The organism is Sebaldella sp. S0638 (assembly GCF_024158605.1).
Lineage (GTDB): Bacteria > Fusobacteriota > Fusobacteriia > Fusobacteriales > Leptotrichiaceae > Sebaldella.
In genome coordinates, this window is record NZ_JAMZGM010000011.1 from 1 (window position 1) to 57,671 (window position 57,671).

The window sequence follows — 57,671 nt, forward strand, 5'->3', positions numbered from 1 at the left end:
ATCAAGGATCACAGTTTACTTCTTGTAATTTTTCTTTATTTTGTAAAAAAAATGGTATTGTTCAAAGTATGAGTAGAAAGGGAAATCCATGGGATAATGCTCCTATGGAGAGATATTTTAATACTTTAAAACAAGAACTTATTTATCTTAAAAATTACAAATCTAAAATGGATTTATATACTGATATAGAAGATTTCTCTTATGTCTGGTACAACAGAAAGAGACCTCATACTTTCAATGGGTTTATTACTCCTTACCAGGCTAGATTCAATTTCTTTGGATCCTAATGTTCCCATTTTGCTTGACCATTACATTGCATGTACAAATCTTTCAACTCTTTATTTCTTTGATTTAATACTTTTTCAATTAACTTATAGTTGCTATCATTTGAAAGACCTTTATTCATATTTTTAGTCATATTATTATAAAGTCTCTCATATTTTCCTGTTTTTAATTCTGTTTCAGTCCCGGCATAAATATTTGCCATTGAGCTCATCGCTAGAAGCATCATTAATTTTTTATTTTTCATTTTAATCTGACCTTTCAAATTTAAGTTTTCTTTATTCTTAGTTTTTATATTGAATCATAATTTCCAAATACAAATATGAATTTCTAATTCTTTCTATGTAAATATATATTAAGCCTTAAAACATTCAATTCATTTAGAAAATACTTTTTATTTCATTTTAAACTACTAATGGTTAACTAAGAATTTATTTTAAAATTTGTACCACCCCTGGAAAACTGTTAAAATGAAGTCAGTTTTATGTGTAGAACGATACTTTTTATTTTGAAATATATTATACTTTTATTCAATAAAATTGTCAACATTAAATTTATATATCAGTAAATTATGTTTCATTTCTTTTAAAAACAATTATCGAAGATTAATAAAGTTTATCGGCAATATAATAAATTATATATTTTTTTACTTTACAAAAGTTATTTTAATTTATAAAAAAAATCGTGTAAAATAATAAAATTTTACACGATTTTCTAAAATAAAGTTATTATAAACCTTATCTATACTCCTGTTTTCTGTCTGTATTCAGTTCATTAAAATAATCAACAGTGCAGATCAAAGTCAATTTCTTTTTATCCTAATATTAAATTATTCATCTAAGCCCTGAAATTCAACATAACTATCCCTGCTATAATTATTGCTATTCCTGCGAATCCTGTCATTGACGGAAAACTTCCGTGCAGAAGAAGTAACTCTCCTATCAGCGCAAAAATCAGTTCCGCTGCTTGTGTAGATTCCACCGCAGCAAGTTTTTTGTGATCTCCGCCGGCGAGCTTTGTTGCCTTAAAAAACAATGTAGTTCCTATAATTCCGGCAAAAACAGCTACTATCAACGATCCTTCCAGCTGTCCCGCCGAAGGATATCCCCTTTTAAAATAAGCAATTACCGATAAAAGAATCCATGTCGGCATTGTACAAAGTATCATACCAAATATTCTCTGTACAGTACTAAGATGATCACCGCAGATCTGAAGCATTTTTCTGTTTCCGAGAGGATACGCCGCTGTGGATATTATCATCGGAACCATAGTCAGCAGTATATCCTTTATATTAATCTCTTTTTCTCCGCTAAACTGAACCAAAATCACTCCTGCAAATATGAGAACAGCATAAATAACCTGCTTTACAGGAATTTTTTTACTGTCAGATGTAAACGGAGTCAGCAGAATTCCTGCAAGAATAGTCATCTGCCACAGACAGGCTATAAGCCATGACGGTCCGAACTGTGATGCAAAACATATAAAACTGTAAAAAACGGTAAATCCTACATTTCCCCACAAGAACCATGCACCGGCATTCAGTTTTATTTCTTTTATTACAGGCTTTATTTCTTTTTTTATACCAAGCCAGATAAAAAAGAAAATAAAAATAAAAAAATGCCTCAAAATGGCACTCCAAAGCCAATATCCGCCTTCTATCCCCATCTTTCTGTTCAGTATAAATGTTGTTGAAAAAAAGAACGCCGCCAATATCCCTAAAAACAGACTCATATTACTCTCCCTTATTATGTTTATTATTTTATTCATTATAACACAGAGATTAATATAATTAAATTTTTATTTTAAAAAGACAGATTGTTTTGTTTGATAAAACAACCTGTCTGAAAATTTTATTTTAACAGATATCCAGTTTTGCCTGTGTTTTTCTGCCAAGTATATTATTTACATAGTATTTTCTTAATTCCACTGCCAGAAGCGGTACTACAGAAAGTGCTACAGCTGTTATCCAGTGCCACACACTCATGTCCGTGAGACCAAATGTATTTGCCAGCGGCGGTATTGCAGCTGCGAGAAATACTATTCCGAATGAAAGCATTGCACACCAGAATAAAAGTTTGTTTGACATAAAACCTGTTTTAAATATTGATTCACTGCTTCTTACATTAAATATATGAACTACTGATGACCACCCCAGTATTACAAATGCCATTGTCTGTCCTATTTCATATGACGGTATCATTCCGCCGATTTCCACTTCACGCCCTATATAAAAACCAAGAAGTGTAATAATAGTGAATACAACTGCCTGTCCGGCTATTTTCTGTGCCAGACCGTTTGAAAATATACTGGCGTTTTTAGGTACAGGATCATTATCCATTGCACCTTCTTCTATTTTTTCCCTGCTGAGTGAAAAGCCCGGTATTCCGTCAGCCACTACGTTAATTAGCAGCAGCTGTACCGCTGTTACAGGTACTCCCCATCCAAGGGATATTGCTATAAGCATTATGAATATTTCGGAAATATTACAGCTTAACAAAAAGTATGTTGTTTTTCTTATATTTTCATAAACTCTTCTTCCTTCTGCCACTGCATCTACAATAGTAGCGAAGTTATCATCTGTCAGTATTACGTCCGCAGCATTTTTGGATACATCAGTACCTGTTATCCCCATTGCAGCCCCTACATCTGCCGCTTTTAATGCCGGTGCATCATTTACTCCGTCACCTGTCATTGCCACTACTTCTCCGTTTGCCTGCCATGCTTTTACTATACGTATTTTATCCTCAGGGCTTACTCTGGCATAAACAGAATAATCCCTTACATTTTTTATCAGTTCTTCTTCTGACATTTTTGATAATTCGCGTCCTGTAACTGCTTTTTCATTATCAGAAAGTATTCCAAGCTCACGAGCTATTGCAGAAGCTGTTACTATATGATCCCCGGTAATCATTACTGTTCTTATTCCTGCTTTTTTAGCAGCAGCTACTGCTTTTTTGCTCTCAGGTCTCGGAGGATCTATCATTCCCACAAGCCCGGCAAGAATAAGATCTTTTTCTAATTCTCCGGCAGTGAGATTTTCAGGCATTTCATCATAAGTCTTATATCCCACGGCAATTACTCTCAATGCCTCTCCTGCGAAATCGTCATGTATTTTTTGTGCCAGTCCGCATGATTCTGTGGTACAATCAGCAGCTATTCTGTCAAATGCCCCTTTTGTAATAGTAAAGTATTTATCCTTATATTTATGTACAGTTGTCATTAGTTTTCTGTCAGAATCAAAAGGAATTTCAAATAATCTAGGCCATTCTTCTGAAAGCTCGGATTTTTTTATTCCCTTTTCATCAAGCAGTCTTATAATTGCAGTTTCTGTAGGATCACCTATTATTTTTGTTTCATCACCTGAACTATCTGCTTCTGCATTACTTGCAAGAGCCAGCATTCCAAGAATTCTCATTTCTTCATCATGAAAATCTTCCTCTGCTTTTTTAGCTTTTGTATCTATAGTCCATATTTTTTTTATTGTCATACGGTTTTGTGTCAGTGTTCCTGTTTTATCCGAACATATTACCGAAGCACTTCCTAATGTTTCTACTGCTGGAATACGACGTATTATTGAATTTTTTCTTACCATATTCTGAACACCGCCTGCAAGTGTTATTGTTACTATAACCGGCAGTGTCTCAGGTACTGCCGCCACTGCCAGCGATACTGATGTCAGTAACATTGTCATCGGGCTGTCACCCTGTAAAAGACCTATTATAAATACCAGTATACCTGCTGCTATAGCAATAAAGCTCAGTTTTTTTCCAAGTTCCGACAATCTTATCTGCATAGGAGTTTTTAGTTTAGCTGTATTGTTCAGAAGACCTGCTATCTTCCCCATTTCCGTCTTCATACCTGTACTTACAACTATTGCTTTTGCCCTTCCGTTTGTTATTAGCGAACCGGAGAAAAGCATATTTAATCTGTCTCCCAATGCTGAATCTGCGTCAATGACTGCATCAGGGTCTTTTTCCACAGGTACGCTTTCACCTGTGAGCATAGATTCCTCTACTTTCAATGCGCTGCTTTCCAGTATTCTGGCATCGGCAGGAATTTTATCCCCCGCTTCCAATACCAGTATATCACCGGGAACCAATTCCACAGCATCTATTTCTTCAATTTTTCCATCTCTTATTATTTTAGTTGTATGATTATTCAATCTTTTTAAAGCCTCTAAAGCTTTCTCAGCATTACTTTCCTGTTTTATTCCCAAAACGGCATTTAATATCACTATTGCTATTATTACTGCCGGTTCTGCATACCCATGTCCTGATGTAACCGCAAGATAAAGTGAAATTATAGCTGCAAACAATAATATTATTGTTGTAACCTCTTTTAACTGATGAATTATTTTTTCAAAAACAGTTTCTCTCTTCTCTTCATCAAATTGATTTAAGCCGGCCATACCCTGTATTTCCTTTACTTTTTCGCCTGTTAATCCGGTTCTCACATTTGATCCAAGCAATTTTACTACATTTTCTCTGTTTTCTGTTACGTATTTCATATTTCACCTCTCATCTATAATTAATAATCTTTCTAATACATCTGCAAGATAATCTATCTCCACTTCGTCTTTTTTAGGATGCCCGTACATTTTATTTTTGACTTTGTCAGCTGCAAGAAATAAAATAACACTGTTTACTATATACGAAATAGCTTCTGAATCTTTATGTGTCATTTTCGGTGTCAGCAAATCATCCAGTTTATTTTCCACTGATTCTTTCAGATATTCTGGGATATTAGGTTCCACCAGTTCCAGTTCCTTGCTTCCCAGTTCTTTTATGGTAATCATCATATAATCCTCATATTTTTCATATATCTCCATGATAAATTCACTGGCTTTATGTATCAATTCTCTCTTAGTTCCTATGATTTCACTGAAAAAACAGTCTATTTCACCTTTTATTTTATCAGTCTCTTCCTGTAATGCCTCATGAATCAGTGTATCTTTGCATTTAAAATTTTTAAATACTGTGGTTTCATTAACCTCTGCCGACTCTGCTATTTTTTTCGTAGTTGTTCCTTTTATTCCTAAATTTGCCGCTAAGCGCAGTGTCGCTTTAATTATCTTTTCTTTTGAAGTCATTTTCTTCTCCTCCATCTTCAACAGCAAGTGCTTACTTGCTTTTTTATTTTAACAAAAAAATATAATTTCTACAAATTAATTTTTATTAATGTAACATTTCATATACAAACATACCCTTTAAACATTGGTATTCATTATATAAAAAAAATTCAATCATAAAAATACAATGTTATTTATACACTAAGATTTTTATGAATAAACAGCTTTTCTTTCTATTACATTTATTATTTTATATTAAATTATAATATTTTATACATATAAAAAACATAAGTAAGCAATATAGAAATTTATTAATTTTTTCTATGTAAATCAAAAGGCTGTGTTATTTTCATCACAGCCTTTTCTCTAATATTTCATTTTTTGTATTTTATAATAATTTTTCATATAACTCTTTTCTTGGACTTGGAATTACAGTGGAATATACAAGGACTCCCATTTCTTTTCCCAGATCATTCCCGGCTTTTACCGCTTCATTTACTGCACCCACATCACCTGTAAATGTCACAAAAGACTTTCCGCCTATTGCAAATCCCAGCCTTACTTCTATCAGCTGTACATTAGCAGCTTTTACTGCTGCATCTGCCCCGTTTACAGCTGTAGTTACATCATAATATTCCAGAACACCAAGAGCACCCAGCTCGTCAAGTTCTGTTGTCCCGCTAATTGCCCTGACTACTTCGGGATGAACCCTTGATATCACGAGTTCATTTACTACTGTTTCCTGACCTGCTTCTACACCGGCTTTAACGGAAGATTCTACTGCGGCAATATCTCCTGAAACCATTGCTATAAATTTTCCGGGACATATAGTATTAGCCCTCATAAGTTCCACTTCTCCTGCTTTCATCATTACATCTGATGCTTCTATACCTCTGGCTATGCTGTTAAACTCTATCATACCAATTGTCAACACTACTTTTCACCTCTCTATACCATTCCGTCAATTTCTATATACAATTTCTCAATCTTAGATACAACTCCGTTTATACTGGCATGTATATTTGCTCCGAACTCATCTCTTCCCACTTCAGCTATTCTCTGACCTTCTATTACCCTGTCTCCTTCTTTTACCAAAGGCACAGCAGGTTTTCCTATATGCTGCGAGAGAAATATTCTTACTTTATCAGCTTTCAGTTCCTGAAGATCAGATATCTTATTATTATAATACTTGCTTAAATTAAGCCTTGCAATCAGTCTGTTTACAGGGATCTTTCGATAATCTCTCATTTCATCCGCCGCAGGTATTTCTTTGTCCCCTGTGTAACGCACTCCTTTTTCCCTGAATACGCCTTTTAGATACGTATTGGTAGATTTCGGAGAAATTCCCATAGGACAGGCAAATAATTCACATACATTACATTCACAGCATATCAAAGCTTCCATCAGGACTTCCTCGTCCTCTTCTCCCATTCCCATTGCCCTCATTACCCTGTGAGGTCTTAATTTATGACCTATCAAATATCTCGGACACATATCAGTACACATTCTGCACTGAATACACGCTGCACGGCTTTCATTCAGAATATGTGCCACGGGTCTTTCTTTTCTCTTTATTACATAGTGGTCTTCCGGAAGTATTATCAACGCACCTGTTGTTTTTATCACTGCCTTCTCTGCCAGTTCTTCCTTATGAACTATTTTCCCCATCATCGGACCGCCTTCTATTATGGCATAGTTCTTTATTTTTGTCCCTCCGGCTCTTTTTATGCATTCTTCAAAAGGAGTTCCTATAGGCACTTCTAGCATAATAGGATTATTTACTTCTCCCAGAACAGAAACATATTTCTTTGTTACAGGTTTTTCTTCTATTGCTTCATAGACATTAATAACCGTCCCTACATTCGAAACAACTGCATCCACATCCAGCGGAATCCCACCTGCGGGTATAGACTTTCCGGTAATATCCTTTACCATTATCTGTTCATCCCCGGCAGGGTAAAAATTTTCCATCAAAAACAGTTCAACTCTTGAATCCAGTTCTATTATTGTGTCGCTAAGTTTCTTAATTTCGGCTTTATATTTCTTTTTTAAACCAAGAACCACTCTGTCAGCTTTTAGATTTCCGGCAATTATTTCCATACCTTTTATGAGTTCATAAGTTTTATCCCTCATCAAAAACTTGTCTACCTCCAACAGCGGCTCACACTCTGCACCATTTACAATAAAAGTCCCTACCTCTTTTGTCATTTTCATATGTGTGGGAAATCCAGCTCCGCCGGCCCCTACCACTCCCGCATTGTAAACAGCATCTAAAAAATTCATCTTATCACCTACTCTTTATCCTCCGTTTTTTGATTTTTTTACTCACTAACTAAATTTTACCTCATACTTTTACAAATGTCCATATTTTTACTGTAATAATTTTACTTTGATTATAATAACAATTTTACTTTTAGCCTTTATTTAGTGCTTTTTTTGTAATTTCACAAGCATTTTCCCAGCTTTTTCATATCCGTTTTCCAAAGCCATTTTATAATATTTCTCTGATTTTTCATAATTTCTTTGTATATAATAAAGAGCACCGAGATTATACATTGCTGAAGCACATCCTTTTTCCAATGCTTTCATAAAACAGTCTTCCGCTTTGCCGTAATCTTTCAGTATGATATACAACGCTCCAAGCCCGCTGAAAGCACCTGTATCCTCTTCTTCCGCCGCTATTTCAAAGCATCTTTCGGATTCCTTGTATCTTTTTTGCTTCAAATATAAAAACCCCAGATTTTTCAGTGCTTCTATACTTCTGTTTTTTCTTATCTCCTGCATATATTTTTTTTCCCTGAAATTATCTGTTATTTTTTTTACCACGGGAATGACAACTATTATCATAAAAAAAGCTGGTATTAGTATTGTTTTTATAATCAACAGTCTTCTCCTTTTATTTATTTTTATAAATTTTATCGTTTTAAACTCTCCCTGAATTATTCGGAATTTTATTATACTCTTCTGTTTTTATGTATTTTAAATTAGGTAAGTATCATTTATTTTCCGCATAACACAATATTGTAAATACAAATTTTTCAATTCCTTATTTTGCTTTAAAAATCAAAGCTTTTATTTTCCATACTTTTATCTTGAATTGTAAATATTCTGAACGATAAAATTAATTTTACACCTGATATTACTTATAAAAATAATATTTATATGATTTTTTTACTTTTGATAATGCATTTATTTTTTTGTAAAGCCATTATACTAAAATCAAAAAAATAAATCAACTGTATAATTCTTTTTTACTATTCTTCACTTTTTTTTAATCATTAATTTCCATCTCCAAATTTTTGTATTACTTCTGGTACTTAATTATTATAAATAAAAAAGAGCAGATATGTCTGATATACTCATATTTGCTCTTTATATTTTATAAGGAAGTTACTATTTCATATTTCCTGCTATTTCTGAAGCTAGTTTTGCGTTATTATATACAAGCTGGATATTTGCCTCAAGGCTTTTTCCTTTAGTAATTTCTTTTATTTTAGCAAGAAGGAACGGTGTACTTTCTTTTCCTTTTATTCCGTTTGCTTCTGCTTCTTTTACTGCTTCCTCTATTGACTTGCTTATTTCGTTATAGTCCATTGAGTATTCCACAGGAATCGGATTTGCTATTACTACTCCTCCGTTTAATCCCATTTCCCATTTTGCAGTTATTATATCTGCCAGTTCTTTTGGACTGTCTATTTTGTAATCAAGGTCAAATTCGCTCTCTCTTGTGAAGAATGCAGGAAGTTTTTTAGTTTGATATCCTAATACTGGTACTCCGTGAGTTTCAAGGTATTCCAGAGTTAATCCAAGGTCAAGGATAGATTTTGCACCGGCACATATTACTGCTACATTTGTATTTGATAATTCCTCAAGGTCAGCTGAAATATCCATTGTTGTTTCTGCTCCTCTATGCACTCCTCCGATTCCTCCTGTAGCGAATACTTTTATTCCTGCCATTTCAGAGATTATCATTGTAGTTGCTACTGTTGTTGCTCCGTTTAATTTATTTGCCACGATGTAAGGAAGATCTCTTCTGCTTACTTTTATGATTTTGCTTCCTTCTTTTCCTAAAAATTCTATTTCTTCAGGAGATAATCCCACTTTTAATTTCCCGTTTAATATTGCTATTGTTGCCGGTATTGCACCTGCTTCTCTTATTACTTTTTCTACTTTCAAAGCTGTTTCATAATTCTGTGGAAATGGCATTCCGTGCGATATAATTGTTGACTCCAGAGCTACCACAGGTTTGTTGTTTTCCAGTGCTTCTTTCACTTCTTTACTTACTTCAAGGTACTTCATAAAATTTTTCATAGTTTCATCTCCTTAATTTTATTCTCTATGTTTTCTACTGATATTTTATCACTTATTGTATTTTCATCAAGAATAGTGAGTATACTTGCTCCTATTCCGAATTTTGCCGCTTCATCTATGTCTTTCCCCATAAATTCCGCATGTGCTATTCCTGCTACGAAGGCATCTCCTCCGCCTGTTACATTTACAGGTGTTACTTTAGGATTTTTTATTATTCCTTTTTTCTTATCGTTTATATAGTATACTCCGTCACTTCCAAGAGTTATAAATATATTTTTTATGCCGGCTTCAAGGAAAAACTTTCCTGCTCTGTCAAGATCAGAATCAGAATTTATTTTTATTCCTGAAAGCAGTTCTGCCTCTATTTTGTTCGGCTTTATTGTATGAAATCTTCCGATTATGTCTTTTACCTTCTCTGATTTCTTTGTAGATACTGTATCAAGCATTATTTTTGTTTTTGCATTGTAGTTCGTAATGTAATTAATAGTTTCTGTTTCCAGATTCGTATCTACTATTATTATTTCCGCACCTTCTATCTTTTTGTTTCTTGCTTTCAGATATTCAGGCTTCAGCTTTTTGAATATCTCCATTGAAGATATGGCTACATTCATTTCACCGTTAGAATCCAGAATAGAAAGATAAATAGAAGTCTCTTCATTTTCCAGAATCAGTGAATCACTTACGTCAATATCCAGTTTTGTCAGATGATCCTTTATCTTTTCACCATAAAGGTCGTTTCCGAATACTGTTATAAATTTAGTATTTATATCCAGTCTGGCTACATTTTCTGCTATATTTTTCCCGACTCCGCCGAATGAAACACCTACATATCCGGGATTAGAATCATGTGCTCTCAGTTCACTTCTGGAAAAACCCTGTATATCTACATTGGTTCCCCCGATTACCATAATATAAGGACTTTCATTAATTATATATCCTTTTCCGAGTATAATTCCTTTTTTCATTATATTACTTATATGTACAGCTACAGAAGTTCTCGTTATTCCTATTTTTTTTGCTATCTCTTCCTGAGATATCATGGGATTTTCCCTTATGAGATGTAATATCTCCCTTTCTCTTTCTGTCATCTCTATCACCTAAACATAAATTAGTTTTTTAAACTTATATTTAGGATATCATTTTTTTATTTATATGTCAAGAATTTTTTTCAATAAAAAAATCACTGCATTTCTGACAGAAAATTCATCAGATAATACAGTGATCATATTTATTTATGGAAGCTGAAATGTGGAAATCAGCTCCAGCTTTTTATTTTCAAGCGTAAAGAGATAGTATGTCCCGCCCTCAAACATGTCGTCATATACACTTACCACTACTACAAAATGCGGTTTATCAATTCCTTCGTAAATAGTGCCTTCTACATCATTGGTATCCAGAAATCTTCCGGTTACATCCAGATATTCATCCCCGAATTCCCCGTTTTTTTCCAATATACGTTCTTCTACATTAGTTATCTTATTTGTATTAGGATCTACTTTTAATTCACCTATGGAATAAAAAGTGTACGAATCCTTATTTTTCAGGTCTTTTGCCAGATCATTACTGTTTTTCCAGATTACTTCCTTTGTATTCCCGTCTGTTAACGGATAAGAAATATACTTTGATATTGCTGCTGCATCCTTATTTTTTACTGCTTTCTGGAATTCCGCAAACTGTTTCAAAACTTCTTTTTTATCAGTTTCGCTGAAAGTTTCCGAATAAATTCCAATGCTAAAAATTAAAAATAATAAAAATAAAACTTTTTTCATAAAACACCGCTTTCTTTTGATTTTTTTTATTTATTGTTTTTACGATAATTTATAATTTGTTTATTATGGAAGCTGAAGAAAAGATATTAATTTCAGCTTGTTATCTTTTAGTGTAAAAATATAATAACTCGATCCGTCTACCATATCATCATAAAGTGATACTGTAACCACGAAAAGATCATCACTTTTTGAAGCTCCTGAAGTACCGTAATAAAATTCAGCTTCATCAGCAGCAGGAGTGAGAAATTGTCCCGTTACATCCAAGAATGTATCTCCGCCTTCCGGACTCTTACTAATCAGTCTCTCTTCCACATTATCTATCTGTCCTGTTTCCGGATTCACTTTCAGTTCATCTATATGAAAAAACACATAACTTTCCGGATCTTTAAATTCTTTTATAAACTCACTGCTGTTCTTCCAGATTACACTTTTAGTATTTCCGTCTTTCAGCGGATAAGCCACATATGCTGAAAGAGAATTTCCATTTTTCTTTTTAAATGCACTCTGAAGTTCCGAAAACTGTTTCAAAACCTCTTTTTTATCAGTTTCAGAAAAAGACTTTGAATATATACCCATGCTAAAAATCAATAGTAATAAAAATAATATTTTTTTCATAAAACACCATCTTTCTTTATAATAGTTTTAAATTATTAATTCAGTCTAGCATTTTATCAAACTAGTGTCAAGCTTGAATTCAGCTGTAAGAATGTAGTTTTGAGCATTATTGTTTTTGAATTTCTATATCAAGCTATTCAATATGACAGAACAAATTCTAATACATAATCACAGGCTCAGGAGGGGGAACAAAATCAGCGGGTTTTTCCCCGTCTAATATTTTTTTATAGTTATAGACATATCTTTTATCTTTGGCATATCCGTAATTTCCCAATACCTGAAATGTTTTTACATCAGCTTTTTCCAAAATTCCACCCGAAACATAAACATGGTTTTTATCCTTTGCAAAAATCCCGTTTAATATCTGAAATGTGGCAGATTCTGCTTTTTTAACCTCTCTTTTGTTATAATAAACCTTATTTTTATCACGTCCGTATTCATCATTCAGACATTCAAACGTAACAGCATCTGCACCTGACATTACTTCTCCCCAAAAATAAACACTGTTTTTATCTTTGGAATATTTGTTATTAAAAGCTGTAAAAGTCACCGGATCTGCATTCTTCAGTATTTCAGCACCAAAAAACACATGATTCCTGTCTTTGCTGTAACTGTTGCCCAGCGTTACAAAACTGTGAACATCGGCATTATCTATTATCCTGTTGCTTATGTACACCTTATCCTTACTTTTCCCAAAAAAATCTCCTATAACGATAAAATCGCCGGGATTAAGATTTTCTATGACTTTTCCTTCAAAGTAAACAGCATTCTTATCTTTGGCGTATCTTTCATTCAAAATTTCAAATGTTTCCATATCCATTCCGGCCAGTTCAATATAAGTATAAAACACTCTGTCACCGCTTATTCTATAGCCGGAAGGATATCTTAATTCCTGAAATGCACATAACATAACTCCTGTTATTAGAAAAATTATTATCTTTTTCATATATCCGACACTCCTTTTTTATATTTTGTATTATAACATTTATATGTGAACTTTCGGTGAATAATAAAAATTTTTTTATTTACTGCTTTAAATAAAAAGAAGCTACCATTTCTGATAACTTCTGTATAAAAAATTAACTGCTTACTTCTCCAAGAGTAGCCACCATAACAGCTTTTATAGTATGCATTCTGTTTTCCGCCTCATCAAAAACAACTGAATTCTCACTTACAAAAACTTCATCAGTAACTTCCATTTCAGTGATCCCGAATTTCTCATACATTTTTTCTCCTGTTTTTGTTTTTATATCATGAAAAGCCGGAAGACAATGCATAAACAGATAGTCATCCTTGGCATTTTTCACAAGAGCGCTGTTTACCTGATATGGCTTTAGCTGTTCGATTCTGTCTTTCCATATGCTTTCATCTTCTCCCATTGACACCCATACATCTGTATATATTACATCACAGTCACTTACTCCCTCCTCTGGATTTTCAGTAAGCGTGATCATTCCTCCTGATTCTGCCGCCAGTTCTTTGGCCTTTTTCACCAGTTCCTCATTGGGGAAAAGCTCTTTCGGGGCAACAATTCTAAAGTCCATACCAAACTTAGCCGCGCCTATCATAAGAGAGTTTGCTACATTATTTCTTCCGTCACCCATAAATGCGAATTTTATTCCTGTAAGACTGCCTTTATGCTCAAGTATAGTCATAAAGTCTGCCAGTACCTGAGTAGGATGTGATTCTGTGGTCAAACCGTTCCATACAGGCACACCTGCGTATTCAGCCAGCGTCTCCACTATTTCCTGTCCGTATCCTCTGTATTCCAGCCCGTCATAAAATCTGCCGAGTACCCTTGCAGTATCCTCAATAGATTCCTTATCCCCTATCTGTGAAGTGGAAGGTCCTATATAAGTTACATTTGCTCCCTGGTCAAAAGCTGCTACCTCGAATGCACATCTTGTTCTTGTAGATGTTTTCTCAAATATCAGTGCTATATTTTTACCGCTTAATTTTTTCATTTCAGCATTATTTTTCTTATCTTCCTTTAGTTTTTTTGATAAATTCAACAAATACTCAAGTTCCTCTTTTGTAAAATCCAGCAGTTTCAAAAATGACTTTTTTTTCAGCATAAGCTCACCTCTTCTTTTCTAAAAATTTTATTTTTCAAATATATTCAGTATTTCTTCCATTTTTTCAATTGACTTGTCTATTTCTTCCAAAGTAACATTCAACGGCGGAAAATATCTCAAAACGTTATTTCCTGCGGGAATAAGAAGGAATTTATTCTCAAATGCCTTATTTGCAAAATCTCTCGCTGTTACGCTTTCATCCAGCTTTATCCCTATAAGAAGTCCTGTTCCTCTTATTTCTTCCACCAGTTTATATTTATCTTTTAATTTATTAAGTTTTTCTATAGCATATTCCCCTTTAGCCTTTACTCCTTCAATGACTTTATTATCCACAAGTTCCGTAAGAACATCATAGGCAACAGCACATACCAGCGGATTACCGCCGTATGTAGAGCCGTGGTCTCCGGGTACCATTACATCATTGGCTTTTCCTTTAGTCAGGCATGCACCGATAGGTACTCCTCCTCCCAGTGCCTTTGCTATAGTAACAATATCAGGTACTACACCTAGCTGTTCATAAGCAAATAATGTTCCCATTCTTCCCATTCCGCACTGAATTTCGTCGAATATCAAAAGAGCATTATTCTCATCACAAAGTTCTTTCAGAGCTTTCAGGAATTCAGGAGCTGCTGTTTGTATGCCGCTTTCCCCCTGAACAGGTTCCAGTATTACCGCACAAGTATTTTTATTTACCTTTGATTTCAAATCCTCTGTATCATTAAATAAACATTCTGTAACATTAGGCAAAAGCGGTTCGAAAGGTTCCTGATATTTTTTCTGTCCTGTAATTGCAAGAGAACCTGTACTTCTTCCATGAAATGAATCTTTCATGTAAATTATTTCTGTTTTATTTTTATCAATGCTGTTCCCGTATTTTCTTCCTATTTTTATAGCCAGTTCTATAGCCTCAGTTCCGCTGTTTGAAAAGAATACTCTTTCATGTTCGCTTAAGCCTGTAAGCTTTTCTACGAGCTTAGTCTGAGCATTACTGTGATATAAATTTGATATATGTATAAGAGTTTCCCCTTGTTTTTTCAAAGCATTTGCTATGACAGGATGAGCATGTCCGAGACAGTTTACAGCTATTCCCGATACAAAATCAAGGTATTCGTTTCCCTGATCATCATAAAGATACACACCTTTTCCTTTTACAAAACTTACATTAAACCTGTTATATACATTTAATAGCATATTTCCTCCTTAATTATCTAGTTCGTTATATTTTTTTACTGCTTCTCTGACATAAACATTCTGTACCTTAATTATCAGGAAGATCAGTCACTTTTTATCATAGTACCGAATCCTTCATATGTAAACAGTTCCAGAAGGATCGAATGTTTTACTTTTCCATTTAGTATTATAACATTTTTTACACCTTTATTAACAGCATTTAGGCAGGTATTTACCTTAGGCAGCATCCCCCCTGTGACAATTCCTTCATCTATCAGTTTTTGCACCTCTGCTTTACTTATTTCAGGTATCAAAGTTGATTTATCATTATGATCTTTTAATATACCGTCTACATCTGTAAGGAATAAAAGTCTGAATGCATTAAGAACTCCTGCTATTTCACCGGCTACATAATCTGCATTGATATTATAGGTATTTCCTTCGAGATCCTGACCTATTGATGATATCACCGGGATATAATCTTTTTCCGCAAGTATCTCTATTATTTCGGGATTTATCTTCACTACCTCGCCGACAAAACCTATATCCAGCTTCTGATCATCTTTTTCTATGTACTTTTTCTTGGCAAGAATAAGATTGCCGTCTTTTCCGCTCAATCCCACAGCTTTCCCGCCGTGCTTATTTATATCTGCCACGATTCCTTTATTCAGCTTGGCTGAAAGGATCATTTCCGCTACTTCCACTGTTTCAATATCACTTACTCTGTTTCCTTCCACAAACTCGGTTTCTTTCCCGAGTTTTTTCAGCATAAGATTTATTTCAGGCCCGCCTCCATGGATAATTACAGGGTTTATTCCTACATATTTCATAAGCACGACATCCTTTATGAATTCTTCCCTTATTTCCTCGTCTGCCATTGCACTTCCGCCGTATTTTATTACTACTGTCTTTCCGTAATATTTTCGTATAAACGGCAGGGCTTCTATTAGTATATCCGCTTTTTCATGATTGCTTATCATTTTTTCTCCTTTTTTATTTATGTATTATTTATGAAATTAATATTTTTTTATGTTCTGTAATCAGCATTTATTTTTACATAATCATAAGTGAGATCACAGCCCCATGCTGTAGCATCATGATTACCGTCGTTCAGATTAACTATAACTCCTACTTTTTCCTCTTTTAGTATTTTTTCCACTTCTTCCTCGCTGAATTCTATTCCCATGCCGTTTTTTGCCACCTGAATCATCTGATTTTCCCCTTTTATAAATATCTCAATTTTATCCACAATCAGCTCTGCACCTGAATATCCCACTGCACATAATATTCTTCCCCAGTTTGCATCTGAACCAAATACTGCTGCTTTAAAAAGGCTTGAAGTAACAACAGATTTTGATACTTTTTTGGCATCTTCCATTGTTCTTGCATTTTTTGCAGTTACTTCTATGAGCTTTGTTGCTCCTTCACCGTCTTTAGCTATAGATTTGGCAAGCTCTTTATTGACAAAATTGAGAGCTTCCTTAAAAGTCTTATATCCTTCACTGTTTTCATCAGTTATTTTTGTATTTTCGGCCGCACCGTTGGCAAGGATACCTGCCATATCATTGGTACTTGTATCTCCGTCTACTGAAACCATATTGTAAGAATCATCTGTACTTTCAGAAAATGCTTTTTGCAGCAGTTTTTTATCTATACTCACGTCTGTGACCAGAAATGCAAGCATTGTTGCCATATTAGGATGTATCATTCCGGATCCTTTGGCTATTCCGGCTATCGTCACTTCTTTTCCGTCAATATTCATTTTTACTGCTGTATTCTTAGGAAAAGTATCTGTAGTCATTATTGCTTCGCCGGCATTATGCCCTCCGTCTTCGCTAAGTTCGGCAACCACGCTTTCAAGCCCTTTCGTTACTTTCTCCATATCCATCTGCACGCCTATAATTCCAGTTGACTCTACCAAAACTTCTGCCGGCAGTAAATTCAGCTTTTCAGCAATTACTTCTGTCATTTTCTTTGCATTTATATAACCGCTTTCTCCTGTACACGCATTGGCATTCCCGCTGTTTACCACAATTGCCTGTGTATTTTCCGATTTTATATTTTCCATGTCCACAAGTATCGGTGCAGCTTTTACCATATTTTTCGTAAATACTGCGGCAGATACTGCTTTATATTCGCTATAGATCAATGCCAGATCTTTTTTCCCGCTTTTTTTCAGTCCCGCAGTAATTCCGGCGGCCTTAAATCCTTTTACATCTGTAATTGTTCCGTTCTTAATTACATCCATCCCTAATCCTCCTAAATTTATATATTATCCCAAAATTTACACTGTTAATTTATCATGCAGTTTTTAATATCAATGACCAGAATTCCACATCTATAAACTTTCCGAATTTATTTGCCGCTTCTTTAAAATGTCCTGTTTTCTTAAATCCGGTATTTTTATGAAGCTTTTTGCTCGCAGTATTTGTATTCGCCAAAACTCCGATTAATACATGAAAGCCTGCTTCTCTGCATTTTTCTATTAATGAGTTATAAAGCTTTTTCCCAGTTCCTTTTGTTTTCTTATCTTTATCCACATATACACTTGTTTCCAGCGTATTGTTATGTGATATCCGTTCTCTCCATTTTCTTACATAAGCATAACCTGTTACGATTCCCTCTTCTTCATGAACAATAAACGGATAACCGTATTCCAGCGTTTCCATTATTCTTTTTTCCATTTCTTTTATATCTATTTCCTCTGTTTCAAAAGTAACCATTGTTTCTTTTACATAATAATTATATATTCCGGCTATTGCTCCGGCATCGCTTAATCTTACACTTCTAATCATTTTTATCCCGCCTTTTGAGTTTAATTTTATACATACATAGACAGATAGTCCAGTCCTTCTGTTTCAGGAAGCCCGAACATAATGTTCATAGCCTGCACAGCCTGTCCTCCTGCACCCTTTATGAGATTATCTATTACAGACACTACTATTATTTTCTTTTTCTTAATGTCTGCCCTTATTCCTATCTCACAAATATTTGTATTTTTTATGTTCTTAATTTCAGGAAGCTCTTTGCTTATTCTTACAAAATAATCATCTTTGTAGAATTCCTCATATATCTTATAAATCTCTTCCTCGGTTATTTCCTCTGTCATATCCAGATACAGCGTGGAAAGTATTCCTCTGTTTATAGGAAGCAGATGTGGCGTAAAGATTACTGATGTTTCCTTTCCTGCCGCCTTTCCCATTTCCTGTTCTATTTCAGGTGTATGTCTGTGCATAAACAGATTATATGCCTTGAAATTTTCATTTACCTCTGTAAAAAGCGAATCTGTTTTTAATCCTCTTCCTGCTCCCGAAACTCCTGACTTGGAATCTACAATTATATTTTCTGTCTTTACCAGATTTTTCTTTAATAACGGTGCTGATGCCAGTATTGCCGATGTGGGATAACATCCCGGCGCAGCTATTATACTGCTTTCTTTTATTTTTTCCCTGTATAGTTCAGGAAGTCCGTAGACAGCCTGTTTATTTATTTCAGGGGTCTCATGTTTTACTTTGTACCAGTTTTCATATGTTTCAGAATCATCAAGACGAAAATCCGCTCCAAGGTCTATTACTTTTACTCCTGATTTCAACGCCTGCCCTGCGAGCTTTTCAGACATTCCGTGGGGAAGAGCCAGAAATAAAACATCTATTTCACTAAGTTTTGTTCCCGCTTCTTCCTGTGAGATAAGTTTCTGCCCGAAATATTTTTTATAGTTACCGTATACTTCTGAAATATCCTTTCCTTCATAGCTGTTTGAAGATATAAATTTTATTTCAGTTTCCTTATGCATATTCAGAATCCACAAAAGCTGCTGTCCTGCATAACCTGTGGCTCCTACCACTCCTACTTTTATCATTTTATTTCCTCCTGATTTTATTTTTATAAAAAAAGGAATCTTATGACAATTCATCATAAGATTCCGCATATATACTTATTTCATCTAGCATTTATAATAAAAGTCAACAGCTTTAGGGCCATTGACTAACATTACTTATCCATCTATCTCTATATATACAATGATTAAATTAGTCATGACAAGGGTATTTAATTCTAAAATTTCTTTCCCTTATCCTTCTTATAAATTTAATCATTGCACTCACCACTCTTTCTTTTATATTTTTATTATAAAAAAAGTATATCAGATTTTTTTCGAAAAATCAATATGTTTTGTATATCGATTTTTAATGAAATCATATATAAAAACAATTCTTAATTATTTTTGCTTCTCTATTTCAAGAACAAGCTTTATATTATCCTTTTCCAGCTGTGATAAAAACTTCTCTGCATTTTCCACATTGCTGTAATACCAGTCCTGCTTTGAGAAATACTTGTCCATATCCCCGCCTTTTTTGAAACTCATGTTGTATCTTGCATAAACTTCATTTCTCATTATTTTTAATTCTTCTTTTGATTTTTTAGAAAGCTCTTCTTTTGTAATCTCTCTTGTGGACATTTCCGGATATTTCCCCGGCATATAGAGCTCTCCGCTGTAATTACCGAATTCATAACTTTTCTTTCCGTTTTCAGTAACAGTCTCCAGTACTCCCCTTACATTTTCTTTGGTGTATATCATGAATTCTGCATTCATTCCTGAAACGACTATTTTATTTCCTTCTATTTTCACATTATTATAATTATCTACAATCAAATCCCATTTGTTCTTTTTAACATTATACTCTGCCCAATAAAGCTGTGCATATACTTTCCCTGCCGGTGTTACAATTATTTTGAGCGTAGATTCTCCCTCTGATTCGCCAAAGTGGTACTCACCTTTATATTTGGAGATATCACTGACAGTATCTTTCCTGAAATCTTTTAAGGTTACACCTTCTAAGTCTTCTCCTCCCCAGTAAATCTCCTCTGCACTAAATGCAGATGTAAATAATAATACCATTATACATATGCTTGCTGTAATTACTTTTTTCATTTCTTCTCCTTATATTCATATTATTTCTTTTACTGATGTTTATTCTGCCGCAATGTACTTTTTTATAAACTGTTATTTTCATTTCAGTTTTTCTTCAAGCCACTCTTTCAAAATCACAGCATGATTAAAAACAGTATCCTTTGCTGCGTATAACAAAATTACATTTTCCTTTTTTAATTTCTCTGATACCAGCTGTACGAATTCTTCTCTTTTGGGATTCATATTCAGCTCGTTCAGATATTTTTTCTTAAATATCTCAAAATTTTCTTCCTTATGACCGAATTCTTTTCTGATTTCCGGTGTCGGTGTAATCTCTTTAAACCATATATCATATTGGAGTTCTTCTTTTTTAACTCCTCTGGGCCATAAGCGGTCTGCCAGAATTCTGTATCCTTCCTGTATTTCAGAATCATAAACCCTTTCACATATAATGCTGTTCAAATCATATCACCTGCCTTATATTTTTATATCACAAACTCTGATTTTATTTGATTTTCATTTCTGTCTGTTTCAAAATATAATACTTTTTATTTTCAGTAATATTTACTTATAAGTATTCCTATTGATGTCACTGCCAAGAATAAAAATGTTCCCCCAAAACAAAAAAGAAGATTTCTGATACTGCTAAAATTTTTATATTCCGCATCACTGTTTGAAAGAAGTTTCTCTATTATTTCAAGATTACTGTTTAATTCTTCTGTCTGTTGTTTCAGAACATCTCTTCTCGGATATTTACTAAGTCCTTCTGTCGTGGAAGGTATTAAAATCCATAGTTTTCTATCTGTTTTCAAATAAACCAGATTATTTTCGGCAAATATTTTTTTTATCTGATAATATTTTATGTTCTGCATTTTCCCGTCTATAGAGAGAACTCCGTTTTCCGATGTTATCCTTATTCTTTTAAATATAGCAAATAGTATAAAAAACGCCATTTGTATAAATATAAACTGCATCAGCCACATAATATAATCATCCATAATTTCTTTTCCAATATCAGATAACACGGGTATTTCAACCTCTACTATAATTATTGTGAGAAATAAAAAAGAAATCAGAATAAAAGTCAGAATCAAAGGAGATATTATAAGTTTCATACTTACTGTTTCTATTGTAACTTCTCTTTCCCGAGCTGAATAACCAGAATTTTTGTGCGGAAGATATTCATCTGTTTCATATCTTCCCTTCTTCTGAGATTTACTTATAATAAAAAAAACAAATGTAAAAATCATAATCATTATTATAATCAATACCAATATAACCTGCAAGATCATTTAATTATTCCTTCCTGTAACACACTTATTAAAAATAATATAATTATTTATACATTTTGTCAATCATTTTAAAACTGCTATTTTATTAAATTTACAAACTATGGTCAAAATGATATACTAAATTTAAGAAATTAATTAAAAAAGGCGGTTTTAATATGAAAAATACTGTCCAATATAAAAATATTACATGTAAATCTGCTCTGAATAAAGTCAGCGGCGGTTTTCCGTATAAATGGGATCTGAATATATACAGAGGCTGTATTCATAACTGCAAATACTGTTATGCACTTTATTCCCACAAATATATAAATTCCAATTCAGATGACTTTTTTAATGAAATATATGTAAAAACCAACATTGTAGAAGAACTGGACAGACAGCTCAGTTCTAAATCATGGAAACACGAAACAATAAATATAGGCGGTGTAACGGACAGCTATCAGGCTGTGGAAGAACGCAATAAAATAATGCCTGAAATACTGAAACTTCTTATCAAACATAAGAATCCCGCAATTATTTCTACTAAATCCACACTTATATTAAGAGACTTTGATCTGATAGATGAATTATCAAGACTGACATATATAAATATCGCATCCACTATTACCGTTACTGACAAAAAAACTGCTTCCATGATCGAAACCAATGCTTCACCTCCGATGGAAAGATTCCATATTTTGAAAACTTTCAGAAAAACCAATGCTTCTGTAGGAATGCACACTATGCCTATTATTCCTTATATTACTGACAGTCTTGAAAATATTGATTCGTTGTTTTATTATGCCAAAGAAAGTGATGTTCATTATGTACTGCCCGGAATTCTTTATTTGAGAGGCGAAACGCGGAAATCATTTTTTAATTTTATTCTTCGGAATTATCCCGAACTCTATAAAGACATCTACATGCTTTATAATAATACTGAAAAAAGAAAAGAGTATAAATTTAAACTTTATCAAAATATCAACTCCGTAAAGGATAAATATTCTATTTCTTTTAGCTATACTAATCCAATGAAAGAAAAAATGAAAAGAAACCAAAAAGAAGATTTGCAGTTGAAGCTGTTTTAATCTATAAATATAGAAAGGATTTTTATGAAAATATTAAAAAAATTTCTGTCTGAAAGTGATAATACCAAACTTTCTGATACTGACAATTTCTGCGAGGAACCCGCCATACAAGAAGAAAAAGACATTCTGTTATATGGCAGCAGTGTAATTCTGAAAAAATATCCTACTATTGGCGGAACTATATCTTCTGTTGGATTTCACGGTAAAGACCTAAAACAAATATATTATATTCATATTAATGGTAAAAGTAAGACCAAAAGATATGCAAAGGATGATTTTATATTAGATTTAAAAGGAAGCTGGGGTTATTATCCGTGGTTTCCTGAAGACGGAGATCATTTTATAAGTCCGGATGATTTGAAAGAGTTTAAAAAACTGATACCATACGGCAAAATCTTTCAGTGTATGAATGATAATGGAAAATATGTTACACTTAAACATAAAAAAATGACTTTCAAAGTCAGAAGAAGTTTATATAAGATAATAAATAAACCTGAGTTAATAAAGAATAAATATGATTTCCCCTTTACTTTTGACGAAATTAAAATGAGTAAGATATCTCCTGTTAATTTATGGGGACATTACCTTGGTGATAAAAATGCTGTTTTCAAAGAATTTTCTTTAGCAGAACCTTATGAAACAAATACTGCTTTTGAAAATGGAGGAATATTTCAATGTATTGAAGAAGAAAAAGATTCTCTCTTACTAAAATATGATAAATACACATTCAAAACTAAACCCGAACTTTTCAGGCTTATTCCTGCTCCTTTATCTCACGGGGATATTGTTATTTTAAGAAATAATCCTGCAATTACCGGAATTATTACTGATATGTACTGGAATTACGTATGCAGAGAGTATATTTATATTCTTACAATAAATGGAAAAAGAAAAACACAAAAATTTTTAACAGAAGATTTTCTTCTGCGGTAAAAACTTCTGAATAACTGTAAATAAGAACTGAATTATATTTTTATGTTTATTTTAAAAGGAACTGTGAGAAATAGAATATACATTTCTTCAGTTCCTTTTTTAGTTTTTATATTATTTTTCCAGAATAATCTTAATTAATGATTTACTTAAAAATTCCAATATTATAATTTTTTACATAATTCGCTGCTAAATTAATACTTTATTTTGAAAATATCTGTTTCCAGTCATTTTTCATGCTTACTACATTCCATTTATATTTTTGTGCCCAGTTCAGGGAAATATTATCTTTTTCCGCATACTTAAACTCACGTTTTTCATCATCATGATTTATCAATATCTGAAGTGTCTTGTAATTTTTACTCTCAGGATTCATATTCTGACCGTTTTGTGAATAGTGAAGCATATAAATATCTCCCCCGCCCCCGATATTTCCTACTGCAATAACTGGTTTCTTTCCTATAAACAACTCTATGTTAGCCGGCTTTTCTTCCTTATCATTATTGCTGACCACTTCAGCTCCTCTTATAACTCTACTTTCATCAGTATTATAACTGTATTTTGGATAAGAACCTATTATATTTTCCGGAGAAATTCCGTATAATTTCTGACTTACAGCACGCATAAAATTTATATCTCCCCCTGAACAAATATATACTTTAAACTTATTTTCCTTCAAATAGTTAATTAATTCTATCTGCGGCTGATAAACTGTTTTATATATTGGTATATTTAACTTAGGATATGTAGTGCCGTAAATAAAGTCCGCTACTTCCTTCTCGAATTCAACAGTGTCTGTCCCGGTTTGTGTTTTTAGCACTAATTTTACAAGATCATTTTTATCCATATTTTCCAAATATTTTTTGTCATTATTCAGAATAGCTTTAAAAGGCTGTGCAGAAGCTAAACTTTTATCTGTTTCCGCCATCTTATTTACTTTATAAAATGAAAATAAAAGCTGAATTATCGGTTCTTCGGCCCAAAGAGTACCGTCATTATCAAAAACGGCTATTCTGTCCTGCTCCGGAATATAATCCGGACTTTTAGTATTGGTAATATTTTCAATGTAAGAAATTATATTTTTCTTAACAGCAGTATCATTCCAGCTCGGCAAAGGATCAGATGATTTACTGTAAGATATGGTAAATAAACTAAGAATGAATATAATCAGTAATATTGTTTTTTTCATATCAGTCTCCTCGTATATAATATATAAATAATACCATTCATAACCCGTTATTGAACCTGTAATCAATTGATACATTATACCCTGAATATATTAATTTGTAAATTAGAGTATTTAATTTTTATAAAAATATATTTATAACAATAAGAAACTAATAAATTAATTTATGCATAATTCACAATCACTTATCAAAATCCACATATTTGCTTCATCAAAGCCTGAAACAATCCCGCTTATTTTATATCCCGGATACAATGGTTTCCCATTACAGTCATCAATATCTGCACATCCCAGCATACTATCCAGAGCCAGTATAGCACCATGCGGATAAAAATATTTTATTGTTCCTGTTATTTTCTGACCTGTTAAATATTTCTGTTTCTCCTCATTCCATACTTCACGGTAAGGCAAAACAGCTTTCTCCCAAATATCTTCAAATTCAAATTTATTTATTTTCACACAGTCATTTTCTGTATCGACATATTGATCAGCAAGACAAGGTTCCAGACAGGATACTGATATCTTGTTTTTTTCATCTGTAATTATCTGCCTTAAAGCGCCGCCTTCGTCGTCAACTTCAATCCAGTATCTGCATCCTTCAAAATCTATAAAAATATACTTCATTTTCCCTGCCTTTGTTAATATTAATTTATATATGTCAGATTATTTCTCCGATATTTCCCAAAATACTCTGCATTTCCTTAAAATCTTCTTCATTATTTGCAGCATACATCATTTGTATATCTTCACCGGTATACATTAATGCTATTCTCCCGTTCGAACCGTTTTCATATAATTCAACCCTAAAATACAACCAGTTTTCTAATTCTTCCTCTCTTTTGAAAAAATTGTGTTTAATTAACTGCACATCCTCTTCTGAAATCCAGTAAAAGGCCTCTGATGAATATTCCAGACACAAACTTGCCTGATATCCATACATTGCTGTAAAAAAACCAGATAATGTTTCCGCTGTTTTTATCCATTTTTTATTATCATATCCCACATAAACCGGCGGGTTTTCTTTTCCAATATCACTTCTGGCTATACCAGCCTGACACACACCCTGATTTTCATTAAAAAATACGAGATATTGATAATCTAGAAAAACAGAATATTTTCCGGGCAATATTAATTCATCCTGTAAATATAATAACTCATCCGAACACCCTAAATTCAGGTAAAACTGTTCAAGAACCAGCGGAATCCCGCCACACAGTTTTTTTACTGTTTCCACTTCCTCTGTTTTATAACCCTTCGGATTGGAAACAGCAAATAATTTCTTAATAATATCAGTATACTTCATATTTTACATCCTTTTCCTCTGCTCTTAATTTTTAATTTATCTTAGCACAGACATAAAAAATTCTCAACTATATAAACTAATTATGTGTATTAACACCAGCCTGCTTAATAAATCTGCCGTATTTTCCTCTCAAATAAAAAACACCCTGTCTGTTCTTCTAAAACTTTCAGAGTGTATTCTATAATCACGATCTTTACTGACCTCTGCTCTTCGCTGCATCATCTATAAACTTAAGTCCTTCCGCAGTCATGTCAGAAATAACAATATTAAAAGTATCATTTTTTATAGTGCTTTTATCAATCATAAATAAAACAGTATTATTTTTGCTCACAGACTTAAATACTATCAGACTGTCACTTTCCTCAGTATCAAAGTTAGCAGTATACTTATCACGAAAATAATAAGCAAGCCCCTTGAATTCCTCAAGGTTGACATTAGTAGTCCCGCCCCAGTAAACAAGTTTATTTCCTGCGAATCCTAAAAATAATTTATCAAATGTAATATCTAAAAAATTCAGATGATTATAAACCATCTCATTCCCGTCTATTTCGTCTGCCTGTCCAAGTACACTTACCACTGCATCAGGATTTTCTCCCCATTTCAAATCGGTAAATGTGCCTCTGCTAAAAGCAGCCAGTGATAAAAACAGGAAAAACAACAGTATTTTTTTCATTTTATCTCTCCAATGCTCTCTAATTCTAAAATGTATACCATCAAAATTTATCTTCAAATATTTTTTCAGTAATTTTGTAATTACTGATTCATATATACTTTACCACTTTATCCATAAATTTCAAAGCCTTTTTTTAATCCGGCAGTTTTCTCAATTCCTGCGGCAAATATAACATCATGATGATTTTGACCAATAAGCCATGTAAATTTTTTATCAAAAATATAAAATTCATCTACACCTGCTGTTTCTTCAATAACAGTAATCATCGCTTCAATTTTCCCTTCGTAATACCAGAATTTCTGACTCTCCCTGTATGTTTCCGTAAATATAATATATAAATCCTCATCAGTATCACCAACTGTATATCTGATAATTTCCGAAGTTTTTTTGTAATCCGGTGAATGTTTCCCCCAACGCTCTTCATCCTTCAGCCATTCCCATATCCAGCCGTAAAATTTAGCGCTATGTCTCCCGCTTTTTACAAATGACAGCATAAATCTTCTGTCTATATTTTCAATTTGTGTAATGTTAATACTTTTAAAACTGCGGAAAAGGTCAAATTCAGCTATTACGCCCTCTATATTCTTTCTGAACATTGTCCAGGATTTTCTTTTCATTTATTCTCCTAATTTTTTATTTCCATCTTTTTACTCTTTTAATCCTACAATTATTTCACTTTTTCTATCAAAATAAAATTTCAAATTAAAATATTATAAACTTAACTCAAATATATTGTAATCAACTTCAATAAAATAATCAACCTTATTTTCAAAATAAAAAAGACAGAAATCAAAATCCCTGCCTTTCCATAATATAATCTACATCTTTTTTAACATTTCATTCACTATTTTAATTGAATTTTCCGCTGCTTTATTTGAAAACTCATCATAAGTCACATGTGCCGAACCATCTGCCTTATCAGATATTGCCCTGATAACAACAAAAGGAACTTTATAAAATGTAGCCACATGTGCTACAGAAGCACCTTCCATTTCCACAGCCCATGCACCAAATGTTCCTTCAAGAACCTTAACCTTTTCTTTATCAGCTATAAACTGATCTCCTGTAGCTATAGTTCCTTTGAATACATGTGTTTTTCCAAGAACTTTCTGAGCTGAAGTTTCCGCAAGCGATACCAAAGATTTATCAGCATAAAACTTGCCGTTATCTGATCCCGGTACATCTCCCGGCTTGTCGCCGAAAGCAGTGGTGTCAAAGTCATGTTCCACAAGATCTGTAGATATTACCACATCACCTACGTTTAACTTGTTATTTACAGCTCCTGCCACACCTGTAAAAATTATTCTGTCTGCCTTAAATTCCCTGATCAAAATATCCGTTGCCATAGCCGAGTTTACTTTACCTATACCTGACTTTAACAAAACTACATCTTTTCCCTGTAAAGTCCCTGTGTAAAATTCAATTCCTCCGATATTCTTTACTTCCTTTACCTTAATTTCATTCTTTAGTCCGGCTACTTCTTTATCCATCGCTCCTATTATTCCCACAGGCCCTGAAAATGCACCAAATGAAAAGAATGCAAAAACTGCCAGCAATAATTTTTTCATAAATTCCTCCATTAGTTAAAATCTTTGAAAGACTTTATTTTCTTTCTCTCTGTATTCTAACATATATAAAATTTCTGTCATATAAAAATTTTTATTAAATATCCTGTTTTTGTGTATATTCATCCAGCGAAAAATAAAAAATAACCCCGTCATCGGTATTCTCTACACCATGTTTTGATTCATGAAGCATAAGAATACTTCTGGATATATAAAGACCAAGCCCTGATCTATGCGAATTTCTGCCATTTTCACCATCTCTTTTAAAAAATTTCAGCCATATTTTTTCTTTTTCTTCATCACTTAATTTTTTCCCGTCATTTCTTACATAAAAAATCACTTTTTTATCTATTTTCTTTAATTCAATTTCCACATAAGTCTTTGCATGTCTCAATGCATTGGAAATAAAATTATAAATCACCTGCTCCAGCTTATTCTTATCTGCTCTTACAAGACTTGACTCCAAATTATTCCTTACTTCTATATCATCTTTTACATTAACACTGAATTTCTCTGTTATATTCAATACCAGTTCTTTCAGATCAAAGACTTCCATATTCAGATTTACTATCTTAGTGTCAAGACTCATAGCCCTTGTAGTCTCCTCTATAAGCAAAGTAAGCCTGTCTACTTCCTCAGAGATTATTTCAAGATATTTTTTATCATAATCATCTTCGAGCAGATCAGCATACCCGGAAATTACAGTGAGAGGTGTTTTGAATTCATGAGAAAGATTTCCCATAAGTTCCTTTGTATTTTTCTTATCCTCTTCGAGCTGTTTTAGTGTTTTTCCCAGAGTATCCGCGAGATTATTTATATCAGAAGCAAGTTCCCCTATTTCATCTTTATTTTTTATATCAAGTTTTTCTTCAAAATTTAATTTTGTAATTTTATTTGTTATTTTTGATATTTTTAGTATAGGACTTGTGATAATCCTTGTGAAAAGCACTGTCAAAACAGATATAAGACATAATCCTATTATAATCAGATAAAGAAAATAACTTTTCAGTTCATCAAATAACACTGTGACATTTTTATAAGAATAAACCAGAATTACAGTTTTTAATCCGGCTTTCTTTACTATTACCTCATATCTTTCTTTTTCATCATGAGGATCTTTGTGTGTGAACTGAAAGCTTTCATTAAAGCCTCTATTCTGTACATATGTCTCCAAAACCATTTCAAGAAAATCCTCTTTCAGTGTATTTCTTAGTGAAACTGCTTCCAGCTGTGCATTCTCAAGGGTAATCAGACCTGTATAATGTTTCTTTTCTATCTCCTGATTTATTTCATAATCAATGTACGTTTTCTCGTTATAAATTATCCTTATGGGAATAATATACCCCTCTCCAAAAATTTCATAACCGATTATAGTAATATCCTTTGTCATATTAAAAGTTATTTTTTCATTCAGGTCGTCAGAAAGATTATCAAGTATTACTATATATTCTTTTCCGTCTTTTTTTACTGTAATATTCTCAAATTTACTTTTTATATTATGCTCAGAATTATCATCATAGGCTATAATATCTGCTTTCAGTTTTTTTTCCATATTTTTCAGATTCCCTGTTGTTATATTATCCGGTGTCAGGTTATTTATATGTGATCTAAGCTCTGTCTTTTTTCCGAATTCGTAAATTTCCTGAAAAATATATTTTCCCAGCAGATAACCAATTATTATGGTGATTAAAAATATTACCATATAACCCGAAAATATCTTTTTATTTATCTTCATAATATCCTCTCAGCTTATACTTCGAATTTGTATCCTATTGAAACTACCGTTTTTACATAATCCGAGTAATTCCCCAGTTTTTTTCTTATTTTTTTTATATGATTATCTACAACTCTGTCAAAAACTTCAGAATCATATCCCCATATATGGATAAGAATATCATCCCGACTTTTTATCATACCTTTATTTTCAATGAGATACAGTAATATCTCAAATTCTTTCGGTGCGAACTTTATCTCTTTACTGTCTATAAGAACCCTGTAACTGTCCTTGTCTATCTCCAGACCGCCGAATTTATAACTATGCTGATTCACGCTGATTCTTTCTGCAATTCTTCTGATTTTAGCAAGAAGTATATCCTTTTTAAACGGCTTTATTATAAAATCATCAGCTCCTATTTCATATGCCAGAAGCTGGCTTTCGTCGTCTGAAAGAGCAGTAAGTATTACTACAGGTACATTGCTTGTTTTCCTGATCTCCCTGCATGTGTCAAAGCCGTCCAGCTCAGGCATGTATATATCCAGCAAAACTATATCAAATACTTCTTCTTTCATCTTTTCCAAAGCAATTCTTCCGTTTTCCGCCTCACTTACTTTATAATTTTCTCTCAGAAAATATATTTTTAAAAGTTCCCTTATTTTTTTTTCGTCTTCTACTATTAATATTTTTAGCATTTTTGCCCTCCGAATAAATTATATAACAAAAAACAAAAGAAAGGAAGTAATTTGTCCCTTCCTTTTATTCTGTTCCTGTACTAATATCTAAAATCCGAAACAATATCCCACACCAAGAGTTACTCTGGAATAATCAAGATTATCTTTTTCTCCGTTAACCTCTATATCTGCAAATGTAGTCTGATACATAATATCTGCAAAAAAGCTTTTATACTTTACTCCTCCGCCTACTGCATAATAAAATCCGTCATTTATCTTTGTTTCGTAGCTTTTTGAGTTTGAATAAATCGGCGGCTGCTCCACATCATTTATTTCGTATCTCGCATAATCTTCCCATCCGGCATCATCTTTTTCCAGATTAAATGAATAACCCACATTTACTTTTGCATAAGCACCCCAGTTGTCATTTATAGGAAATTCATACTTACCTGTTATATATATCGGTATGCTGTCATAGTATTTTTTATCTTCAAATCCTTTTTTAGCCTCATATTCTACACCGGGACTCACATAATATTCAGTTTCCGTATTCTTCCCTTCTGCCTTTGGATTAGCCTGATAACCGGTTCCTATTCCTAATTTAAAATTTGGAACTACTTCTTTCATATATTCCACAGTAAATTCAAATCCTAAATCATCAGATTTACCTGTATTAAATCCTCCTATTTCACTATACCAGTTTCCTGCATTAAGTCCTCCCCTGATATTTACTTCATCTGCAAAAGAACTTATCCCAGCCAGTATTATTCCTGCTAATATTAATTTTTTCATATTTCCCTCCTATAATTTCTTGTTTATTTTTTATTGGATGTTGTTAAAAAAATTATATATTCCGCATATGTTCTTTATATATCCATTTTTAAATCTTTTTTTGCAAAAATGGACATACAATGGATACACATCTGAATTACAATTAACTAATCGGTTTTATTCAGTATATTTATAATGGAGGTAACAAAATGAAAAAACTTATCCTTGTCTTTATATTTACATGTACGTGTCTAACAGCAGCTTTCGCATATTTTGTATTTTCAGGCCCGATACTTGAAGAAAAAATGGAAGATCTTCTGGAAGCAAAGTACGGCTATACTTCAGATGATTCAAAATATCTTGAACTTGATTTTGACGTCCATAAACAAGGAAAGAACGTTTATGTCAATGTAAAAGTAGATGATGATTTTTATATTGCCAAGACCGAGTTTAATAAGAGTATTTTTGATAATTGCATAAAACAGGTCGAAGAAACTGTAAAAAGCAATTCAAAAGGAAAAAATGTAGTTATCAATAGTTACTTTTAAATATTCACACAGAATTTTTTTATAAAAAGGATACAAAAAGAACACATGGTTAACTTATAATAGAAACACTTAAACTTTATTTATAATAATTATAGCGGAGGTAATAAAATGAAAAAAATGATTTTATGTTTAATTGTAATACTGGGAGCTTTTTCTTTTGCAGACACATACCTTGAGGATCATATAGAGGATACGCTTGAAGCAAAGTACGGTTATATTTCGGATAATTCAAGATATATTGAACTTGATTTTGATGTTCATGAACAGGGAAATACTATTTATGTAAAAGTGAAGGTAGATGACGATTCTTACAGAGAAAAAAGCAGTTTCAGCAAAAATGTTTTCAATAATTATGTAAAACAAATTGAAAAAACAGCTAAAAGCGAAGCTAAGGGAAAAAATGTAATTGTTAACAGTTATTTCTAAATATTTCCAAGGAGAAAATATGTTTTATACAATTGATTTATATGTTCTAAACCTAATGAACAATATAGAAAATCCTATTTTGGACATTGTTATGCTGATCTTCTCTTTCCTTGGAAATGACGGTCTTATATGGATTGCTGTTATTTCTGTAATGCTGATATTTACGAATTCAAGAAAATATGCAGGTGTTATTGTATTAGCAGTCCCTACAACAATGCTGATCGGAAATAAAGTGCTGAAAAATTTATTTGACAGACCAAGACCGTTTCACACTTTCCCGGATTTGAGAGTGCTTGTGGAGACTTCGGGTACACACTCGTTCCCGTCGTCTCACACAGCTGTTGCCTTTACAGTATTAGGCATCTTTTTATTTTTCAAACTCCCGTACAGGCTTTTCATATTTATTCTTTCTTTCGGAATAGCCTTTTCCAGAATATATCTGAATGTTCATTATTTCTGGGATATTGTCGGCGGTGTATTTTTAGGAATGGGAACAGCTTATTTATTCTTTTTAATATATAGAAAAATCAATTTTTTATATATCAAAAGTGCAATAATAAAAGCTGTATTCGCAATAAAAAACATTATTTCAGACTAATAGAAAAAAGCTGTCCGCTTAATCATTTTTATCAGGACAGCTTTTATTTTCCCTTTTATTTTTGCCACGTTCCTTTTTGTTCATAAATTTTTATATGTATATTTTTTGGATTTATAGAATTTCTAAACTCTTCTGTTGCTGTATCTTTAAACATAGCTGAAGAAGATTTTTTCATATCCTCTAATGAATTCCAGTGCTGAATCATAACCCAGCAGTTCGTCCCTTCTGTATGCAGTAATTCAGTATCAATAAACCCTTCCTGTAACGAGTGAAAGTTTGTTTCCAGTTTGTTGATTATCTCTGTGAAATCTTTTTCTGTTATTTCCTGTTTCGATTCCAAATTTACTATTTCAGTTATTATTTTCATTATTGCCTCCTGTTTTTTTAATTACAGTATACAAAGAAATGTTTTTTTGAGATAGTAAATAATAGACATAAATATATGTATCTTTTCGGTACAGCAATAAAAAAAGACATAATTTTCTTTGTTTTATGCCTTTTATTACAAAACTTTTTTCTTATACATTCAAAATAATCAGAATAAAAAGTTTATTATTTTATTTATTTCTATTTTAAAATTTAAATATTACAAGATAAAACACTATCATAGCTAAACACAAGATAAATATCCCTTCTATTATATCTGCTTTACTAGATAATATATCGACTTTTTTCGGATTCCTTTTTGAATAAGATATCTCAACTTCTTCCCCTTCTTTTTGTAAATATGAATAAGCACCCATACGTCTGACACTAAAATCAGACTCTATTATTTCATCATTTTCTAAAATATATATTATAGAAAAAGTTATTACATAAACCCCATAAGTATAATCGGTTATAACTCCGGTTGATTTCTTCCAAAAATTCTTTTTTATAACCTGAGAGATAATCATCAACATTCCGATTAAAAACAGCATTGCCCCCAGAAATAAGGGGTATTCAGCATATTTAAACTTAGTTTTTGTAATTTCAAATACAGCAAATTTTCTAAGTATTTCAAGGGAAATATCCTCATTTCCCCTTATGTACACACTATAAATATAGCGATTATTTAATTTTCCAAATCCGTCAATAGTTACATTATCAGCATAAATAGTTTTAACGGAAGAGAGTTTATTATTTTTTATTACTATATCCGGCATTTTCTCATAAAATGTAGTATCTGGTTTTTCTTTTTTCAGATTCTTATACACTTTCTCATCTATCTTAAGCCTATTCTTTACCGTATCACTCTCTATACTAAGACTGATATATACACCGTCAAGTTTCATCGAAATGTGATTATCACGAAGCCTGTCTATATTTGTAACGCCGTCAGGAAGCATCACTTCCACCATTATTCCATTTTCATACAATACGACAGTCCTTTTATTTGTATAAGCAAATACAGGTATACAATATATCTGAAATAAAAATAATGCTCCTATTAAGATTTTAATAAAATAAACAGGAACATTTATATGCAATTGCTTTATTCCAAAAATAACAAACATTTGTAACTCCTTTAAGTTTTAAATCACAAAAAAGTATAACATAAAAAAAGTTTTTAGTCTAAATAATTTATCTTTGGAATATTAATTTTAAAATTACTTTTTTTATCAGCTAAAAATTCTCCCGGCGTGACTCCGCTGAATTCCCTGAATTCCTTTATAAAATGTGTCTGATCATAATATTCCCCGTCATAAGCCAGTTCAGTGAGATTATTATAATTCCCGCCGTATAATATCGCACCGCTTACCCTCTGAAATCTGGTAATACGGCTGAAAATCTTCGGTGTCACCCCTGTATATCTGGAAAACAGGCGTTCCAGATACTTAATATTAATCCCTGATTTTTCACAAAAGTCTTTTATATTTTCCGTACTTATATAAAAGGTCTCAAATATCTTCCTTTCCACATCACTCAGACACTCATAGTCCATTTCTTCAAGTATGATCTCCTCCATTACCCTGATCCGCTCTTCCACGGTAAAATTACTATCTGCCATTATATCAGCAATAAGTCTGGAAAAGTCCCCGAGAATATCACCCAAATCTGATATTTTCCCTGTAAACTCCCTTAAAGGAACTTTTAGCAAAGGATATATCCCGTGAGGATAAAAAGAAATACCAAAAACTTTTATTCTGCCTTTCTGTTTTACTGTCTCGGCTCTGCTCCTGATCCCGTTAAAATGAACTCTGTGAGGAACAGTGATTTTTCCGTCTTTTTCATAAATAACGGGTTTTGAATAATTAATAATTATATCAGTATTATTAACAGGAAGGAGCTTATTATCTATGTTGATTTCAAGATCACTTTCCATAAGCCAGTAAAACTTTATAAAATGTTTTAATATACTGTTTTTTACACTATACTTCCTAATCAGACTCATAAATAAAATCACTCCTTCCCTGTATTATGAAATTTCTTCTTCCATCTCACCGGCAAACTGCGAATTATAAATATTATAGTATTCTCCTTGTTTCTCGAGAAGTTCACTGTGTGTGCCTGTTTCCGCTATTTTTCCCTCTTTCAGCACCAAAATTCTCGTTGCTTCCCTTATGGTGCTGAGTCTGTGTGCAATAACAATATTTATTCTTCCCGCCATAAGATTTTTCATAGCCTGCTGTATTTTCTTTTCTGTTCTTGTATCTACATTACTTGTAGCTTCATCAAGTATAAGCACATCAGGATCAGAAAGAATAGTTCTGGCTATGGACAGAAGCTGCCTCTGCCCGGAACTCAGATTCTCCCCGTCATCTCTTAATTCTGTGTCATATTCCTCTTTCAGCAGATTTATAAAATCATCGGCATTAGCCTTATATGCCGCTTCCTTTATCTCCTGATCATCAGCATTAAGATTACCGAACCTGATATTATCGCTTACAGTCCCCATAAATAATACAGTTTCCTGTAAAACTATTCCTATTTTTTTACGAAGGCTGTCTAATTTTATATTCTTGATATTTTTTCCGTTGACCTTTATCTCACCGTCTTTTATATCATAAAAACGCATAAGAAGATTTATTATAGTAGTCTTTCCCACACCTGTGGGTCCCACCAGAGCCACAGTTTCACCTTTTTTTACACTAAAGGAAATATCATCAAGTACCTTCTTCCCTTCAACATAAGAAAATGAAACATTTTCAAACTCTATATTTTCTATTTCAGTATTCAAATCCTCTGTTCCCAGCTCATCAGTAATTTCAATTTCTGTATTCAATATCTCAAAAACCCTGCTCGAACTCGCTATAGCCACCTGAAGCTGATTCAGCTGTGATGAAAGCTGATTTATCGGCTGTCCGAACTGTCTTGAATAACTTACGAAAGTTCCTATCATTCCTACACTTATAAATCCTGCAAGCGACATCAAACCGCCGAAAACTGCTATAAGCACATAGGACAGATTATTTATCATTGTCATCAAAGGCATTATCATTCCTGACAGCATTTGTGCCAGTCTTCCTACATCACGGAGTTTTCTGTTTGTTTCTGAAAATTTTTCAAACATGCTATCTTCCCTGAGGTTTGATTTTATAGTAGCCTGTGCCGTGATGCTTTCCTCTATAAGACTGTTTAGTTCTCCAAGGCTTTTTTGCTGTACAAGAAAATAATTCTGACTTTTCTTTGTTATTTTTCTTATTGAAATCATGCTCAAAGGTACTGTTATTACAGTCACTATCGTAAGAAAGATATTCAGGCTTATCATAGAAACAAGTACCCCGACTAGCGTAAGTGTTCCTGTTATTACCTGTGTTATACTCTGTGAAAGAGTATTTCCTATCTGATCAATATCATTGGTGAGACGGCTCATTAGTTCCCCCGAAGTATGCGTGTCAAAAAATCTTGGCGAGAGCTTTGTCAGCTTGTCAAAAAGTCTGTTTCTCAAGTCTTTTATCGCTGCCTGAGAAACCGCAGCCACAGTATACATCTGAAACCATGATGAAATTACTCCGACTAAATAAATTGAAGCCAGAATAGAAAGATACTTGACCAGTTCTCCGGGATTTCTCTGTACTATCCCTTTATCTATTATCTTCCCTATAAATATCGGTGCCACTATTGTTGCAGCTGTACTCCCGAGAATAAACAATACCAAAAATACAAGTCTTATTTTATAAGGTATAAGAAGGGAAACTATTCTTTTTATATTTACTTTTACTTCTTCCTTACTTAATTTTTCCACGGGGAAAGCCATATTTCTTGATCTTCTTCCAAAGCCGGGTCCTGCCCCTGCTCTCGGAGTGTTATTATCACTCATTGTTCTCCCTCTTCCTTACTTTCTATCTGTGAATCATATATCTCTTTGTAGACACTGTTGCTTTCCAGAAGATATTCATGTGTCCCTGTCCCTGCAATTCTTCCTTTTTCCAAAACGATTATTTTATCCAGATCCCGTACAGAACTTATTCTTTGTGCTACTATTATTTTTGTACATTTAAAGTCCAGATGCTTTAGTTCATTCTGTAATTTAGCCTCTGTTTTCATGTCCAATGCAGATGAAGAATCATCAAGAAGTAAAATAGAAGGCTTTTTTACCAAAGCTCTTGCTATATACATTCTTTGTTTCTGGCCCACAGAAAGTCCTGCACCTTTTTGTCCTATAAGCGTGTTGTACTTTTCAGGCATCTTTTCTATGAATTCTTCTGCCTGTGCAGCTTTTGCCGCCTTTTTTATATCTTCAAAATCAGCTTTCTCATTTCCGAACCTGATATTTTCCTCTATACTTCCCGCAAGAAGCGTATCTTGCTGTCTCACCAGCCCGATACTTCCTCTTAATTTTTTCAGCGGTATCTCCCTTATATCAGTCCCGTCAAATTTTATACTTCCCCTGCTTACATCATAATAACGGATCAAAAGACTGATTATAGTAGTTTTCCCCGAACCTGTCCCGCCTATTATTCCCACACTTTCTCCGCTTTTTATATAAAAACTTATATCTTTCAAAGATTCTTTATCATCTTTTTTATAGCTGAAATATACTTTCTCAAATTCTATTCCCTTATTAAGGGCTGTATACCCTGTATCCTCCCCTGTACTGCTTATACTCTCATCTCTTGTGAGTATTTCATTAAGACGGGTTCCCGACACTTTTGCCCTTGAAGTCATCATCAGTAAAAATGCCACAAGAAGCAATGAAAATAATATCTGAAAAGAATAAGTAATAAAGGCTATAATATCTCCCACCTGTATACTGCCGTCATATACTCCGTTTCCTCCTATCCAGAGTATCATAATAATAGCTGTATTTATCAGAAACATCATTACAGGCATTATTAAACCGGTTCTTCTGTTTGCTTTTACGGAAATGTCCATGTATTCCTTATTTGCTCCCTGAAATTTTTCATTTTCGTAATCTTCTCTTACAAAGGCCCTGATTACTCTTGCTCCTACAAGGCTTTCCCTGAGTATTCCGTTTAGTTTATCAAGTTTAAGCTGAATCTGGCTGAACATCGGTATACTTTTTATTATAATAATCGAAAGTGCGAGTATCAGTATAGGAAAAATAACAACAAAAACCATTGTAAGACTTTTATTTATGGTTACTGCAAAAAATATACTCCCCAAAAATAATATCGGCGCCCTTACCACAAGCCTCAAAAATGTTTGAATAATAGTCTGTAATGTATTTATATCTGAAGTAAGCCTTGTAATAAGTGACGGCGTAGTAAAGTGATCGATATTTCCCGCAGAAAACCCCATAATTTTCTTATAGGCTGCCTCTTTTACATCAGCGCAGAACCATTGTGATACTTTGCTCGCAAACCATGTACTCAGTATTCCGCCCACAGAACTCACCACTGTTATAAGTACCATGATCAGACCTATCTGAATAATTTTATTCATATTTTTTTCCGGCAGATAAATATTTACGATTTTTGACATTAGTTTCGGCATTGTCACCTCTGCTATTACTTCGAGAAATACCAGAGATACCGCCATTATAACCTCTTTTTTATAAGGCTTTATATATTTTAGCAATTCTTTCATAGTTTTCCTTTCTCTCCACACAATTTCCCCATTTTTTATTTTTTATATAACATATTTTTCAAATAATTTCCCTCTAAATATCTGACTTTTTATATTCTTTCAAAAGAAAAAAAGAACCGCAGATTACTACTGCCTTTTTATTCAGGCTTTCTGCTTTTTCTAATGCGGATTCCAGAGTGCTTTCCGCATATGAATGTTCGAAATAATCTTTGCCTCTATTGTACATTTCTTCGGAATTCTGACCGCGATTATTGTTTATTCCGGTGAAAACTGCATAATCTGAAGCTTTTGCCAGCTCTTCCAATACAGAATCATTATCTTTATCTTTCAAAATAGAAATAATAAAGACCAGTTCCCTGTCAGGAAAAACTTCCGCCAGATTCTCTGAAAGCACTGCTGCTGAATCCTTATTATGTGCTCCGTCCAGTATTATAAAGGGATTTTCCGAAATTATCTGAAATCTTCCCTGCCAGACAGCTTTCAGACATGATTTCGTAATTATTTCATCATCTATTCCCAGATATCTCAATGCCTCATATGCCAGTAAAAAATTCTTTCCCTGAAATTTCCCGAACAATGACAGTCTGAACTCTTTGCCGTTAATCTTTACTATAGTTTTTAGTTTCTTTTTATCAAGCTCAACACTCTCATTATTAAAATTATACTTTTCCAAAACATTAACATAATTGTCTGTCTTTGCTTTTATCTCCAAAAGCAGCTCTTGTTTGCTGTCTGAAAAAAAAACAGGCACGTCCTTTTTTATAATTCCTGCCTTTTCATGTGCTATCTCCCTTAAAGTATTTCCCAAAAATTCCATGTGATCAAATGAAATATTTGTTATAAGTGAAATAACAGGAGCCACTGTATTTGTAGCGTCTGTTCTTCCGCCAAGACCTGTTTCCAGCACAAGATAATCTATATTCTTCTCTTTCATATATAAAAACATCATTGCTGTTGTTACTTCAAAGTATGTTAGTTCTATATTATTTTCTTCCAAAACTTTATTTATTTTTTCATAATAAATATCCACATCCTCATCATTTATCTCTATACCGTTTACTGTTATTCTCTCGTTAAAACGATATATTTCAGGTGAGGTATACTTTCCTGTTCTGTAGCCTGCTGCTAACAGACCTGCTTCCAAAAAAGCCGCCGCAGACCCTTTTCCATTCGTTCCTGCAATATGAATTATTTTATAGTTTTTTTCAGGATTCCCAAGACTTTTCATCGCTTTTTCCATATTTTCAAGTCCTAATTTTATTTTAAATTTATCCACGGAATCCAGATTTTTTTTCTTATCCATGTTTTACTTCCTTAATATGGCATCTGCTACCATTGCACATCTTTTATTTTCAAGCACATCGTGAACTCTCACTATATCCGCACCCTTTTGTATTCCTATCACTGTAGTGGCAAGCGTCCCTTCCGTTCTTTCCTTTGGTGGCAGATCGAGTATTTTCCCGAGCGTTGATTTTCTTGAAGTACCCAGAAGGACTCTTCCAAGTGCTGACAGCTCCTCCAGTCTTCTTAATACCTCGATATTTTGCTCATAAACTTTCCCAAAGCCTATTCCCGGATCAAGTATTATATTTTCTCTTGGAATACCAGCATTTTCCCCAATTTCAAAAGTCTTGTCAAAAAAAATCTTCATTTCTTCCATAATGTCTCTGTTATACTCATGTCCGTCATGATTATGCATTGCTATTACAGGTACATTATATTTTGCTGCTGTTTCTGCCATCTTCGCATCACCTTGCAGTCCCCATATGTCATTTATTATGTCTGCTCCTGCGAGGATCGCTTCTTCTGCCACTGCAGCTTTGTATGTATCTATTGATATTGGGATATCTGTTACTTTGGAAAGTTCTTTTATTACAGGAATAACCCTTTTTAATTCTTCCTCTTCACTTACTAGTTCACTTCCCGGTCTTGTAGATTCTCCGCCTATATCTATAATGTCTGCACCGTCTTTTATCATTTGCAGAGCATGTTCCACTGCATTTTGAATATTAAAGTTATCCCCGCCATCTGAGAATGAATCGGGAGTAATATTCAAAATCCCCATTATTAATGTTCTTTTTCCAAATTCCAGCTCTTTATTTCTGAATTTTAATATCATAATTCTGCTCCTTGGTATAACTATAAATCTTTTTATATTCTATCATATCTTATGTTTTTATAAAACTATGTTTCTATAATATTTTAACTGTTTAAATATATTTTATGCTTTTGATTGATGAATTTCATATAAGTGGAATATATTATTTTTTACTGATAGTTTATGAGATTTTTTATGTTGATCGGTGATATGGTTAAAATCACCTGAGATCGACAACATCATATTTTATAAGACATAAAGTATATTTTTTCCATAACTGTGACATGTTTATGTCATGTTTTAAACAGACGAAAAAAATTGATCGACAGAAATGTTTATTTGAGGTATAATAAATAAATGGTTTGTAGACGTGAGGGTGTTAATATAACTATTTTAGAATGTAAATAAGCTTTCTTGAATATCTCCTGTGAGTGATCTTATAGTGTTAATATAACTATTTTAGAATGTAAATTAATAATCGAAGCGTTTTCCGTTTCGCTCTGCGTGGTGTTAATATAACTATTTTAGAATGTAAATCTAAAAAAGGTGCAGGGTCAAAATAAAGTACAGATCGGTGTTAATATAACTATCTTAGAATGTAAATATATCTTTCTTTACTCTCCCAAAAGGTTTTATAGCCGTGTTAATATAACTATCCTAGAATATAAATCTAAATATTTTCTAACTACAAGAAAATATTTTTTACTTAAAATCCACACCCCCAAAACAAAAAGAGAGCCGTGCTATTACCTAAAGCACAAAACTCTCTTTTTTATTTATTATAAATTTTTCTCAAGCTCACTCTTAAGTTCCCTTATCCTTTTACGGCTGAGCGGATGAACCACATTAGGTGCTATCTCAGCGAAAGGCTCTAACACAAACATTCTTTCACTCATCCACGGATGCGGGATTGTAAGATTATCCTCATCTATTACCTCATCATCAAATATCAATATATCCAAATCTATCAGACGAGGACCCCATTTTATTTCCCTTACCCTTCCCAGCTCCTGTTCCGCAGCAAGAAGCTCTTTCAAAAGCTCTTCCGGCATAAGAAGCGTTTCCAGCTCTGCCACAGCATTCAAAAAATCATCCTGATCTGTGTACCCGAAAGGTTTTGTCACTATAAAGCCTGATACTTTACTAACTTTTGTTCCTGAAATTTCCTTAATCTTATCAAGTGCATCATTAAGATTCTTTTCCTTATCTCCCATATTTGAACCAAGGGAAATATATACTTTATGCCGTCCTCTGACTATTTCCACAGCCACATGATCTATAGCCTTTCTTATAGGAGCCCACGGCTTTTTTATTTTTACCTTTAATTCTTTAATCCTTGTGTATTTTTCCAGTAGACACTCTGCTATTTCCTCGGCACACTTTTCAATAAGGTTATATTTGGCTGTCAGAAATATTTTTTCTATATCGTCACATACCTCTGCATAACTGATTGTCTTGGTCAGATCATCATTTTTCCCGGCTTCCCTAAAGTCAGTCTGTATCTCAAGAGAGATAAAAAATCTTTGTCCCAATTCTTTTTCCTCTTTTAATACCCCGTGATATGCTATTATTTCCAGATCTTTTATGTATATTTTGTCTTTTACAGCCAATTTTTTCCTCCTAATGTTTATTTTGCTACTGTATGAATTACGCTAAAAACACTGTTCTTCTTCACTCGCTAATATACCGAGAAAGAAAGTGCTAAATACTTAATAACGCCAAAACTTCACTTTTCTTGGATTCTTCTTTTTCGAAAATACCGTTTACAGCACTTGTAACTATTTCTGAATTAGCTTTTCTACTTCCTTTCATCTCTATGCACAAATGCCTTGCTTTTACTATTACCATTACTCCCTGACAATTTGTCAGATCAGCAATTGCATCACAAATTTCATTTGTGAGCCGTTCCTGAATCTGAAGTCTTTTTGAATATAACTCTGTTATTTTAATAATATCCCCGAAGCCCAATACTTTCCCGTCAGGTATATATGCCACATGAATCTGTCCGAAAAACGGCAGAAGATCATGTTCACACATTGAATAAAAATCAATGTTTTTTTCAATTACTATATTATTTTTTTCAACAGTAAAAACTTTTTTTACAATATCCTCAGGCTTTTTCCCCATACCCGAAAAAATCTCTCCGTATACTACAGGTATTCTTTTCGGTGTATCTTTCAAGCCCTCTCTGCTCACATCCTCGCCTATTTCCACAAGCATTTCGTATGTCAGTTTTTCCAGATTTTTCCTGTCCATAAACTCTCCGATTGTTAAAATGTATTATTTACCAAATCATTATATAATACTTCCTCTACATCATATGCAGTATCATTAGATACCAGATATTGATATAAAAGCACCTGACCGTTTTTCTCATAACCTGTCAGATTATAATTTTCTATTTTTTTGTCTTTTGTATTATTTACTTTCATAATATACTCTCTTACAGTCATACCGCCTGACTGTCTTTCAGAAATTTTTGTTACTCCTTCTGTGCTTTCCAGCTGGCTTATTTTTGATGCCACATCTGCACCGCTTATTAAAGTCAGTGTAAATGAGAATTTTATATTGGATTTCTTATCCACAAGCTGCATAGGCTGCTCATTTCCTGAAGATTTCACAGCACGGAATTCCAGATCTTTGTAACTATATATACTGAAGTTACCAAAAGTCTGTGTTTCTTTCTTTCTCTCCATTATTTCAGAAACTTTCTTCTCATACTTTGACATACCGACTTTTTCTATCTCTTTATCTCTGTTGCTTCCGTTTATAATATTAATGATTCCCCCGATTAGTTTAAACGGAAGTTTCACTACCTCTACGGCAGCTCCGGCTACAGTTCCCACTGCAGTGGTAACAAGGCATGAGTTTAACAGTAAAACCACACTTAATGCCAAAACAATATTTCTATACTTTTTCATTGTTCCTCCTATTTTTTGGAATTTCTACTTTCATCTTTTATTTTACTATATGCCTGTATAAAAAACAATGGTAAATTAATTATTTCGGATTTCCTCTGCTACGAATTTTAATTCCTCAAATGTTTTTCTTACTGTTTTTCCATTTTCAATTTCATTTATAGAGTTTTCTAAAAATTCTATATTTTCTCTTCTGTAAAAAGCATCTATTCTTATTATTTCCCTGACTTTTCTTTTCATTTTACCCCCCATTAACTTTTATATTCTTTTACAGGAATTTTATATGCCTGAACAGCAAATTCAAAAACTTTGTTAATCTCCTCTATATTTTCAAATAAAGGATCTAATGTTTCAGTGATATTATCCTGAAATATATCAATATGAAATCTCAGAGTACTGCCAAACTGTCTTCCATAGGCGGTATCAGGCGGCAGCGCAAACGGTCTCACCTGTACTCTTTTACCTCCCCTTGCCTGATCCCTAAAAAACCATGATATAAATTCCAGAGAATCAAGACCGGCTTCAGATTTTTCAATAAAAAACTCAAACTGACATAATACCTCATTTTCCAAACCACCATTAGTTCTTGACAATGCTGCATGGGGCAGATGTGCATAGTCAAAAAGTCCCAATGCTTCACCTGTTATTCCTTCCAGATTTTCTACACCGCTTTCTATAGAAACAATACTTTTTAATTTTAGTACATTATTTTGAAATTTCTGTATTGCTTTTGGATAACCACTCTCCATAAAACCTCCCAAAATCATATTTTTATAAAATAACCCGGGAAAAGTGTAAATTTCCCAGGTTATATTTTACTATATAAAATTATTTTAATCTACTTTTATATTATATCAGTTTAATACTTCCCTTTCAATATTCTCATTGCATTAAACACTGCAAGTAATGCCGTTCCTACATCTGCAAATACTGCTTCCCACATATTTGCAAGTCCGAATACTCCCAAAACTATGAATATTCCTTTTATCAAAAGAATAAATATAATATTTTCTATTAGTATTCTTCTTGTTTTCTTGGATATTTTAACCAGATCGGCGATTTTAGAAATTTTATCATCTATAAGAACTACATCTGCTGTTTCTATTGCTGCATCAGAGCCAAGTCCGCCCATGGCTATACCTACATCCGCCCTTGCAAGTACCGGTGCATCATTTATTCCGTCACCCACAAATGCTACTTTCTTACCGACCCCGGCTTTTCTCATCTCTTCTTCCAGTTTCTCTACTTTTCCTTCTGGAAGAAGATTGGCGTAGTAAGAATCTATTCCTACTGTTTTCGCTACATTTTCAGCCACTACCTCATTATCGCCTGTAAGCATTACTAGTTTTTCTATTCCTACTTCATGCAGTTTTTCCACAGCATCTTCTGAATCTTCTTTTATCATATCTTTTATTAATAGATTCCCTGTATATTTCCCGTCTATACTCATATAAACTATTGTACCGTAATCCTGCTTTTCACTAAATTCTATATTATGTGACTTCATCAGTTTTGAATTACCCAGTAATATTTCTTTACCGTCTATCTTTGCTTTTATTCCGTTTCCGCTTATTTCCTCATAATCTGTAATTCTGCTTAAATCAGGCTTTTGATTGTAATAAGCCACTATTGATTTTGCTATCGGATGATTAGAGTTAGCTTCTCCTAACGCCGCGTATTCCAGAAACTTATCCCTTTCCATATCTCCGGCGATTTCCATATCTGCTACTTCAAAGATACCCTTTGTAATAGTCCCTGTTTTATCCAGCATTATTATATTTAAGTCATTAATAACATCAAAGAATGTAGAGCCTTTTACAAGAATACCGTTTTTGGCAGCTCTCCCTATTCCTGCGAAATATCCCAAAGGTATGCTTAGTACCAATGCACATGGACACGATATAACAAGAAGGACTATTGCCCTGTATAACCACTCTGAAAATAACTGATTAAAGAATAACGGCGGTATTACAGCTACTAAAACTGCCAGTATTACTACTGCCGGAGTATAATATCTTGCGAATTTCGTAATAAATTTTTCTGTTTCTGCTTTTTTATGTGAAGCATTTTCTACCATTTCCAAAATTTTGAATACTGATGATTCATTAAATAATTTTGTTACTTTTATTTTAATCAGTCCCGAAGTATTTATCATTCCTGCCATTACATTATCTCCGGCGGCATATGACCTTGGTACTGATTCCCCTGTAAGTGCTGACGTATCAAGCTGTGTTTTTCCCTCTGTAATCTCTCCGTCCAAAGGTATTTTTTCACCGGGCTTTACTACTATAATGTTATTTAGTTCCACTGTTTCGGGATTTACTGTTTTCAATCCATCGGCAGTTTCCAGATTAGCATATTCCGGTTTTAGTTCAAGCAGTGATTTTATTGATTTTCTCGAATTATTTACCGATATTTCCTGTAATAGTTCCCCTACGCTGTAAAAAATCATTACTCCCGCTGCTTCTGAGAACTGATTTATGAAAAATGCAGCAAGTGTAGCAAAACTCATAAGAAAGAATTCGTCAAACGGGTTTCCTTTTAAAAGATTTTTTATTGCTTTCATTATTACCGAATATCCCACAATTGCATAAGAAAAAACAAATAATATATTCGATATAATCATATTGTCTTTTGTTATAAAACCGCCTATCATCAAGATAATGGCAGCTGCTATTTTTATTTTTTCTTTCTTCAGTTCGTCGCCGCCACTCTCTCCATGTTCATGACTATGTTCGTGATCGTGATCATGGCTGTCTTCACCGCAGCATTCTCCGCTTTTCTGTTTTTTCGGAAAGATTCCTTTTACTGCTTCTATCAGCTGTACTCCCGGCTCTATCTTATTTACTATTGACAAATCGTTTTCAAGGTCTGTACTGTCTATAAGCATAGTTAAAGTTCCAAAGTCCACACTGACGGACTTCACCGTAGATGACTTTTTTATTTCCCTTTCCAGCTTAGCAGCACAGTTCGCACAATCTAAGTTCTTCAATATATACTTCTTCACAAAACTCACACCTTTCATAATTCATTTATACATATGAATATATGTTCATATATTGTAAGTATAATATAAATAAACCTGTTTGTCAATTACTTTTTTTATTTTTTTCTATTAAAATCCTGATTTTTAAATGCTAAAAAAACAGCAATCCAGCTGAAATTTTCCCGGTTATGCAAAAATAAGGCACCGTCACTCCATTCTCTGTCTCTGTGTCTGTATCGTTTTTCACTTCCCTGATTCATATGAACATCATGAATTCCCGATTCATTTTCATAGAGCATGCCGTATACATATATATCATACATCTCTTCATCCATTGAACGTGTTACATAATCTTCCAAAACTTCTATAAGATAAGTCTTTTTAGTATCTATTGTGGGCATTAAAATCATTTTTTCAGGATTAAACAAATCCATTTTTACATAATCAAGTGCAAAATCTCTTTCTACTACATGAATGCCGTATTTTTTACCTACTATTTTATCTAAAATTTTGTTATTATAATTTTCATCATGATAAACTAAAAGCTCTGATGTCTTAAATTCATCGCTTCCCCATTTTCGTTCCACAGAGCCTACATTTACAGCTATATCATATTCTTTCCCCAAAACTTCTGCAATAATGTGATAATGTGCAGTTTTGTCAAGATCGTACCACTTTCCTGTTATTTTCCCCTTTAACAGTACGTAATCTTCCATATATCTCCCCTTTAGCTATTAATCAAAATATGGTTCATGAAACGGATTATCTTTATATTCAAAGCACATTTTTATCTGTGATTCAGTATTCCTTGTTTCTGAAAGCTCCGGAAGCCTGTCTGCTGAAAAGAATCCTGTTTCTTCTGTTTCAATATTTTCCACAAAGCTGCTTTCCAGATACTTACATTGTACAAATATCTTGTAAACACTATGCGGAAATAATATATTGGTGTTTCTGTTTCTGTCATAAACTGCGAGTATTCTCTCAGGAATAATTCTTGCTCCGGCTTCTTCCATAGCCTCTTTAATAAGATTTTCTTTAAGGGAAAGATCTATATCTGCCCATCCTCCGGGAAGAGACCATCTGTTATCCAGCTTTTCCTTTACCATAAGTATTTTATTTTCATGAAAAACAGCCGCTCTTATATCTATTTTAGGTGTCTGATATCCTGTCTCGCCTGCGAAAAGATGTTTTATCTTCTCTCTTTCCATGTCTGTATAACTTTCCATAATATCAATACTTACTTTTCTTATTTCCTCGAATCTTTCCAAATCGTATTTATCTTTTGAGTATTCCAGACCGGCCTGTGCTATTGCCTGCAGCTTTTTAGCAACTCCGAGCCATTTTCTTTCTTCCATCCCTTAGACCTCTTTCCTTATATAACAGTTACTTTTATAATATTATATCACATTCTTTTATAATTTGTCTTTATTTTCACAATCATATTTAAGAATTTTTGAATAATAAAAAGATAAGCCGCGGCCTTTTAAATTCAGAAAAAATAGAGCAATTGCAGATATTAACATTGAAGAAATGAAACAAAAAATTCTAATTCACAGTAAAAATAATATAAAAAAACTGTTTCAAAAAAGCCGTTGAGATACCAACGACTTTTTATATGTTAACATTTTTATTTTTTTAATATCTTTTAAAAACTTTCATTTTATAGCTGAATTCGAAAACACAGGAAAATAAGTATATTATTTGTCATATATTCGAAATTCAATTTTTATAAATCAAAAATATCATAAAATTTATCTGACAAAAAAATTATTGACAGTTATTTATTATTTAATACTTCGTCCCAAACTTCAGTTATTTTTGTTGTTTGAAAATGATAAAATATTGATGAAGGATTGGGAAGCAGCTCGTCTTTTTCTATCTCAGCCTGTGACAGCCTTCTCCCATACTTCTTATAGCTTTTATAAAGCTGAAGCTTTAAACCCTGCTTGCTGTATTTGGAAATTATATCCCTCTTTATATCGAATCCTGCAATTCTTCTCAAATTATTTATGCTTGTAAATCGGCTGGATATTACCGATTTTGAATATGGGAAATCATATTGTTTCAAATCTCTCAAAGTGGCACCATACTGCTCTTTTCCAATTTTAAATGATAATTTTTTATATAATTCTATTAACTCTTCATTTGTATGTGTTACGTTTGCCAGCACACGGCGCGGCTTTTCTCCCATAAAATCTAAAAATTTATTCCATGTTCCAAAATGTCTTCTTATCACTCCCGGTGTCATTCCGGCCTCTTCTCTAAGCAGCGGAAGCGTTACTATACCATATTTTTCTTTCATTTCATTATATATACTTATAACCTCTTCTGCTGAATATGCAAATTTCTTTATTCTTATCCCGAATATTTCTTCCATTTCCTCTTTAGACCATAGTGTCTTTAAGTATTTATAACTGGGGAATCCTTTCAGTCTTTCTATTGCAGACATATGTTTCAGTTCGCCGGAAATTATTTTTTCTTTTATAAGCTCTTTTAATTTCTCTTCTTCGTATTCTATGTAATCATTTATTTCGGCTTTTATTTTAGCATTACTCCAGCTTCCAAGATACCTTTGAACTGTCTCAAATGAACATGTATTTTTATCTTTATCAAAACTTTTTATTGTTATCTTACCATATTTTTTATAATGCTCCTGCATTTGTTTTATTATTTTCTCTTCACTATACCCTTTCATATTCTACCACCCTAGATTATTTTTTAGCTTTTCCCAGATTTTTTTATCAGAGTCCCAGGCTAACTCTCAACCAATTTTTATTTATTTATCTTAATTTTGTTCAAAATAACCAATATTTTAATTGCATTTACAAACAGAAAACCCGTAATATAAATCTTTTCTTTTTAATTATTGTATAAAGGCTGTAACAGATACTGAAACAACCAGAATAAATAAAAAACATTTATATTTTTTCAAACAGTATTTTGATATTATTAGTATTTTATTTGTATCTTGAAAGAAAAATTATGTATTTAAACTATGATGTTATGAAAATTTTATATAAAATATATACTGTTTTTACCCAACCTGACTATTCTTCAAAATAGTTCTCCCATTTATTTTCTATTTGTTTCAACTTTCTGAATTATTACCTTTTATGCATAAATTTTTACAAATCCTTTATTTAATGCACATTATACCTAATACAAAAATGTAATCGATTACAAAATTTAATTTTGACTAGATTTATAATTTTTTATTTTCTTACATATTGAAAGATGAGTTATTTAACTATTCCACACTTCACTATATATATAATCTTACTTTCAAATTTCAAAAATTTACTAGAAGATTCTATTTAATTATTTTTGAAAATAACTCCTCATATTTTATTTAATAAATATATATTTATTTAACATTGTCAGTCACTATTATTGTTTGTTTTTCAAAGATCTTATCAACTTGTCTTCAAAGCTACATACGCTTCCCTGAATTATTCAGGCATAATTTATATATAATAAATTTTATTAAACAATTGTAATTGACATATCAATTATATTATATTTCTATTTTAATTGTCAACATATTTTTTCATCTGTAAACATTAATTGTTTACATTTATTTTACTGATTTTGATTCAAATTACTTTTTAAATTTAAAAAATTAAAATATATAAGAATATTCATACTATACTTCAACTCTATTTAATTATACAAAAGTTCAAATGTTAACTTTTATTAATAATAAAAAATTTGGAAAATTTGAATTACAATTTTTTCAGATTATATAAAAAATTATGGATTTATTGAATGCAAAAAACCGCTGAAAATCAGCGGTTTTTTTGTTTATATAATTTTTTGCTATAATACACTTTCAAGAAAATTTCTCGTTCTTTCATGTTTTGGATTGGTAAATATGTCATCAGGAGATCCTTCCTCCACTACTTTACCGTCTGCCATGAAAATTACCCTGTTGCAAACTTCTCTGGCAAATCCCATTTCATGAGTGACTACTACCATTGTCATACCGTCTTTTACAAGATCTTTCATAACCTGCAGTACTTCTCCTACCATTTCCGGATCAAGTGCTGAAGTAGGTTCATCAAAAAGCATAACTTCAGGATTCATAGCAAGAGCTCTTGCTATAGCTACCCTTTGTTTCTGTCCTCCTGAAAGGCTCGACGGATATACATTTTCTTTATCCAGCAGCCCTACTTTATTCAGCAGTTCTCTGGCTACTTTCTTTGCTTCTTCTCTTTTCATTTTTTTCAGTGTAACAAGAGCAAGGGTTATATTATCTATCACTTTCAAATGTGGAAATAAATTAAAAGACTGAAAAACCATACCTATTCTTTCTCTTAATTTATCTATATTAAGTTCATTTCCTGCTATATCAAATTCGTCAATGTATACATGTCCCTCTGTAATTGTTTCCAGTCCGTTCAGACATCTCAGGAATGTACTCTTTCCCGATCCTGACGGCCCTATAATACTGATTACTTCTCCCTGTTCCACATCTACGTTAAGTTTGGTCAAAACTTCGTTATCACCAAATTTTTTCGTCATATCAACTGTTTTTATCATACATTTAATTTCTCCTCAATTTTGCTGAATACAAAAGAAAGTACCTTTATTATAACATAATACATTACACCAATAATCAGATATGTTTCAAAATACTTATAATTTGCTGCTGAAATTGTTTTTCCGTTTCCAGTTAATTCCGATACACCTATAATTGTCAGAAGCGATGTATCCTTCAATGAAATTATAAACTGGTTTAATATTGCCGGAATCATATTCTTCACTGCCTGAGGAAGAACAACCTTTCTCATGGCATGCTTATAAGGAAGTCCCAAACTTCTTGCAGCTTCCATCTGTCCCTTGTCTATTGCCTGAATTCCGCCTCTGAATATCTCAGCCATGTATGCTCCTGCATTCAAGCTGATAATGATAACCCCTGCTACCTCGGCACTCATACCTGTAGGAAGCCATACCTTTATAAGAGGATTTATAATAAGGGGAACTAAAGCGAGATAAAAGAAGAAAGCCTGTACGATCAAAGGCGTTCCTCTTATTATATCTATATATTCCTTAGCCAGAAACTGTAAAACTCTTATTAATACGTTATAAAAATTCTTTTGCTTTGTGGTAAGTGATCTTAAATATCCAATACCTATTCCTATTAAAGTAGAAAAAATCAATGAAAAAAATGTAATTATTAACGTTAGACGAAGACCGTCCAGAAGCTCCTTATGTGAACTTGCTATTATATCTATTACATTCTGTATAAAACTCATCTATTTTTCTGCCTTCCCTGTATATTTTTCTAATATTTCCTGATATTTTCCACTTTCTTTCAGCTTTTTAAGCCCGTCATTGAATTTTTGCAATAATTCCTCATTAGCGCCTTTTTTCACTGCAAAACCAAATTGTGCAGTATTTAATCTTTCTGTTGCTATTCTTAACTGCTTAGGATTCTGCTGTGTAATCGCATATGCTATTACCGGGAAATCATCAAAAGCTACATCTGCCTGTCCGTTTATTACTGCCTGTATCATAGTAGATGTATCTTCGAATATAGTAACTTTGGCATTATACTGCTCTTTCACAGATTCGGCATATTCAGCCCCTGTAGTTCCTTTTTTCACAGCTAATCTTTTATCTTTGAAGTCATCAGGAGAATTAATAGCTGTATTATCAGCTTTTACTATTCCTACGATTCCTGTATCATAATAAGGATCTGAAAAATCTACTGTTTTTCTTCTTTCATCGTTAATTGTCATACCGGCTATTGCACCATCAAGCTGACCAGTCTGAACTGCTCCGATAATACCGCTGAAGTCCATATGTTTCCACTCTACTTCAAAACCTTCGACTTTTGCTATTTCATTAACTATGTCTATATCTATTCCTTCGTATTTCCCGTCTTTCTTGAATTCAAAAGGAGCGAAAGCCACATCTGACCCTATGACATATTTTTTTACTTCTTTATTATCAGCTTTAGCTTCTGTTGCAGCGCCTTCTTGTTTTGCCTCTTCTTTTTTATCTGAACCGCAAGACAGCATTAACATAAATAATGATAATATTGTAACTAATTTTAAAATTTTACCTTTCATAATTACCTCCTATATCTCTCTTTCCAAATTATATTATAGAAAGATTTTACCACATACACAAACAACTGTCAAAACATTAAATATATAATATATATATCAATTCATTATATAATCACATTGTTTAATGTTTAGGATTACGTTTTATTCTTTCCAAAGCAGGAAATATAATGTGAATTTTTTATTTTCTTCCTCCGTCCATGATATCTTTATTTTTTGCTATTTTACATTTTGTATCTGTTCTAAATTGGAAATTATACAACCTAATACTAATAATATCATTATTATTTTATCTGTAATCCCTTAATTCATATCTGTAAAGTTCTTCTTTTAGCTTATTCTTTGCATCTTGAATCCAATCTATATCCAATTCTTTACCTTGGTTTAGAAATATTTTTTCTTCAAACTCAGTAAGCATATTTTGTATGTCTTCATAAATATTTTTTACAAATAATATTGAATATATTTTTATATGAATTCCTCTCCATTTATTATATTTAAAAAATTTCAATATTGTTAACTGATCTTTTAAATTTCTCGTTCCAGTTTTTATTCTTAGGGTGAATTCACATATTCGTAATTCATTGTTTTTATATTTTTCTATAGCAAGTAATAATTCTAAAAAATAATCATCAATATACTTAAAGTCATTTCTTATTATATGCGTTCTAAACCAGTATCTCTTTTTTTCTAAGTTAAGAATTCTTGTATTATTGACTATATTATAAAATAAGGTACAAAAACCTGCCATAGCAAAATAATCCTTAATTTCAGCCACTGCATATCACTCCAAATAATACATCAATAAAAGTTCTTGCCTCCAGCACTCTGTTGATACCGTATTCTACATCAAGCTTAACTAATTTTTCTGTTTGTATATTTTCATAGTCAAAAATAAATCTTTTTCTAAATTTTTTTTCTCCTAACTTTTTTATACTTGGACTAAACAACCCTAGGAAGAAGGAAAATCCAATTCCTATTATTTCCTCAGAAATAAAAATAATCATATGGCCATTATTTTTATCAAATTTATCTAATTCTAAATCCTTTCTTGCTTCTTTTCCTTTCAGCTTACCTGATAAATAATTAGAATCTGAAAGTAAATATCTTTTCAATTCAATTTTTTTATTTTCCGGCACTTTTATTCCCCCATCTATTTTTTATTTATATTAAATTTATTTTGAAAAAACTTCTTTATTTTATGTATATTTCAATAATATTATAATTTATCTGTTCCAAGCAATTCATCAACTATCTCTGTTATCATCCTATATTACCATCTACCAATTAACTATATTTAAAAAATATATTACACTTATCTTATATTTTTCTATTATAAAATATTTTTCTCCTAAATGCAAAGATAAGGTGTATACCTAGTTCTACACTTAAAAAAAATTACAATAAAATCATATAAACTGACATAAAAAAACAGCACCGGAAAATCCGATACTGACTATATATTTATCTCATGCTTCTTTCCATTTTTGACTCTTCCGATGTTACACAATCCGGACATACTGCTGTTTCATATTTACTATCATTTTTTACACTTGCAAATACTTTCATTTCTTGTACTTTTCCGCAATTCAGACATCCTAGCTCTTTAACATTGTAATTTTCAAAATGATCTTCCATATTTTCACCGTCCTTACTGTAATATCAAAACAATTCCTAATTGATCACAAAACTTTTATCATGCTTAAAATAAAATTTTTTCAATTCCATTATTAAGTCACTGCTAATATTCTGCGGAACAATTTTTTTACTTTCATTATAGGAAAAACTCTTAAAATTTACTATTTTCATATTGTTATAATATGCTACTATTGAAATAAATTTATCTTCTTTCTTGATCTCAATCATATTTCTAGAAATTATTTTCATTAGCTTGTACTCATAAAATTTACATATTTCATCCAGTTGATTCATTTAAAAGCCTCCTTTAATTTAATATACAAACATTTTATCATATAGGCAATTATTTGTATATGAAATTTTTATATTTTTCATAAAATTTTTATTATTTCTCATTATATTAATTTATTATTTAAGAATATAGATTAATTTATAGATTAATTAAAAATAAAACATAATATTTCTATAAAAAAAATCACCGGTAAATGCATCACCGGCGAAAATATCTAAATATAAAATTTTATTATTTCTTTTTTGTTGCTTGGAATTTTTCCCATATACCTTCTTTAGTAAGAATACTTTTTACTGTTCTTGTAGGTTGTGCACCATTTTGTAAGAATCTTAAAACTTCTTCTTCTTTTATTTCTATTTGCTTTCCTTCTTCCACAAGCGGGTTATATGTTCCTAAATAAGCAATAGCTTTACCATCTCTTTGAGTTAATTCTTCCATAGCTGCAATTCTATATACAGGCTTTTTTCTTCTTCCTAATCTTGTTAATCTTAATTTTACCATTTTATTTTACCTCCAAAATATATTTAATTATTTTTATTAATTATCTTTTCTTGCCTCTGAATCCTCCGGGCATTCCGGGAATTCCTCCGCTGTTGAACATTTTCATTACCTGTTTCATCTGTTCATACTGTTTTATCAGCTTATTTACCTCAGTTACGTCTGTTCCGCTTCCATTCGCGATTCTCTTTTTTCTGCCTCCGTTTTTGAGAAGCTTCGGATCTCTTCTTTCCTGAACTGTCATGGAATATATTATGGCCTCTACCTTTTTCATCTCTTTTTCAGCCATTGCCATATCTATGGCACTTGTATCCACACCAGGTATGAGCTTCATAATATTTCCCAAAGATCCCATTTTCTTGATCATCTTAAACTGTTTCAGAAAATCTTCAAAATCAAATTGATTCTTACGAAACTTTTCTTCCATTTTCTTTGCTTCATCTTCATCAATTACTTCCTGAGCTTTTTCTACCAGTGACACTACATCTCCCATACCAAGAATTCTTGATGCGAGTCTGTCAGGATGAAAAGCTGACATATCGTCAAGTTTTTCCCCGTCACTGATAAATTTTATCGGTTTTCCCGATACTTCTTTAATGGACAGTGCGGCTCCGCCTCTTGTATCTCCGTCTAGTTTCGTAAGTACCACACCGCTTATATCAAGATCGTCATTAAATGTTTTTGCCACATTTACTGCATCCTGCCCTGTCATACCGTCTACCACGAGAAGTATTTCATCTGGATGAAAATTGTTTTTTACTTCTTTTAGTTCATTCATAAGCTGTTCGTCTATGTGAAGTCTTCCTGCTGTATCAAATATTACATAAGTAGCATTCTCTTCCTTTGCCTTTTCCATACCAGCCTTACATATTTCCAGTACATTTGTACTCTCATCTATTGTAAAAGCCGGAATTCCTGTTTGTTCCCCGAGAACTTTTATCTGCTTCTTAGCTGCTGGTCTGTAAACATCGGCTCCTATCAAAAAAGGCTTTTCTCCTTTTTTCTTAAGGTATTTACCAAGCTTTGCCGAAAAAGTAGTCTTTCCTGCTCCCTGTAATCCGGTAAGCATTACTACTGTAGGCGGCTTCGCAGCTTTTGCTATGGTAACATTTGTTCCTCCGAGTACCTCTACAAGTTCGTCATTTACTATTTTTACAAACTGCTGGGTAGGATTTACACCTTTAATTACCTCTTCCCCCACAGCCTTATCTCTTATTTTAGCTACAAAATTCTTTGCCACTCCATAGTTGACATCTGCCTCCAGCAACGCAAGTCTTACTTCTCTTAAAGCATCTTTGATATTGCTTTCTGTCAGTCTGCCCTGACCGCTTACTTTCTTGAAGATGTCCTGAAATCTGTCTCCCAAACTATTAAACATTAAAACACCTCATAATTATCACATTATTATTAACTTCGCTCATAATGACTATTCCTCGTCAAATCCGAGTTCTGCTATTATTCTTTCGAGTTTTTCCCTTGAAAGTCCGCTTCGCAGTTCCTGAAGCTTATCTTTCAGTTCCATATCTCTTTTGTATATGTTTAATTTATTTTCATAATCATCAAGCTGCTTCATACCTCTTTTTATATTATCAAAAACAGCTTGTCTGGTAACACCGTATTCCTCGGCTATTTCACTAAAGGAATAATCCTCTTCAAAATACAGCTCCAGATATATTTTCTGTTTTTTACTAAATAAATTCTTATAGTAAAAAAATAAATTTGAATACTTTAAAAAATCGGCTAATTTATCCATAACATAGACTATTATATCGGATCACCATATCATTGTCAAGTATTTTTTCTTTACTTTTTTATTTTACAGGCTGTGTGACTTCTTTTTTTATTTTCCTGTTATCTTTAATCTGCTGTTTTTCCTATATTTATAAGACATTCCTATGGAATTACCCATAATTTTTTCCTTTTTCAAAAAAATATACCCTGACAAAGATCAGAGTATATTTTACTGATTATTTTATATTAATATCTATATCCGGTGCTGAAAGATCAATACTGGTATTACATTTTGGATTTTTTTTACTTGAATTGCAGCTGTGATGTACACTCGCGCAAGAAGTTAATAAAATGACCAATGTCATTACTAAAAATAACTTTTTCATTTATTTACCTCCAAAATTTATTAATTAATTATACCACATTTCCTCTTATCAAACAAACGGTATATTAATATCCAAGTATCTTATTCCACTCGTCTATTCTGTTTTTATTTTCCTCAAGAAGCTTTTGTACCCCG

Annotated in this window: 64 protein-coding genes and 1 CRISPR repeat array (1 of these 65 running past the window's edge); of the genes, 6 read left to right on the plus strand and 58 right to left on the minus strand. The window is 32.6% G+C overall.

Features of this window, described 5'->3' with window-relative positions; translation table 11 throughout:
- Window positions 1-287 (plus strand): integrase core domain-containing protein (locus NK213_RS04895; protein ID WP_253347303.1); only part of this gene is annotated, 287 nt, incomplete at its 5' end.
- Here the strand turns inward: NK213_RS04895 and NK213_RS04900 are convergent.
- The 21 genes from NK213_RS04900 to NK213_RS05000 all read right to left on the minus strand — a co-directional run bounded on the left by NK213_RS04900 (window position 284) and on the right by NK213_RS05000 (window position 21,473).
- A complete protein-coding gene (locus tag NK213_RS04900; protein ID WP_253347305.1) occupies window positions 284-529 on the minus strand; it encodes a hypothetical protein in 246 nt (81 codons plus the stop codon). The genes NK213_RS04895 and NK213_RS04900 overlap by 4 nt on opposite strands.
- A 590-nt stretch (window positions 530-1,119) precedes the next feature.
- The gene (locus NK213_RS04905; protein WP_253347307.1) at window positions 1,120-2,013 is read right to left on the minus strand and encodes a multidrug resistance efflux transporter family protein; all 894 of its coding nucleotides are present in this window, start codon (window positions 2,011-2,013) and stop codon (window positions 1,120-1,122) included.
- Between the two features lie 124 nt (window positions 2,014-2,137).
- Window positions 2,138-4,789, minus strand: a complete 2,652-nt coding sequence (locus NK213_RS04910) for a cation-translocating P-type ATPase (RefSeq protein ID WP_253347309.1) — start codon at window positions 4,787-4,789, stop codon at window positions 2,138-2,140.
- 3 nt (window positions 4,790-4,792) lie between these two features.
- Complete coding sequence (locus tag NK213_RS04915) at window positions 4,793-5,371, minus strand: TetR/AcrR family transcriptional regulator (protein WP_253347311.1); 579 nt, start codon at window positions 5,369-5,371, stop codon at window positions 4,793-4,795.
- A gap of 367 nt (window positions 5,372-5,738) precedes the next feature.
- A complete protein-coding gene (locus NK213_RS04920) occupies window positions 5,739-6,284 on the minus strand; it encodes a BMC domain-containing protein (protein ID WP_253347313.1) in 546 nt (181 codons plus the stop codon).
- 14 nt (window positions 6,285-6,298) lie between these two features.
- Window positions 6,299-7,633 (minus strand): 4Fe-4S dicluster domain-containing protein, encoded by a 1,335-nt coding sequence (locus NK213_RS04925; protein ID WP_253347315.1) that lies wholly within the window; start codon window positions 7,631-7,633, stop codon window positions 6,299-6,301.
- 141 nt (window positions 7,634-7,774) lie between these two features.
- Entirely contained in the window at window positions 7,775-8,233 is a 459-nt protein-coding gene (locus NK213_RS04930) for a tetratricopeptide repeat protein (protein WP_253347317.1), read from the minus strand.
- Between the two features lie 510 nt (window positions 8,234-8,743).
- Entirely contained in the window at window positions 8,744-9,661 is a 918-nt protein-coding gene (locus tag NK213_RS04935; RefSeq protein ID WP_253347318.1) for a pseudouridine-5'-phosphate glycosidase, read from the minus strand.
- A complete protein-coding gene (locus NK213_RS04940) occupies window positions 9,658-10,749 on the minus strand; it encodes a carbohydrate kinase (protein WP_253347320.1) in 1,092 nt (363 codons plus the stop codon). The genes NK213_RS04935 and NK213_RS04940 overlap by 4 nt, the downstream gene beginning before the upstream one ends.
- A gap of 144 nt (window positions 10,750-10,893) precedes the next feature.
- Window positions 10,894-11,430 carry a hypothetical protein gene (locus tag NK213_RS04945; RefSeq protein ID WP_253347322.1) on the minus strand — a complete coding sequence of 179 codons (537 nt, stop codon included), beginning with the start codon at window positions 11,428-11,430 and terminating at the stop codon, window positions 10,894-10,896.
- A 63-nt stretch (window positions 11,431-11,493) separates the two neighbouring features.
- Window positions 11,494-12,045 carry a hypothetical protein gene (locus tag NK213_RS04950; RefSeq protein ID WP_253347323.1) on the minus strand — a complete coding sequence of 184 codons (552 nt, stop codon included), beginning with the start codon at window positions 12,043-12,045 and terminating at the stop codon, window positions 11,494-11,496.
- A 157-nt stretch (window positions 12,046-12,202) separates the two neighbouring features.
- Entirely contained in the window at window positions 12,203-12,991 is a 789-nt protein-coding gene (locus NK213_RS04955; protein ID WP_253347324.1) for a DKNYY domain-containing protein, read from the minus strand.
- Window positions 12,992-13,124: 133 nt separating this feature from the next.
- Window positions 13,125-14,120 (minus strand): ornithine carbamoyltransferase, encoded by a 996-nt coding sequence (gene argF, locus NK213_RS04960; protein ID WP_253347326.1) that lies wholly within the window; start codon window positions 14,118-14,120, stop codon window positions 13,125-13,127.
- Between the two features lie 27 nt (window positions 14,121-14,147).
- On the minus strand, window positions 14,148-15,311 hold the full coding sequence (locus tag NK213_RS04965) for an aspartate aminotransferase family protein (protein WP_253347328.1): 1,164 nt from the start codon (window positions 15,309-15,311) through the stop codon (window positions 14,148-14,150).
- Window positions 15,312-15,394: 83 nt separating this feature from the next.
- A complete protein-coding gene (argB, locus tag NK213_RS04970) occupies window positions 15,395-16,270 on the minus strand; it encodes an acetylglutamate kinase (protein WP_253347329.1) in 876 nt (291 codons plus the stop codon).
- Window positions 16,271-16,317: 47 nt separating this feature from the next.
- Entirely contained in the window at window positions 16,318-17,538 is a 1,221-nt protein-coding gene (gene argJ, locus NK213_RS04975) for a bifunctional glutamate N-acetyltransferase/amino-acid acetyltransferase ArgJ (RefSeq protein ID WP_253347330.1), read from the minus strand.
- 52 nt (window positions 17,539-17,590) lie between these two features.
- Window positions 17,591-18,085 carry a GNAT family N-acetyltransferase gene (locus NK213_RS04980; RefSeq protein ID WP_253347331.1) on the minus strand — a complete coding sequence of 165 codons (495 nt, stop codon included), beginning with the start codon at window positions 18,083-18,085 and terminating at the stop codon, window positions 17,591-17,593.
- A gap of 26 nt (window positions 18,086-18,111) precedes the next feature.
- The gene (argC, locus tag NK213_RS04985) at window positions 18,112-19,149 is read right to left on the minus strand and encodes an N-acetyl-gamma-glutamyl-phosphate reductase (RefSeq protein ID WP_253347332.1); all 1,038 of its coding nucleotides are present in this window, start codon (window positions 19,147-19,149) and stop codon (window positions 18,112-18,114) included.
- A 357-nt stretch (window positions 19,150-19,506) separates the two neighbouring features.
- Entirely contained in the window at window positions 19,507-20,220 is a 714-nt protein-coding gene (locus NK213_RS04990) for a YARHG domain-containing protein (protein ID WP_253347333.1), read from the minus strand.
- A 78-nt stretch (window positions 20,221-20,298) separates the two neighbouring features.
- Window positions 20,299-20,661 carry a DUF488 domain-containing protein gene (locus NK213_RS04995; protein ID WP_253347334.1) on the minus strand — a complete coding sequence of 121 codons (363 nt, stop codon included), beginning with the start codon at window positions 20,659-20,661 and terminating at the stop codon, window positions 20,299-20,301.
- Window positions 20,662-20,753: 92 nt separating this feature from the next.
- A complete protein-coding gene (locus NK213_RS05000) occupies window positions 20,754-21,473 on the minus strand; it encodes a hypothetical protein (RefSeq protein WP_253347336.1) in 720 nt (239 codons plus the stop codon).
- 173 nt (window positions 21,474-21,646) lie between these two features.
- On the opposite strand from NK213_RS05000, the gene NK213_RS05005 reads away from it, so the two are divergent.
- Window positions 21,647-22,558, plus strand: coding sequence for a radical SAM protein (locus NK213_RS05005; RefSeq protein WP_253347339.1), 912 nt, complete (start codon window positions 21,647-21,649; stop codon window positions 22,556-22,558).
- A 24-nt stretch (window positions 22,559-22,582) separates the two neighbouring features.
- Window positions 22,583-23,491, plus strand: a complete 909-nt coding sequence (locus NK213_RS05010; protein WP_253347341.1) for a hypothetical protein — start codon at window positions 22,583-22,585, stop codon at window positions 23,489-23,491.
- 199 nt (window positions 23,492-23,690) lie between these two features.
- Here NK213_RS05010 and NK213_RS05015 read toward each other — a convergent pair whose 3' ends face one another.
- The 9 genes from NK213_RS05015 to NK213_RS05055 all read right to left on the minus strand — a co-directional run bounded on the left by NK213_RS05015 (window position 23,691) and on the right by NK213_RS05055 (window position 31,395).
- Window positions 23,691-24,677 (minus strand): HAD family phosphatase, encoded by a 987-nt coding sequence (locus tag NK213_RS05015; RefSeq protein ID WP_253347343.1) that lies wholly within the window; start codon window positions 24,675-24,677, stop codon window positions 23,691-23,693.
- Between the two features lie 156 nt (window positions 24,678-24,833).
- A complete protein-coding gene (locus NK213_RS05020; RefSeq protein WP_253347346.1) occupies window positions 24,834-25,298 on the minus strand; it encodes a hypothetical protein in 465 nt (154 codons plus the stop codon).
- 34 nt (window positions 25,299-25,332) lie between these two features.
- Window positions 25,333-25,977, minus strand: a complete 645-nt coding sequence (locus NK213_RS05025) for a hypothetical protein (RefSeq protein WP_253347348.1) — start codon at window positions 25,975-25,977, stop codon at window positions 25,333-25,335.
- A 193-nt stretch (window positions 25,978-26,170) separates the two neighbouring features.
- Window positions 26,171-26,650 carry a hypothetical protein gene (locus tag NK213_RS05030; protein ID WP_253347350.1) on the minus strand — a complete coding sequence of 160 codons (480 nt, stop codon included), beginning with the start codon at window positions 26,648-26,650 and terminating at the stop codon, window positions 26,171-26,173.
- A 107-nt stretch (window positions 26,651-26,757) separates the two neighbouring features.
- Entirely contained in the window at window positions 26,758-27,267 is a 510-nt protein-coding gene (locus NK213_RS05035) for a DUF6756 family protein (protein ID WP_253347352.1), read from the minus strand.
- Between the two features lie 201 nt (window positions 27,268-27,468).
- Window positions 27,469-28,218, minus strand: a complete 750-nt coding sequence (locus NK213_RS05040; protein ID WP_253347354.1) for a 5'-methylthioadenosine/adenosylhomocysteine nucleosidase — start codon at window positions 28,216-28,218, stop codon at window positions 27,469-27,471.
- Window positions 28,219-28,312: 94 nt separating this feature from the next.
- The gene (locus NK213_RS05045; RefSeq protein ID WP_253347356.1) at window positions 28,313-29,950 is read right to left on the minus strand and encodes a HAMP domain-containing sensor histidine kinase; all 1,638 of its coding nucleotides are present in this window, start codon (window positions 29,948-29,950) and stop codon (window positions 28,313-28,315) included.
- A gap of 14 nt (window positions 29,951-29,964) precedes the next feature.
- The gene (locus tag NK213_RS05050) at window positions 29,965-30,624 is read right to left on the minus strand and encodes a response regulator transcription factor (RefSeq protein WP_253347358.1); all 660 of its coding nucleotides are present in this window, start codon (window positions 30,622-30,624) and stop codon (window positions 29,965-29,967) included.
- A gap of 87 nt (window positions 30,625-30,711) precedes the next feature.
- Window positions 30,712-31,395 carry an outer membrane beta-barrel protein gene (locus tag NK213_RS05055; protein ID WP_253347360.1) on the minus strand — a complete coding sequence of 228 codons (684 nt, stop codon included), beginning with the start codon at window positions 31,393-31,395 and terminating at the stop codon, window positions 30,712-30,714.
- A 188-nt stretch (window positions 31,396-31,583) separates the two neighbouring features.
- Here NK213_RS05055 and NK213_RS05060 point away from each other — a divergent pair, with 188 nt between their 5' ends.
- The 3 genes from NK213_RS05060 to NK213_RS05070 all read left to right on the plus strand — a co-directional run bounded on the left by NK213_RS05060 (window position 31,584) and on the right by NK213_RS05070 (window position 32,946).
- Window positions 31,584-31,922 (plus strand): hypothetical protein, encoded by a 339-nt coding sequence (locus NK213_RS05060; protein WP_253347362.1) that lies wholly within the window; start codon window positions 31,584-31,586, stop codon window positions 31,920-31,922.
- A 108-nt stretch (window positions 31,923-32,030) separates the two neighbouring features.
- Window positions 32,031-32,348: a hypothetical protein gene (locus NK213_RS05065; protein ID WP_253347364.1), complete on the plus strand. Its 318-nt coding sequence runs from the start codon at window positions 32,031-32,033 to the stop codon at window positions 32,346-32,348.
- A gap of 19 nt (window positions 32,349-32,367) precedes the next feature.
- Window positions 32,368-32,946, plus strand: coding sequence for a phosphatase PAP2 family protein (locus NK213_RS05070; RefSeq protein WP_253347369.1), 579 nt, complete (start codon window positions 32,368-32,370; stop codon window positions 32,944-32,946).
- Window positions 32,947-33,001: 55 nt separating this feature from the next.
- On the opposite strand, the gene NK213_RS05075 is transcribed toward NK213_RS05070, so the two are convergent.
- The 28 genes from NK213_RS05075 to NK213_RS05210 form a co-directional block, all read right to left on the minus strand.
- A complete protein-coding gene (locus NK213_RS05075; protein ID WP_253347376.1) occupies window positions 33,002-33,313 on the minus strand; it encodes an antibiotic biosynthesis monooxygenase in 312 nt (103 codons plus the stop codon).
- 205 nt (window positions 33,314-33,518) lie between these two features.
- Window positions 33,519-34,442, minus strand: a complete 924-nt coding sequence (locus NK213_RS05080; protein ID WP_253347378.1) for a hypothetical protein — start codon at window positions 34,440-34,442, stop codon at window positions 33,519-33,521.
- A gap of 53 nt (window positions 34,443-34,495) precedes the next feature.
- Window positions 34,496-35,320: a helix-turn-helix domain-containing protein gene (locus tag NK213_RS05085; protein ID WP_253347380.1), complete on the minus strand. Its 825-nt coding sequence runs from the start codon at window positions 35,318-35,320 to the stop codon at window positions 34,496-34,498.
- A 24-nt stretch (window positions 35,321-35,344) separates the two neighbouring features.
- Window positions 35,345-37,189 carry an ABC transporter ATP-binding protein gene (locus tag NK213_RS05090; RefSeq protein WP_253347382.1) on the minus strand — a complete coding sequence of 615 codons (1,845 nt, stop codon included), beginning with the start codon at window positions 37,187-37,189 and terminating at the stop codon, window positions 35,345-35,347.
- Complete coding sequence (locus NK213_RS05095) at window positions 37,186-38,919, minus strand: ABC transporter ATP-binding protein (protein ID WP_253347384.1); 1,734 nt, start codon at window positions 38,917-38,919, stop codon at window positions 37,186-37,188. The genes NK213_RS05090 and NK213_RS05095 overlap by 4 nt, the downstream gene beginning before the upstream one ends.
- 73 nt (window positions 38,920-38,992) lie before the next feature.
- On the minus strand, window positions 38,993-40,222 hold the full coding sequence (locus tag NK213_RS05100) for a folylpolyglutamate synthase/dihydrofolate synthase family protein (RefSeq protein ID WP_253347386.1): 1,230 nt from the start codon (window positions 40,220-40,222) through the stop codon (window positions 38,993-38,995).
- 3 nt (window positions 40,223-40,225) lie between these two features.
- Window positions 40,226-41,038, minus strand: coding sequence for a dihydropteroate synthase (gene folP / locus NK213_RS05105; protein WP_253347388.1), 813 nt, complete (start codon window positions 41,036-41,038; stop codon window positions 40,226-40,228).
- A gap of 355 nt (window positions 41,039-41,393) precedes the next feature.
- Window positions 41,394-41,687: a CRISPR direct-repeat array (repeat unit 30 nt; unit sequence GTGTTAATATAACTATTTTAGAATGTAAAT).
- A 109-nt stretch (window positions 41,688-41,796) separates the two neighbouring features.
- Entirely contained in the window at window positions 41,797-42,627 is an 831-nt protein-coding gene (gene folK, locus NK213_RS05110; protein WP_253347390.1) for a 2-amino-4-hydroxy-6-hydroxymethyldihydropteridine diphosphokinase, read from the minus strand.
- 91 nt (window positions 42,628-42,718) lie between these two features.
- Complete coding sequence (gene folE, locus NK213_RS05115) at window positions 42,719-43,273, minus strand: GTP cyclohydrolase I FolE (RefSeq protein WP_253347392.1); 555 nt, start codon at window positions 43,271-43,273, stop codon at window positions 42,719-42,721.
- Window positions 43,274-43,287: 14 nt separating this feature from the next.
- Complete coding sequence (locus NK213_RS05120) at window positions 43,288-43,938, minus strand: hypothetical protein (protein WP_253347394.1); 651 nt, start codon at window positions 43,936-43,938, stop codon at window positions 43,288-43,290.
- 75 nt (window positions 43,939-44,013) lie between these two features.
- Entirely contained in the window at window positions 44,014-44,175 is a 162-nt protein-coding gene (locus NK213_RS05125) for a hypothetical protein (RefSeq protein WP_253347396.1), read from the minus strand.
- A gap of 11 nt (window positions 44,176-44,186) precedes the next feature.
- Entirely contained in the window at window positions 44,187-44,684 is a 498-nt protein-coding gene (locus tag NK213_RS05130; protein WP_253347398.1) for a hypothetical protein, read from the minus strand.
- A gap of 110 nt (window positions 44,685-44,794) precedes the next feature.
- On the minus strand, window positions 44,795-46,942 hold the full coding sequence (locus NK213_RS05135) for a heavy metal translocating P-type ATPase (protein ID WP_253347400.1): 2,148 nt from the start codon (window positions 46,940-46,942) through the stop codon (window positions 44,795-44,797).
- A 95-nt stretch (window positions 46,943-47,037) separates the two neighbouring features.
- Window positions 47,038-47,637 (minus strand): DUF2278 family protein, encoded by a 600-nt coding sequence (locus NK213_RS05140; protein WP_253347402.1) that lies wholly within the window; start codon window positions 47,635-47,637, stop codon window positions 47,038-47,040.
- An 18-nt stretch (window positions 47,638-47,655) separates the two neighbouring features.
- Window positions 47,656-48,276, minus strand: a complete 621-nt coding sequence (locus tag NK213_RS05145; protein WP_253347404.1) for an NUDIX hydrolase — start codon at window positions 48,274-48,276, stop codon at window positions 47,656-47,658.
- Between the two features lie 422 nt (window positions 48,277-48,698).
- Window positions 48,699-49,616: a hypothetical protein gene (locus NK213_RS05150; protein ID WP_253347406.1), complete on the minus strand. Its 918-nt coding sequence runs from the start codon at window positions 49,614-49,616 to the stop codon at window positions 48,699-48,701.
- Window positions 49,617-50,737: 1,121 nt separating this feature from the next.
- A complete protein-coding gene (locus NK213_RS05155) occupies window positions 50,738-51,460 on the minus strand; it encodes an amino acid ABC transporter ATP-binding protein (RefSeq protein ID WP_253347408.1) in 723 nt (240 codons plus the stop codon).
- Window positions 51,457-52,176: an amino acid ABC transporter permease gene (locus tag NK213_RS05160; RefSeq protein WP_253347410.1), complete on the minus strand. Its 720-nt coding sequence runs from the start codon at window positions 52,174-52,176 to the stop codon at window positions 51,457-51,459. The genes NK213_RS05155 and NK213_RS05160 overlap by 4 nt, the downstream gene beginning before the upstream one ends.
- Window positions 52,177-52,995, minus strand: coding sequence for a transporter substrate-binding domain-containing protein (locus NK213_RS05165; protein ID WP_253347411.1), 819 nt, complete (start codon window positions 52,993-52,995; stop codon window positions 52,177-52,179). It abuts the gene before it with no gap.
- A gap of 286 nt (window positions 52,996-53,281) precedes the next feature.
- On the minus strand, window positions 53,282-53,770 hold the full coding sequence (locus NK213_RS05170; protein WP_253347413.1) for a hypothetical protein: 489 nt from the start codon (window positions 53,768-53,770) through the stop codon (window positions 53,282-53,284).
- The gene (locus tag NK213_RS05175) at window positions 53,763-54,131 is read right to left on the minus strand and encodes a hypothetical protein (protein WP_253347415.1); all 369 of its coding nucleotides are present in this window, start codon (window positions 54,129-54,131) and stop codon (window positions 53,763-53,765) included. The genes NK213_RS05170 and NK213_RS05175 overlap by 8 nt, the downstream gene beginning before the upstream one ends.
- 325 nt (window positions 54,132-54,456) lie before the next feature.
- Complete coding sequence (locus NK213_RS05180; protein ID WP_253347417.1) at window positions 54,457-54,630, minus strand: hypothetical protein; 174 nt, start codon at window positions 54,628-54,630, stop codon at window positions 54,457-54,459.
- A gap of 36 nt (window positions 54,631-54,666) precedes the next feature.
- Complete coding sequence (locus tag NK213_RS05185; protein WP_253347425.1) at window positions 54,667-54,924, minus strand: hypothetical protein; 258 nt, start codon at window positions 54,922-54,924, stop codon at window positions 54,667-54,669.
- A gap of 229 nt (window positions 54,925-55,153) precedes the next feature.
- Window positions 55,154-55,423, minus strand: a complete 270-nt coding sequence (gene rpsP / locus NK213_RS05190; protein WP_253347427.1) for a 30S ribosomal protein S16 — start codon at window positions 55,421-55,423, stop codon at window positions 55,154-55,156.
- Window positions 55,424-55,463: 40 nt separating this feature from the next.
- Complete coding sequence (ffh, locus tag NK213_RS05195) at window positions 55,464-56,798, minus strand: signal recognition particle protein (RefSeq protein ID WP_253347431.1); 1,335 nt, start codon at window positions 56,796-56,798, stop codon at window positions 55,464-55,466.
- Between the two features lie 48 nt (window positions 56,799-56,846).
- Window positions 56,847-57,173 (minus strand): YlxM family DNA-binding protein, encoded by a 327-nt coding sequence (ylxM, locus tag NK213_RS05200; protein WP_253347433.1) that lies wholly within the window; start codon window positions 57,171-57,173, stop codon window positions 56,847-56,849.
- 214 nt (window positions 57,174-57,387) lie between these two features.
- Window positions 57,388-57,537, minus strand: coding sequence for a hypothetical protein (locus NK213_RS05205; RefSeq protein ID WP_253347435.1), 150 nt, complete (start codon window positions 57,535-57,537; stop codon window positions 57,388-57,390).
- A gap of 64 nt (window positions 57,538-57,601) precedes the next feature.
- Window positions 57,602-57,671, minus strand: the final stretch of a protein-coding gene (locus NK213_RS05210) for a peptidylprolyl isomerase (RefSeq protein ID WP_253347457.1). It continues 491 nt past the right edge of the window; the window shows 70 of its 561 coding nt (coding positions 492-561); its start codon lies beyond the right edge, outside the window — the gene reads right to left on this strand; it ends in the stop codon at window positions 57,602-57,604.

Bases quoted from the DNA above. Each gene is read 5' to 3' on its own strand.
- NK213_RS05185 (WP_253347425.1), bottom strand. From the start codon at position 54,924: ATGAATCAACTGGATGAAATATGTAAATTTTATGAGTACAAGCTAATG.
- ffh (WP_253347431.1), bottom strand. From the start codon at position 56,798: ATGTTTAATAGTTTGGGAGACAGATTTCAGGACATCTTCAAGAAAGTA.
- NK213_RS05010 (WP_253347341.1), top strand. From the start codon at position 22,583: ATGAAAATATTAAAAAAATTTCTGTCTGAAAGTGATAATACCAAACTT.
- NK213_RS05005 (WP_253347339.1), top strand. From the start codon at position 21,647: ATGAAAAATACTGTCCAATATAAAAATATTACATGTAAATCTGCTCTG.
- NK213_RS05025 (WP_253347348.1), bottom strand. From the start codon at position 25,977: ATGAAGTATACTGATATTATTAAGAAATTATTTGCTGTTTCCAATCCG.
- NK213_RS04945 (WP_253347322.1), bottom strand. From the start codon at position 11,430: ATGAAAAAAGTTTTATTTTTATTATTTTTAATTTTTAGCATTGGAATT.
- NK213_RS04900 (WP_253347305.1), bottom strand. From the start codon at position 529: ATGAAAAATAAAAAATTAATGATGCTTCTAGCGATGAGCTCAATGGCA.
- NK213_RS04990 (WP_253347333.1), bottom strand. From the start codon at position 20,220: ATGAAAAAAGTAATTACAGCAAGCATATGTATAATGGTATTATTATTT.
- NK213_RS04910 (WP_253347309.1), bottom strand. From the start codon at position 4,789: ATGAAATACGTAACAGAAAACAGAGAAAATGTAGTAAAATTGCTTGGA.
- NK213_RS05050 (WP_253347358.1), bottom strand. From the start codon at position 30,624: ATGCTAAAAATATTAATAGTAGAAGACGAAAAAAAAATAAGGGAACTT.
- NK213_RS05140 (WP_253347402.1), bottom strand. From the start codon at position 47,637: ATGGAAGATTACGTACTGTTAAAGGGGAAAATAACAGGAAAGTGGTAC.
- NK213_RS04980 (WP_253347331.1), bottom strand. From the start codon at position 18,085: ATGATTAGAAGTGTAAGATTAAGCGATGCCGGAGCAATAGCCGGAATA.
- NK213_RS05045 (WP_253347356.1), bottom strand. From the start codon at position 29,950: ATGAAGATAAATAAAAAGATATTTTCGGGTTATATGGTAATATTTTTA.
- NK213_RS05070 (WP_253347369.1), top strand. From the start codon at position 32,368: ATGTTTTATACAATTGATTTATATGTTCTAAACCTAATGAACAATATA.
- NK213_RS05090 (WP_253347382.1), bottom strand. From the start codon at position 37,189: ATGAGTGATAATAACACTCCGAGAGCAGGGGCAGGACCCGGCTTTGGA.
- NK213_RS04935 (WP_253347318.1), bottom strand. From the start codon at position 9,661: ATGAAAAATTTTATGAAGTACCTTGAAGTAAGTAAAGAAGTGAAAGAA.
- rpsP (WP_253347427.1), bottom strand. From the start codon at position 55,423: ATGGTAAAATTAAGATTAACAAGATTAGGAAGAAGAAAAAAGCCTGTA.
- NK213_RS05020 (WP_253347346.1), bottom strand. From the start codon at position 25,298: ATGAAGTATATTTTTATAGATTTTGAAGGATGCAGATACTGGATTGAA.
- NK213_RS05155 (WP_253347408.1), bottom strand. From the start codon at position 51,460: ATGATAAAAACAGTTGATATGACGAAAAAATTTGGTGATAACGAAGTT.
- NK213_RS05065 (WP_253347364.1), top strand. From the start codon at position 32,031: ATGAAAAAAATGATTTTATGTTTAATTGTAATACTGGGAGCTTTTTCT.
- folP (WP_253347388.1), bottom strand. From the start codon at position 41,038: ATGATATTAAAATTCAGAAATAAAGAGCTGGAATTTGGAAAAAGAACA.
- NK213_RS04905 (WP_253347307.1), bottom strand. From the start codon at position 2,013: ATGAGTCTGTTTTTAGGGATATTGGCGGCGTTCTTTTTTTCAACAACA.
- NK213_RS04965 (WP_253347328.1), bottom strand. From the start codon at position 15,311: ATGCTATTAAATGTATATAACAGGTTTAATGTAAGTTTTGTAAAAGGA.
- NK213_RS05100 (WP_253347386.1), bottom strand. From the start codon at position 40,222: ATGGATAAGAAAAAAAATCTGGATTCCGTGGATAAATTTAAAATAAAA.
- argB (WP_253347329.1), bottom strand. From the start codon at position 16,270: ATGATAAGCAATCATGAAAAAGCGGATATACTAATAGAAGCCCTGCCG.
- NK213_RS05205 (WP_253347435.1), bottom strand. From the start codon at position 57,537: ATGAAAAAGTTATTTTTAGTAATGACATTGGTCATTTTATTAACTTCT.
- NK213_RS05080 (WP_253347378.1), bottom strand. From the start codon at position 34,442: ATGTTTGTTATTTTTGGAATAAAGCAATTGCATATAAATGTTCCTGTT.
- NK213_RS05075 (WP_253347376.1), bottom strand. From the start codon at position 33,313: ATGAAAATAATAACTGAAATAGTAAATTTGGAATCGAAACAGGAAATA.
- NK213_RS05125 (WP_253347396.1), bottom strand. From the start codon at position 44,175: ATGAAAAGAAAAGTCAGGGAAATAATAAGAATAGATGCTTTTTACAGA.
- folE (WP_253347392.1), bottom strand. From the start codon at position 43,273: ATGGACAGGAAAAATCTGGAAAAACTGACATACGAAATGCTTGTGGAA.
- NK213_RS04925 (WP_253347315.1), bottom strand. From the start codon at position 7,633: ATGAATTTTTTAGATGCTGTTTACAATGCGGGAGTGGTAGGGGCCGGC.
- NK213_RS04950 (WP_253347323.1), bottom strand. From the start codon at position 12,045: ATGAAAAAAATATTATTTTTATTACTATTGATTTTTAGCATGGGTATA.
- NK213_RS05150 (WP_253347406.1), bottom strand. From the start codon at position 49,616: ATGAAAGGGTATAGTGAAGAGAAAATAATAAAACAAATGCAGGAGCAT.
- ylxM (WP_253347433.1), bottom strand. From the start codon at position 57,173: ATGGATAAATTAGCCGATTTTTTAAAGTATTCAAATTTATTTTTTTAC.
- NK213_RS05040 (WP_253347354.1), bottom strand. From the start codon at position 28,218: ATGAAAAAATTATTGCTGGCAGTTTTTGCATTCTTTTCATTTGGTGCA.
- NK213_RS05035 (WP_253347352.1), bottom strand. From the start codon at position 27,267: ATGAAAAGAAAATCCTGGACAATGTTCAGAAAGAATATAGAGGGCGTA.
- NK213_RS05180 (WP_253347417.1), bottom strand. From the start codon at position 54,630: ATGGAAGATCATTTTGAAAATTACAATGTTAAAGAGCTAGGATGTCTG.
- NK213_RS05145 (WP_253347404.1), bottom strand. From the start codon at position 48,276: ATGGAAGAAAGAAAATGGCTCGGAGTTGCTAAAAAGCTGCAGGCAATA.
- NK213_RS04915 (WP_253347311.1), bottom strand. From the start codon at position 5,371: ATGACTTCAAAAGAAAAGATAATTAAAGCGACACTGCGCTTAGCGGCA.
- NK213_RS05015 (WP_253347343.1), bottom strand. From the start codon at position 24,677: ATGAAAAAAACAATATTACTGATTATATTCATTCTTAGTTTATTTACC.
- NK213_RS05095 (WP_253347384.1), bottom strand. From the start codon at position 38,919: ATGAAAGAATTGCTAAAATATATAAAGCCTTATAAAAAAGAGGTTATA.
- argF (WP_253347326.1), bottom strand. From the start codon at position 14,120: ATGCTGAAAAAAAAGTCATTTTTGAAACTGCTGGATTTTACAAAAGAG.
- NK213_RS04940 (WP_253347320.1), bottom strand. From the start codon at position 10,749: ATGACAGAAAGAGAAAGGGAGATATTACATCTCATAAGGGAAAATCCC.
- NK213_RS05160 (WP_253347410.1), bottom strand. From the start codon at position 52,176: ATGAGTTTTATACAGAATGTAATAGATATAATAGCAAGTTCACATAAG.
- argC (WP_253347332.1), bottom strand. From the start codon at position 19,149: ATGATAAAAGTAGGAGTGGTAGGAGCCACAGGTTATGCAGGACAGCAG.
- NK213_RS05060 (WP_253347362.1), top strand. From the start codon at position 31,584: ATGAAAAAACTTATCCTTGTCTTTATATTTACATGTACGTGTCTAACA.
- NK213_RS05055 (WP_253347360.1), bottom strand. From the start codon at position 31,395: ATGAAAAAATTAATATTAGCAGGAATAATACTGGCTGGGATAAGTTCT.
- NK213_RS04955 (WP_253347324.1), bottom strand. From the start codon at position 12,991: ATGAAAAAGATAATAATTTTTCTAATAACAGGAGTTATGTTATGTGCA.
- NK213_RS05130 (WP_253347398.1), bottom strand. From the start codon at position 44,684: ATGGAGAGTGGTTATCCAAAAGCAATACAGAAATTTCAAAATAATGTA.
- NK213_RS05165 (WP_253347411.1), bottom strand. From the start codon at position 52,995: ATGAAAGGTAAAATTTTAAAATTAGTTACAATATTATCATTATTTATG.
- NK213_RS05030 (WP_253347350.1), bottom strand. From the start codon at position 26,650: ATGAAAAAAATACTGTTGTTTTTCCTGTTTTTATCACTGGCTGCTTTT.
- NK213_RS05120 (WP_253347394.1), bottom strand. From the start codon at position 43,938: ATGAAAAAGTATAGAAATATTGTTTTGGCATTAAGTGTGGTTTTACTG.
- argJ (WP_253347330.1), bottom strand. From the start codon at position 17,538: ATGGATGTAATTAAGAACGGAACAATTACAGATGTAAAAGGATTTAAG.
- NK213_RS05085 (WP_253347380.1), bottom strand. From the start codon at position 35,320: ATGAGTCTGATTAGGAAGTATAGTGTAAAAAACAGTATATTAAAACAT.